Below are 53,402 nucleotides of genomic sequence, written 5' to 3'. Positions count from 1 at the left end.
ACAACCGACTCCCCCTGACCCATTTTTAACGATACGGCCACCACCGAGACCTACACAGTCCATCACGCTGGGCCCCTCGGTCGCGCTCGTACGATCTCCCGGCCCCGGTGCGGCGCCCGCCCCGGTACTGTCTGCCGCGACGGCGCGCGGCCAGGGCGTGGGCGCTGCGCCATCGGCCCAGCCGCTGCTGAAGCCGCAGCAGGGCGGCACGGCCGGCATCGTAGCGTTTTACAGCCTGTCTGATGCGAAGCCCGTCAAAATCGGCAATTTCCCGGCGCGCTTCCAGGGTTTTGACAATCGCAGCAAGATTTCGGACTGGAAGTTTGCGCGGGCGGAAGGCCAGGCTGGCGTGCCGCAGCAGCCGCCTCTGCCGGGACAGGTGGCGCCGCCATCGGAACCATCGGAACCGCCGTCCGCGCCGGCGATGCCGCCCGCACCGCCGGACGCCCCGGAGGCCCCGGAAGCGCCGCCTGCCGATGCGCAGCCACAGCGCCATGGCGATGAGCCCCCGCCGGAAGAGCCGCAAGAGGCGCCGCAGGATAAGACTAAAACCGACTAAGCCGCCTTTACAGCCCCGTTCCACCGTATGCCGCCGCCTGGTGCAAACCAGCGGCGGCATTGTTATTTCTGTCGATAAATATTGCTATGCAACATAGAAAAAATTATTGCAATTAAAGCTTTATTGCAAGAAACTAAATCTGTCCAAAAAGACAACGGTGTTCCTCCGTTTATGCTATGCTGATTTTTGCAGTCCCCATCATAGTTTGCTTAGCCCATCAACCCGTAATTCACTTAATTAAGGATAACCTCATGAAATTGAAACTTTTTGCTGCCAGCGTGCTGGCTGCAGCATCCTTCGGCGCATCGGCGGCAGATCAACTGGTCATTCTGGACGACAACCCGCTGGCAAATAATTTCTTCGTGTCCAATCAATCTCCTACGGATGGCGTGCTGTCCGGCGGTTCGGACGTGATCACCTTTGGCGGCCTGGCGCCAGGGCTGTATGAAATCGTTGTGACCATCAGCGGCCAGAACCTGACCTTCGATGCGGCGACCACCAACCTGAACGGCACGATGGGTTCCGCATACGGTGCAGGCAAACTGCGCTTCTTCGGCGTGGAACACACTGGTTCGGCGCCATTCGTGCTGAACCTGTTTGGCACTGCGCTGACCGGCGCAAAGTACAGTGGCGAAGTGACGGTGACGGCTGTGCCGGAACCTGCAACTTACGGCATGTTGCTGGGCGGCCTGGGTGTGCTGGGCTTCCTGGCTCGCCGCCGCAAAGACACGGGCGCGTAATCACATCTGTTACAAAACAAAATGCCCGCTTCGGCGGGCATTTTTGTTGCGGTGCAGAAAATTGTTGAGCTGATTATTTTGCGCGGCGTTTGAAGTCTTTCAGGCGGAAGCCCAGTGCAAACAGGACGGCAAAATACAGGACGGCACAGCCGCCGACCAGTCCCAGCAGGGCGCCCACTCGCATCACCATATGGCTGCGCATGGCCAGCCAAGGTACTTGCTGTGCGCCATACCAGGCCGCCGCGCCCATGACGCCGGCCGCAATCGCCAGCTTGCCGTAGAACAGCCACCAGCCCGGCTGCGGCTGATAAATACCACGCCGGCGCAGGCCGCTGTACAGGAAGCCGGCATTGATGCATGCGCCCAAGCCAATCGACAGCGCCAGGCCGGACACTTCCAGGTTCACGCCATAGACAAACAACACATTCATGACCTGGGTAGCGGCCAGCACGCCGATGGCAATTTTCACAGGCGTGCGGATATCCTGTTTTGCATAAAACGCAGGCGCCAGGGTTTTTACGAGGATGATGCCCAACAAGCCGGCGCTGTAGGCAATCAGCGGCTTGGCGGATTCCACTGCAGCCGTGTCGTCGAATTTGCCGTAGTGGAATAGCACGGAAATCAGCGGTTCCGCCAAGGTGGCCAAGCCTACCGCAGCCGGCACGGCCAGCAGGAACGTCAGGCGCAGCCCCCAGTCCAGCAGCGACGAATATTCATCGTGGTCGGCATCGGTATTGGCTTTGGCCAGGCTGGGCAGCAGGATCGTGCCCAGCGCCACGCCCAGCATGGCGGTTGGGAATTCCATTAAACGGTCGGCATACGTGAGCCACGATACGCTGCCTTCGCGCAGGCTGGAGGCAATGCTGGTATTAATCAACAGGCTGATTTGCGCGGCCGACACGGCAAACACGGCCGGCCCCATTTTTTTCAGGATGCGGCGCACGCCTTCATCGCGCAAGCTGATGGCCGGGTTCAGGCGGATGTGCGGCAGCATGCCGATGCGCACCAGTGGCGGCACCTGCAGCGCCATCTGTAAAATGCCGCCGACAAACACGGCAATGGCCTGCGCATAAATCGGCTGTTTCAGGTAAGGCGCGAGGAATAGCGTGGCGGCAATCAGGCACAGGTTCAGCAGCACAGGAGTGAACGCTGGAATCTTGAATTCGCGCCATGTATTTAAAATACCGCCGGCCAGCGCGACAAACGACATGAACGCGATGTACGGGAACATCAGCTGCGTCATCCAGATGGCGGCTTGCTGGGCATCGGGCGTGGCGCGCAAGCCGGACGCGATCATGTAGATCAGTGCAGGGGCGCCGATGATGCCGATGGCGCTGACGAGGACCGTGGACCAGACCAGCACCGTGCCGACGTGGTCGGACAAGTGTTTGGTCGCTTCCGGCCCCCGGGTATTTTTAAATTCCGCCAGGATGGGGACGAAAGCCTGGGAAAATGCCCCTTCGGCAAACAGGCGGCGCAGCAAATTCGGCAGGCGGAAAGCCACAATGAATGCATCCGTATAAGCGCCGGCGCCAAACGCGCGGGCAAACAGGGATTCGCGCAACAGGCCGGTGATGCGCGACAGCAGGGTCATGCTGGAGATTGAGGCGAGGGTTTTGAGCAGGTTCATGGGCGGCGATTATATCCAATGCCAACCGTCAAAACTTGTCGCAACGATGCAAAAAATGCCAAATTCCACCCAACGAAGCAAGCAGGGGAATTGATCTGGCCTAAAAAGGCCGCTATAATTTAAGGCTGTTTAGAATTCAGTAACGCAGACACGTGTTTCGCCAGCGTCCCTTGGCTTACATAGGTCAGGCAAAGAGACTGAAACGGCAAACGCTCAGTTTGCCTTTAACTTTGACAACCCTTTAGGACCATTCCATGGCAAATACCGCACAAGCGCGCAAACGTGCTCGTCAAGCAGTTAAGCAAAACGCACACAACTCCGCACAGCGTTCGACGCTGCGCACCGCTATCAAAGCTGCTCGCAAGGCAATCCAGGCGGGCGACAAAGCCGCTGCTACCTCGATCTTCCAGGCTTCGATGTCGACCATCGACAGCATCGCCGACAAGAAAATCATCCACAAAAACAAGGCTGCTCGTCACAAGAGCCGTCTGGCAGCTGCCCTGAAAGCAATGGCTGCCTAATTACAGTGTTCCGGCGGGCTTGCCCGCCTTACTGTAAGTGGAAAAGAAAACCCGCCAGGCGCAAGCCGAGGCGGGTTTTTGTATTGCTGCAGCGAAAAGTGCAGCGCGAAGGGAGGCCGCGCTGTGGATTACTTCGACGCAGCGGAAGCAGCCGACGCTGCAGCGGATGCCGATGCCGAGCCTTTTTTGTGTTTTTTCGGAGCGGAAGCCGCCATCGACGCCGAAGCGGATGCCGATGGGGCGGAAGCCGCCATCGAAGCCGAAGCGGACGCCGAGGCGGATGGGGCTGCGGCAAAAGCGGAAGCGGCAAACAGGGAAGCAGTCAGGGCGGCGATGATCTTGAACATGGCGGTCTCCTTGAGCGTGAGTGGAACGTTTTATGATTCGGATGAATCTGCCTCATTAACGTTGCGGGAAAATGTTGAGTTGACACGCGGAACGTCAAATTCCGTAACTATTTTTGCTGCGATGCATCAAGCTGATGCTTAAACCCGGTGTGCCGCACTGGCGTGCCGCATAGGTTGCAAGTGCAAGATCAAGCCATCGATCGGCATTTGGGGCAAGCCGGCCATTTGCGGCGAACGGCGGTCGATTTCATGCGCCAGGTCCAGCAGCAGCCAGTCCAGTTCATCCAGCAAGCCCCGTAATTCCAGCAGCAGGCCCGGATCGCCGCGGGCAATATCGAGCATGCTGTCCGCATGGTCGGGATCGAAGCCAGCCTGCAGCACGACGCCGCGGATCGACGCCATGCGCTCGAACAGGAACGCCAGCGGGGATTCGGATGTGTCGCGCGGGGCCACGGCAGCTTCAAAACTGCTGCGCAGCACGCCCCACGCCTGCAGCAATTCCGCAATGTGCATCAATTGCGTCATGGCGCCGTGTTCATTGGGGCGGGCGGCCGCATCGCTGGGCGTGGCGTGGATCAAGTCGCGCAGCGCGCCCACGGTGCGGATGTCGAAGCGGGCCTGGTTCAGCCGTACCAGCACGTCGAGGCGGGGCAAGTCATAGCGCCGGATCACGGTTTCCGCCACGTCGGCCACGGCCAGCAGGCGTGACAGCAGCGGAATGCGCTGTGCGCGCATGCCGTGCGGGTAGCCGCTGCCATCTTGCCGCTCATGGTGGTGCAGCACCGCTTGCGCGGCGGGCAGCGGGAAGCCGGGCATGTCGTGCAACAGCACGTAGCCGGTCACGGGGTGCACGTGCACGAAATCGCGTTCAGCCGGCGCAATGTCATGGCCTGCCGCCAAGATGGCGGGATCCGTGTGCATCTCGCCAAAGTCGTGGCAAATCGACGCCACCAGCAAATGATAGCGGTCTTGTTGTGATAATTGCAATCTCTGCGCCAGCGCATGCGCAATGATGGCGGCGCGGACCGAATGTTCAAACGTTTCCGGGCGTTTTTCCCGCATCACGGTCAGGCGCATCAGCGCGGGACGCGGCAGCTTCAAGCCGGCCAGCCCGTGTTTGACGGCCAGCGGATCGCCCGTGTGGGCGGCCATGCGGGCATACACGGGCTCGTGATCGAGGATGCGGGCCGCTGTCGTGGCAAGAAATTCCGCGTCGACGGGGTCTTCGCTTTCTATCATGTGATCGAGCGGCGCCGTCAGCTTGTGCTGAGTCAGGCGCTCGAACTGCGCGGGTGTCAGGCGGGAACCTTTGGCCACCAGCTTGATGCCGGTGGACGAATAAATATCTTGATGGGCGATGACATCGCGCTCCGTTCCCATCTCCGCCACGGCCTGGATATAGTGCGGGCTTTCGCTGGCGGCAGCGTGTTCCTTGCTATAGAAGTCGTCTTGCATGGTACAAAACCTTCCGCGCGCAATGTTTTTTGCATCCTATAAATATACGGCATGCGCTGCGTCAAGAAGGTTGTGAATTAGCTACTTTGGACGCGTAAATCTTCCGGCGACACTTCCATCCACTCGCCCGGCATCAGCGGGTGGCTGGCCAGCGAGATGCCGCCAATGGCGCTGCGCACGAGGCGCAGGGTAGGGTGGCCGATTGCTGCTGTCATGCGCCGCACCTGGCGGTTTTTGCCTTCCTGTAGCGTGATGGCCAGCCAGCACGTGGGCTGGTCCGCCCGTGCGCGGATCGGCGGGTTGCGAGGCCAGATCCACGCGGGATCGGCAATGCGTACGGCGCGGCATGGTTTGGTGATGAAGTCGCCCAGGTTCAGCGGCGCCTGCAGGCGCGCCAGCGCTTCGGCATCGGGAACGCCTTCCACCTGCACCAGGTAGGTTTTGGCTTCCTTGCGGTCTGGATGGGCTATGTCGTGCTGCAACTTGCCATTGTCCGTCAACAGCAATAAACCCTCGCTGTCCGCATCGAGGCGGCCGGCGGGATAGACATTCGGCACGCGCACATAATCGGCCAGCGTTTCACGTCCGTCCTGGGGCGAGAACTGGCACAGTACCTGGAACGGTTTATTGAGTAAGATCAGCATGGCGCGTGCAAAATTCCGATTGTAACAGCCGGTGTTGTAAAAGCGTGGCGCCTACTACAATAGTGGGGCATAATGCTTGGCGATGTCTTATGTCTTATAGAAGACCCAACTTCGGAGATTCATGCATGTATCAACACATCAAAGTACCCGCCGACGGCCAGAAAATCACCGTCAATGCTGACTTCACCCTGAATGTGCCGGACCAGCCCATTATTCCGTACATTGAAGGCGATGGCACCGGCGTGGATATTTCGCCCGTCATGATCAAGGTAGTCGACGCGGCAGTCGCCAAGGCATATGGTGGCCAGCGCAAGATCAGCTGGATGGAAATTTATGCCGGCGAAAAGTCGACCACCGTGTATGGCCCTGATGTGTGGCTGCCGGAAGAAACGCTGAAAGTCCTCAAGGACTACGTGGTGTCGATCAAGGGGCCTTTGACCACGCCGGTGGGCGGCGGCATCCGTTCGCTGAACGTGGCGCTGCGCCAGGAACTGGATTTGTACGTGTGCCTGCGCCCCGTGCGCTACTTCAAGGGCGTGCCATCGCCCGTGAAAGAGCCGGAAAAAACCGACATGGTGATCTTCCGTGAAAACTCGGAAGACATTTACGCCGGTATTGAATACCAGGAAGGTTCCGATGGCGCGAAAAAGCTGATCGAGTTCCTCACCAAGGAAATGGGCGTCAAGAAAATCCGCTTCCCGGACACGTCGGGCATCGGCATCAAACCCGTGTCGCGCGAAGGCACCGAGCGCCTGGTGCGCAAGGCCATCCAGTATGCGATCGACAATGACAAGCCATCGGTGACCCTGGTTCACAAGGGCAATATCATGAAATACACGGAAGGCGGCTTCCGTGACTGGGGCTATGCGCTGGCGCAAAAAGAATTCGGCGCAGAGCTGATCGATGGCGGCCCATGGTGCAAATTCAAGAACCCGAAAACCGGCCGTGAAATCACCATCAAGGATTCCATCGCTGATGCTTTCCTGCAACAAATCCTGCTGCGTCCGGCGGAATACAGTGTGATCGCCACGCTGAATTTGAATGGCGACTACATTTCCGACGCGCTGGCCGCGCAAGTGGGTGGTATCGGTATTGCACCGGGCGCCAACCTGTCGGATTCGGTGGCAATGTTTGAAGCCACGCACGGCACGGCGCCTAAATATGCGGGGAAGGATTACGTGAATCCGGGTTCGCTGATCTTGTCGGCGGAAATGATGTTGCGCCACATGGGCTGGACGGAAGCGGCCGACTTGATCATCACTGCCATGGAAAAAGCCATTACGTCCAAGCGCGTGACGTATGACTTCGCGCGCCTGATGGAAGGGGCAACGCAAGTGTCGTGCTCGGGCTTTGGCGAGACCATGATAGCCCAGATGTAAAAGTTAACCTTGCCATATCCGCAGCCCCTTGCCTTCATGGTACGGGGCTTTTTTTATAATAGTTTCCGATTGGCAATCGTTTCCTGCAGTGTTGGCGCATTCAGTGTATGCTTACTAAGAGCAACACTTACCAAGGAGCGGACCATGCAGTGTCCATTTTGCGGCGACGGGCCCATGGTGCGAGAAACCAGGGACATGCCATATGAATATGACGGCCACGAGACGGTGATTCCCAATGTCACCGGGGATCATTGCCAGGCGTGCGGGGAATGGATGTTCAGCGATAAGGAATCAGACCGGATTGCCGCAGCGATGCTGGAATTTAATCGCAGTGTAACGGCAGCCCGTAGTTAATTTGAATCTTATAAAAAATACAGGCGAAAAAAAACCCCGTTAATTGCGGGGTTTTCACTTCGCAAAATCTTGGAGCGGAATTACATCTGCTGGATGTTGGAAGCTTGCTTGCCTTTAGGGCCTTGGGTAACTTCGAACTGTACCTTTTGACCTTCTTTCAGGGTCTTGAAGCCGTTCATGTTGATTGCGGAAAAGTGAGCGAACAGATCTTCGCCGCCATCGTCAGGGGTGATGAAGCCAAAGCCTTTGGAGTCATTGAACCACTTAACAGTACCAGTTGCCATAAAAAGAACTTTCAATAAAAACGAATATCACACGAGCCATAAAAGCAAGAAGCTTCCTGCCCCCTCCTCGACGTCTCACTTCTTATCAACATGTACATTGCTGCACGAGTCGATATCGCATTGTTGGCGCAACAATTTTTAATGTCAAGCGCTTTCATTCGGCTATTAGTATTTTTCTTGCAACAGTGTATGCGAGGCACCGCACTCTTGATTTTTTTGCCGAGAGCGCCATCTGCGGTAACACGAGAAAACGCGTAAGATGAGGAACATTGGGTTAACAGTCATAAATGGACGTTGCAGTAACCCCGAAAGCATTAGAATATAAGCGTATGGCAACCAAGCATGACACTGAACAGCTGCTGGAACGGCAGATACTGAAGCCGCCGCCTCTTTATCAGGTGGCGTTGCTGAATGACGACTATACCCCGATGGAATTCGTGGTCGCGATCATTCAGGAATACTTCAACAAGGACCGCGAAACCGCCACGCAAATCATGCTAAGTGTGCACCGTCATGGAAAAGGCGTGTGCGGCGTTTTCTCGAAAGATATCGCGAGTACCAAGGTGGAGTTTGTATTAACGCATGCACGCAAGGCAGGCCATCCCCTGCAATGTGTGATGGAGGAAGTATGATCGCGCAGGAACTGGAAGTAAGTTTGCACATGGCGTTTGTCGAAGCGCGGCAAGCACGGCATGAATTCATCACGGTCGAGCATTTATTGCTCGCGCTGCTCGATAATCCATCGGCAGCGGAAGTGTTGCGTGCCTGCGCCGTCAATATCGAAGACCTGCGCAAGACCCTCACCAATTTTATTGGCGATAACACGCCGACCGTGCCGGGCACGGGCGAAGTGGATACCCAGCCGACGCTGGGCTTCCAGCGTGTGATCCAGCGCGCCATCATGCACGTGCAATCCGCTTCCAACGGCAAGAAGGAAGTCACGGGCGCCAACGTGCTGGTCGCCATCTTTGGTGAAAAAGATTCCCACGCGGTGTATTACCTGCACCAGCAGGGCGTGACGCGCCTCGATGTGGTGAATTTCATTTCCCACGGTGTGCGCAAAGACCAGGCAGCCGATTCCACCAAGGCATCCGAAGGGGTGGAAGAGGGCGCGCCGGCCGATGGCCAGCAAAAAGAAAGCCCGCTGGACCAGTTCACGCAAAACCTCAACAAATCAGCTTCCGAAGGCAAGATCGATCCGCTGATCGGCCGCGAAGAAGAAGTTGACCGTGTGATCCAGGTCTTGTGCCGCCGCCGTAAAAACAACCCGCTGCTGGTGGGCGAAGCCGGCGTGGGTAAAACCGCCATCGCCGAAGGGCTGGCGTACCGCATCACGCAAAACGACGTGCCGGAAATCCTGCAGAACGCCGTGGTCTACTCGCTGGACATGGGCGCACTGCTGGCCGGCACCAAGTACCGCGGCGATTTCGAGCAGCGCTTGAAAGCCGTGCTGAAACAGTTGAAAGACAACCCGAACGGCATCCTGTTCATTGATGAAATCCACACGATCATCGGTGCGGGTTCCGCATCGGGCGGCACGCTGGATGCATCGAACTTGCTGAAACCGGCATTGGCCAATGGCCAGCTGAAGTGCATCGGCGCGACCACGTACACGGAATTCCGGGGCGTGTTCGAGAAAGACCATGCGCTGTCCCGCCGCTTCCAGAAAGTCGACGTCAACGAGCCGACCGTGGAACAGACCGTGCAAATCCTGCGCGGCCTGAAGTCGCGCTTCGAAGAACATCATGGCGTCAAGTATTCGCAGTCGGCGCTGTCGACGGCAGCCGAGCTGGCGGCCCGCTTCATCAATGACCGCCACTTGCCGGACAAGGCCATCGACGTGATCGATGAAGCTGGCGCTGCGCAGCGCATCTTGCCGAAGTCGAAGCAGAAAAAGACCATCGGCAAGACGGAAATCGAGGAAATCATTTCCAAGATTGCGCGCATCCCGCCGCAAACCGTCAACCAGGACGACCGCAGCAAGCTGCAAACCATCGACCGCGATTTGCGCAACGTCGTGTTTGGCCAGGATCCTGCCATCGAAGCGCTGGCGTCCGCCATCAAGATGTCGCGCGCCGGTTTGGGCAAACAAGACAAGCCGATTGGTTCGTTCCTGTTCTCCGGTCCGACCGGTGTCGGCAAGACCGAAGTGGCGAAGCAGCTGGCCTTCATCCTCGGCATCGAGCTGATCCGCTTCGACATGTCCGAGTACATGGAGCGCCACGCCGTCAGCCGCCTGATTGGCGCGCCGCCGGGCTACGTGGGCTTCGACCAGGGCGGCCTGCTGACGGAAGCCATTACCAAGAAGCCGCACGCTGTGCTGCTGCTGGACGAGATCGAAAAAGCGCATCCGGATATCTTTAATATCCTGCTGCAAGTGATGGACCATGGCACCTTGACGGACAACAATGGCCGCAAGGCGGACTTCCGCAACGTGATCATCATCATGACCACGAATGCGGGTGCGGAAAGCTTGCAAAAGCGTTCCATTGGTTTCACGGACAGCCGCGAAACAGGCGACGAGATGGCCGACATCAAGCGCATGTTCACGCCGGAATTCCGCAACCGCCTGGATTCCATCATCAGCTTCCGTGCGCTGGACGAGGAAATTATCTTGCGCGTGGTCGACAAGTTCTTGATGCAGCTGGAAGAGCAATTGCACGAGAAGAAAGTCGAAGCCGTGTTCAGCGAGAAACTGCGCAAGTTCCTCGCGAAGAAAGGCTTCGATCCACTGATGGGCGCGCGTCCGATGTCGCGCCTGATCCAGGACATGATCCGCAAGGCGCTGGCCGACGAACTGTTGTTCGGCCGTCTCGTGTCCGGCGGCAAGGTTACCGTGGATCTGGACGACAAGGACCAGGTGTTCCTGGAATTCCCGGAATCCGATGCGGCGCCGCAGCCGCCGGCGGAAACCGTGGAAGTCGACTGATCTTCTTCTGGGTAATAAAAAACCCGCTTCACTTGAAGCGGGTTTTTTTATGGATGGCAGATTTACTGCCCGGACGTGGACTGGTACACACGCTTGCGCTTGGATGTAATCACCGGGCGGACCTTTTGCGGGCTGATGGCCACGCTGGCGCCGCCATCGCGCTGCACGGCGCCAATCACCACCGACACGGCACGGCCGTTGACGTTGACCCCCGTTGCCAGCACCGGCGAAGGCGGCAAGCCGCCGCCCACGAATTCACTGGCGCGCGTGCCGTTGCAAGTGGACGCCGAGTTAATGCCGCCCGATGCATTGAACAGGTTGACCCAATAGCCTTCCGCTTTGCCCAGCGACGTCGAACAACTGGCCACGGCTGCATCGACCGGACGGTTGGTACTGAAGGTCACCATGCCGCTGACGATCAGCGCGGACGTGACCACTTGCTCGCCCTGGCCAAACTGGTTCAAGTTCATGAACCAGCCATTGAGCGCGGAGTTGGGCAACACTTGCGCCGTATCGCACGTCGTGCTGGACGTGTAGTCAACCAGGTCGCTGTCGAGATTCTTGGAACCGGACGTGACTTTCAAATCATCTTTGTACACATAGAAGCGGTTGACGACATTGGCGTACGGGTATTGCGATTGCAGCGGGTGTTCGCGGTCGCCCGTGCCGATCGCCACATAGACTTTATCCTGCACGGCCAGCAGGGCTGGTGCAAACAGGAATTTGCGGCCGCCGCCATTGGTGTAGGCAACCTTGCGCATGGTCCAGCTGCTGCTGCCCAGCGCCGTAGCGCTGGCCACGCCAGACGCGATTGAGATAAAGTCGACGCGGTAGATATTGCCGCCCGTATCGGCGGCATACGCATAGTCCGGCATGCCGTCATTGTCGATGTCGACCATGGAAATGTCCGACGCCACGGCGCGTGTGGTGGTGAACGACGATACGACGCTGCCGGTATTGGCATCAAGGACATAAATGACGCCGCCCTTCGTGGAGGCACACGATGGCGACGCCGTGTCGGCATCTTCGCAGCCATCGTAGCCGCCACCCACGACGACGACGGGATTGGTCAACGAATAGCCTTTGATGAACGCCACCGACGGTGTGGACCACGTCTGGCCGATCTGGCTCATGCCGGCGGTGCAGCCGGTATCGTCGCTCAGGTTGGGGCAGCCGACTTTCCATTTCAGCGACGGTGTCGATACGGTGCTGACATCCAGCGCATAAATCATGCGCCCGCCGCGCCGCATGGTTGGCAACACCCACACTTTGGAATTGTCCGCATTCTGGTAAATACCGGTGGAACCGTCAAAGAAGTAATCCTTGGCAGCCGGTACCGGCACCGTGTTGCTGGCCAGGTTAGGGTAGCTCACTTGCGGGCTATTGTCCTTCAGGCGCTGCAGGCGCGAGTAAAACTCTGGCGCCACCAGCGCCCACCGCTCCACGCCGCTGCTGGCATCCACGGCCCGGAACATGCCGTCATTGGCGCCATAAAACACGGTAACGCCACTGGTGCCGTAATTGACGGGCAGCGGGCGCGAGTGGATCACGTCGCCGTGGATCGATGGCCGCGTCGTACCGGCGCCGCCTTTTTCCACGTTGACGTCTTCACCCTTGATAAAGCGCACCAGTGAATCGGACAGGCTGGAACTGGCGGTCGAGAATGCCGCCAGCGAACCGTTGGAGACCGTGTAGACGTTGCGGTTGACGGCCCATGTCGGCGAGGTGCCGGACGACGACTGGTTCCCCTTGCGCAGCATTTCCGCGACGGCGCCTTTTTCCACTTGCGGCCCGTCCGGCGCATCCGAATACGCGTCATACGACGTGGTGGCGCAGCCGCCGGCCGGATCCGGATTCAATCCCATGCCGCCCCAGTAGCTGCCGCTGTCCGTGGTCCAGTAGCTGGTGGCGCATGGCGTCACGAAGCCGGTCAGCGTATTGACGGCCAAGGTGCCGTTGACATCGCCCAAATCGACGCTGCTGCCGTTGGCGACCAGCTGGTAGCGTTTCAAGTTGCCGAACCAGCGCGGCTTGGCATCCGGGTCCGGGCGGAACATGCCGATGTAGACCTGGTTTTCATTTTGCGACCGGTTGGTGGCGTTGACCGGCAAGCTGGTCGATGCGAAGCTGGTATTGACGGCCAGGATTTCCACGAGGATTTGCTTCAGCGCATCCACGATGGCTTGCTCATTGGTGGCGGAAAAATATTTGCCGCCGCCGGCCTTGGCCATGCTCATCAGCAGAGACGTATGGGTTGCGTTAGGCTGCTTGTTGTAGACGTCGATCGTGTACGTGGTGACGGATGGCCGGACCGTCGTGCCGCTGACGGGAACTCCCTTGTCATGCATGAAGCGCGCCCACTCATCGGCATTGAATGGATGCGTGTCCAGCGAGCTGGTGCCGGTGGCGACATTGGTCAGCGTGGTGTTCGTGCCCAGCACGCTGTACACGCTGGTACCGGCAGGGCAGGCGCCCAACGTGGTTGACGTTGGCGCATTGCCGTACGTGCAGCTGATATTGGTGCCCGTACATTGGCTCGCATAGTCACCGGTACTGGACGTGGGGGCGGCCGCATAGCATTGCGACGTATAGCCCAGCGCAGTCGTTGTCGTCGAGGCTGGCGTTGTGGTGGTGGTGCTGTTGGTGGTGGTCGGTGTCACGGTCTGGTTGATCGTGAATTGGCGCAGCGGGGTCGCGGTCTGCGTTATCTGGACGGTCCGGTTGCCGGAGCCGGTACAGCCGGACGAATTCGATGTCATGACGCCGCTGTACGTGCAACTGTTATTGGCCGGGCACACCAGGCCGCCGTAGTCCGTCGACGTGGCCGGGTTCCACTGGCCGGCTCCTGTGCCGACGTTGGTGCCGCCGCTGACCGCATAGCAGCCGGCGCCGCCCGTATTGCCCGTTTGCGTCGACACGTGCGAGCTGGTGGTGGGCGTGGCGCTGCCAATGGCCGCCCCCACGCTGTAGCTGCAGCTATACGTGGTGACGGCCGTGTTGCCGCCGCTGGTGACGGTGGACGTGGCGGGGCACGTCATACTGCCGTGGTCCGTGTTGGCGTCGACGGCGCTCGAAGACCCGTAATAGTTGGTGGTCGATCCCGTGTTGACAGTCGGCGTCCCCGTTACCGGCGTCCCGGCCGTGGTGGTGGTGCTGGCCGGGGTGTAGACGGAACGGTTGACGGTATAGCTCAACTGGCCCGAGGGACAGGCAATCGGACCGGCGGCGGCGGTGGCCGAGCCGATCACGCAACCTTCCGTGTACGTGGAACACTGTGCGGAGAAACTGGTCAGCTCAGCGGCAGCGGCAGTGCTGCTGGCATAGCACTGGCTGGTGGTACCTACGTTGGTGCTTTGTGTGACATTTCCTTGCGTGAAATTCGGCAAACTCAGCTGCGATGTCGTGCCGCCCAGCGCCGCCAGTGCGGCTGTGTTGGCGGAGTCATCCGAAGCGGGGCCGCTGGAGTTGGGATTGCCAATGAAGATGACAAAATTCTTGCCGCAGGTATCGTTGGCAGTCAGCGGTGCGGCAAAGGTGCTGTATGGCGTCGTGTAGCCGGTTGCATCGGCGATGCTGGCAATCACGGCCGACGGTGAGTACGCGTTGGCGCCGGCAAAGTAATTGTAGGTGTCATACATCAGGTTGCCGTATGGCGTATGCGAGTTGCGCTTTTCATCCGGCGAATTGATGTTGTTGTATATCGTTGTCAGATTCGCGCTGAAACTGGTTTTGTTGGCTGTCGTCATGGGCCGGATTGCCGACCGGATAAAGCCGCCATTCTGGTTCGCGTTGCCGCCGGTGACGAATTCCATCAGGCCGATATTAACGTTGCTGCCGAGGCTGGAAATCACTGTTTTGATGGCGTTGGCTTCCGACTGACCCTGCTGAAGGCCGCCAGGCCATTGCTGGCTTTGGCGCGCCCAGTTGGACGTGTTATCCAGCACGATCAGGATGCGCGGATTGATGGAATTGCCGGCCGATGCGCCCGTGAAAATGTCGATATCGTCCGCATGCACACTTTGCGGCGCCTGCAGCGCCACCAGTGCCAATGCCAGCGTGGCCGCCACGCGGCTTGCCCGCGGTGGACGGCAGGATGGTGGTAGGGATACGTGTTCCATGGCTATCCTCTTAAGGGCAACTGGTTGCAACGTCATCTTTGGCGACACGGACCGAGACTCCTTGCGTCACTTCGGACGAGGCGCCCGTCACCATGTCGGTAGCCACGGCATGCACGTCCCAGACGCTGTTGTCGCACAGTGAATCGCCTGTGATGCTGCCGGCTACGCCGAAACTTTGCGCGCCACCCAGTGCGCAGCCGACATCTTCCGAGTTCGTCAAGTCCAGCGCCGTGTTCTTGATGGCCTGTGCTTTCACGCATTTGGGGGCGGGCGTCAGCGTGACTGTGATGTCAGGCTTGTTGTCGCCATTGGTATCGACGCAGCGCGTGTTGGGAACGCCATTGCACGAGTTGGCGAGGGCGTCCGTGGGCGACGTGAAAAAGCGCGTGCTGCTGATGACTTCTTCCACCACCTGGCTGGCTGCCGCTGTCGCTTCCGTGTGCTGCTGCATATTCGACACGATCTGCAAATCGGAATTGCCTAGGTTGAAGCTGCTCAGCGCCAGCATCGTCAGCAAGATCAGCATCACCAGCGCCACCAGCAGCGTAAAGCCGCCCTCGCGCTGCGCTGGCAGGCGCTTCATGACGTCCTCCTGCCGCTGGGATTGGGCAGCACGATGGTGCTGCTAAAGACATTGCGCTTGTAGTGCACGTCGGTGACGGAAATGGTATTTGGCGAGCCGTCCGCCTTCGCGCCCAGCACGTAAGTCTTGCTGTCCGTATATTGGGAATTGGCTTGCGTGCTGCGGGTCAACAAATGCACTTTGGCCGACACCACGCTGTTCCAGTTGCTTGCCGCGCAGGCGGCGGCGCTGCAGCCGCCATACGTGGACGGGCTCGTGGTGTAGACATCGGTGGCGCCATCCTGGTTGGTATCGAGCCCATATTCCATCTGCAGGTTTTCCACCCCTTCAGCCAGCGCCACTGTGGTCAGCGACAGCACACCATTGTTGTTGCTGACTTCCACCCGCTTCAGCGTGGGGATGCCGTCGCCGGGCCGGTCGTTGCTGGCGATGTAATAGATATGGATTTGCAGGTAGCGCACGGGCGCCAGGGTCCCGCTACCCGCCGCTTGCGTGCAGTCGCGCATGTGCCGGGTCATGGCGGTGGTGGCCGTTCCGACCGCATAAAAGTCCGACGTGCTGCCGGACCCCAGTTCGCTGGGGTTGTCGCACCACGAAGCCTGGAAGTACGGCGCGCCTGCCGCGTTGACTTCGCAGCTGGTGTTGTCGATCAGGCAAGTGCTGGCGTGGCGCAACACGATCATGTCGGTGCCGGCCAGCACATCCTGTACGCACGACAGGGTACTGGTCCCGGCATTGTCGTAACCCTGCAGAAACAGCGGCAACGCTCCCTTGATATCGGTGATGCTGGTCGAGCAGGGATCCGGCATGGCCGCAGGCAAGGTCAGGACCGTGGGGTCGAATTCCCCGTAATACCCGGCATTGCGCAAATCGCTGACCAGCAGCTGCATGCTGTAGCGTCCATTCTCGATTTGCCGGTTGGCCTGTTCGATTTGCGCCTGCGCGCTATTGCTGCTGACGAACATGGTGGTCATGCCCGCCAGCACCAGCAAGCCGATGGTGGTGGCAATCATTAATTCGACCAGCGTATAGCCGCGCTGCCGCCGTGGGATCGTTGAATACATGGCCTTCTCCTAAGTGCACGCCGGCAGGCCGACCGTGATGCGGACCGAGATCGCGCGCCGGTTGCCATCGGCGCCATATAGCCCGCTGCCGCACGTCAGCGCAGAGGCGGACGTCAGGTGCAAGCCTTGCCACGCGACCGATACCTGGTAAATGCCAGGCTGGCATACGCCGGTCGTGGTATCGGGCGCCTGGATTTGTTCGATACAGCCGCGGGCGCCCACCATGGCGCCGACCTTGGTGCCGCTTTTGACTTCCGCCGCACCCTTCAGCGCCGCGCTCCATTCGCAAATGTCGCGCGGTGCGCCGGCCGCCATGCCGGTGCAGTCATCCGGCTGGCTGTCGCCCGTACCGGCCGGGTTGGCGAGGACATAGGTGCCGGCATTGGCCTTGTTCGCATTGATGCGCGCGCTCATGTCTTCCAACAGCACCACGGCCTGGGCGCGCTGGTAAGCTTCGATGGTCCCCAGCTGCATCTTGGCTTGCAGTGCACCGATGCCCAGCAAGCCAAATGCCACGATCACCAAGGTGACGAGGACTTCAATCAGGGTCGTGCCCCGTTGCCGGCCGGGGTGCAATGTCGGGTTCATGATCAGCACGCGCTTGCGGTTTGGTAGGGGTGGCCGCTTAAATCAATCTGGATACAGCGGTGTTCGGTTGCGCCGGTGGCGGAAATATCGAAACTGGGCGTAGTATTGCCGCCCAGCCTGCCATTGCTGCGGTACACGACGGAAGCGGGACCGGTCACGGTGGCGTTGGCAATGGCGGCATGGTCATCGAGCTTGGCGCCTGCCAGCCCGGGATTGGCAATGTACCAGCCATATTGCCACTGGCCTGACGTCACCGGCGTCAACACCACGTCGGTATTGCGTTTGATGGCTTCACTGCGGGCGCGCACCAGCGCCGTGTGCAAGTCGCCGGCAATCGCCTTGGTGCGCTGCGATGCGATCATGCGGGAAAACGCGGGGCCGCCCGCCGCGCCCAGGATGGCCAGGATGGTGACAGTGACCAGCAATTCGACCAGCGTAAAGCCCCGGTGCACAGGCAGGCGTGCAGGCGTTTTCATGGCAGCATCACCATTTGGAAGCCGGGCTCTTGGTACCGGCATTATTGATGGTTAATGCCCCGTCGCTGGCCTGCGGTCCGTTGGTCAGCGGCGTGGCGGTAATCGTGAAGCTGGGCGGCGGGCCATCCTGTACTTCAATCAAAATGCTGTACTTGGATGACACGGCATCCGGCGTCGTCAAGTTCAGCGCGCTGACGGATGCCGCATAGCTGCGGTTGTCGGCCAAATATTGCTGTTCGCGCTGCGCCAGGTCCAGCAAATGCGCCTGGGCTGCCGCCCGGTTGGATTTGACGACGTGCTGGATATACGAAGGATAGGCGACGGCGCCCAGTATGCCGACAATGACGACAGCAACCATGAGCTCGACAAGGGTGAAACCACGTTGCCGCAGGGGGGGAATTGGGTTCAGCATGGGTTGGCTCCTTAGGTGAAGGCTAGGATACCGCGCAATGCTGACATTTCCCTGAGGAAATGCTGACAAATTCCTGACAAGCTGTCCGCTACAAGACGCCGATGTTTTTCAGGGTGGCGGCGCGGCGACGGGATACTTCGATCGCCATGCTATCCAGGTGCAGCACCAGGGCGCCGTCGGCACCCTGGCTGACACGGCGCACATGGGCCAGATTGACAATATGGCGGCGGCTGGCGCGGAAGAATTGCTGCGGATCGAGCCGCTGTTCCAGTTGCAGCAGCGAGCGGGGCAGCAGCGGTTGCCCGCCGCTGAAATGGACTCTGCTGTAATTGCCGTCCGATTCGAATACCGCGATGTCATCCAGTTTGACGAACCAGCACCGTTCACCGTCGCGGATAAACAATTTGCGGGGCTGCGCCGCCGGCGGGATCGTGGTGCCCAGCCGCACGGCAGCGCGTTCCAGCGCCGCCGCCAGCCGTTGCGGCTGGACCGGTTTCAGCAGGTAGGCCAGTGCATTGGCGTCAAACGCTTGCAGCGCGTATTGGTCATAGGCGGTGGTGAAGATGACTTCAGGCGCATCGTCCAGCGATTCCAGCAAATCGAAGCCACTGCCGCCGGGCATCTTGATGTCCAGTAGCAGCAAGTCCGGCTGCAGTGCCGCCACCTGGACAGCGGCTTCCGCCGCGCTGGCTGCTTCGCCGGCGATCTGCACATTGCCATGCACGGCCAGCAGGCGCCGCAATTCCGCCCGCGCCAGCCGTTCATCATCGACGATCAGCACGCGCATCATGCGGCCAGCGGGAAGTGCAAGGTGGCGCGGACCCAGCCATCGCGTTCCACCAGGTCCAGGCTGGCGCTGTCGCCTTTGGACAAGATCAGGCGCTTGCGGGCATTGCTCAAGCCGACGCTGGTGGAGTTGCTGAACGTACGCAGCGCACCCTGGTTCGACACTTCAATGGTGGCCTTGCCGTTGGCGTGGCTGGCGCTGATGCGGATTTCCGTGCCAGTGGCGCTTTGTTCGACACCATATTTGACGGCATTTTCCACCAGGGTTTGCAGCGCCATCGGTGGAATGCGCACGGTTTCCATGCCGCCTGCAATGTCGAGCGCCAAACGCAGCCGTTCTTCAAAGCGGATTTTTTCAATGGCCAGATAGGATTGCACGGCTTCCAGTTCTTCACTGAGCGGTACGGTGTCCGCATAGCTCGACTGCAGTGTATAGCGCATCAGCGTTGCCAGCTGGTCGATCATTTGCGCCGCCGAATCCTGGTTTTCATAAATCAGCGCGCGTACGCTGTTCAAGCTGTTGAAAAAGAAGTGCGGGTTGACCTGCGCTTGCAGGGCACGCAGTTCCGCATCCTTGGCCAGCACTTCAAGGCGTAGCGCCTCCGCTTCGAACCGGTTGGCGCGGCGCAGGTACAGGTAAGCCAGGTAGCAGATGGCCCACGCCAGCATAATGCCGGTCCAGAACGTCAACAGCATGTGCAGCCAGTTCAGGTCACCATTTTTGCCGATGATGAGGTAATTGGTTGCCATCGTACCGGCCGTCTGCAGCGGGCCCAGTACCACGATGGTGAAAGCGATGATGCGCCACGCGGCCGGCTGCACATGCCAGCGCCGCGCCTTATACAGCCGGTGCGCCAGATCGGATAGCACCAGCCCGCATATGCCGCACAGCACGCATATGGCAATGGCGCCGTGCTGGTACAAATAACGGCTGTTGGCGAAAGCGACGAATACCACGACTGCGGACCAGCCCAGGATTTGCAGCAGCCAGTACCAGTGTGTGCGGGTCATGCGGAATTGTACGAGTGTTTTCATTCGTTCAGCATAAACGAACGCCGGTGGTGAAACAGCCGGCACATGATGAGCGGCGGAATGGCGTGATGGGTGGTGTTGCACCGCCATTAGCCGCCAGCCTCGTCGCGCAGGCGCCGCCACAGCGTGGTGCGGCTGATGCCGAGGTAATCGGCCGCCGCATCGCGCCGGCCGCCAAAGCGGGCCAGTACCTGCGTGGCAGTTTCGCGCGCGGCAGGCGCCGGCATGTTTGCCTGCACGGCAGCCACCGCGCCCAGTTCCGGCGCCACCCCCAGCACAAAGCCGGGCGTCAGCGCCTGCAACGGTTCCGCCGCCAGGAACAGCGCCAGCCGCTCGCACAGGTTGCGCAATTCCCGCACATTGCCGGGCCAGCCATAGCGCAGCAGCAGTGGCGCGCACGCCTGGATTTCCGCGTGCAGGTTCGGGTGCGGGCGGGCGCCCAGCGCGGCCAGCGCATTTTTCAGCGACCATTCCGCCAGCAGTGCAATATCGTCGCGCCGTTCGCGCAGCGGCGGCAGCGACAGCCGCAATACAGCCAGCCGGTAAAACAAGTCGGCGCGGAAGCGGCCTTCGCGCACCCGCTGTTCCAGGTCGCAGTGCGTGGCGCTGATGATGCGCACGTTGACGGGGATCGGACGGGTGCCGCCTACCCGCACCACTTCCCGTTCTTCCAGCACGCGCAGCAAGCGGGTTTGCAACGCCAGCGGCATTTCACCGATTTCATCGAGGAACAGCGTGCCGCGGTTGGCCGCTTCAAACAAGCCCGCGTGCCCGCCGCGGCGTGCACCCGTAAAGGCGCCTTCTTCGTGGCCGAACAATTCCGATTCCAGCAGGGACTCCGCAATGGCGCCGCAATTGACTGCCACGAATGGCCGGTTTGCGCCCAAGGTGCGGGGGCTTTCGCGGTGGATCGCTTGCGCCACCAGCTCCTTGCCGCAGCCGGTTTCCGCCTGGATCAATACGGTGGCGGGCGATTTTGCATACAGCACGACCGCCTGGCGCAGCTTTTCCATGGCTGGCGATTCCCCCTTCAAATCATTCAAGCCGTGCTTGGCCCGCAACGTGTCGCCCGCATTGCCGCCCCGTGCGCGGGCGCGGCTGGCTTCCCATGACGATAGCCGCGCAATTTCCAGCGCATCGTCAAACGCCTGGCGGATCGACGCGGCGGAATACACGAACACGCCCGTCAACCCGGCTTCTTCCGCCAGGTCCGTAATCAGTCCCGCGCCGACGATGGCCTTGACGCCGGCCGCCTTCAAGTCATTGATCTGTGCCCGCGCATCTTCTTCCGTCACGTAGGTGCGCTGCACGATGTCGTGGCCAAAGGTGGCGGAAAATTCGGCCAGTTCCGCCATCGGCGACTGGTAGCTGACGACGCCGATGCGCTCCGATACGCGCCGGGCCCTGGCCAGCGCCTGCATCACGTCAAAGCCGCTGGCCTTGGCAATGACGACTGGGACCGACAAACGCCCCTTTAAATACGCGGCATTGGAACCGGCCGATATGACGGCGTCGCAGCGCTCCGTGGCCAGCCGTTCGCGGATATGGCGCGCCGCTTCGTCGAAGCCCAGGTTGATGGGTTCGATGGTGGCGAAATTATCGTATTCCAGCGTGATGTCGCGGAACAGTTCCGCCAGGCGCGACACGGACACGGTCCAGATCACGGGCTTGTCGCTGCTGTCGATGGGTAAAGGCGTAGAATGGCGCATGTTTCAATTATAGTTCAGTTGCATTTCAATGTTTCAATATGAAACGTTTTACATGCGCTTGATGGCCGTCTGCAGAGCGAAGGGATGCGGTAAGTCGCTGATTTTTCATTGTTTCACGATGTTATGGCCGAGCTGGCACGGGGTTTGCTGTAACGGAGCGCAACGAAAACCTCATTTGAAAGGTAAGCCATGACCCAATACTCCGCAGGCGCCGCATTCCGCAAAGCCGTCGAAGAAGAATCGCCGCTGCAAGTGATCGGCGCGATCAACGCCAATCACGCTTTGCTGGCCAAGCGCGCCGGCTTCCGTGCGATTTATTTGTCGGGCGGCGGCGTGGCGGCCGGTTCGCTGGGTTTGCCGGACCTCGGCATTTCCAACCTGGATGACGTGCTGACCGACGTGCGCCGCATTACCGACGTATGCGACTTGCCGCTGCTGGTCGATATCGACACGGGTTTCGGCGCGTCCGCCTTCAACGTGGCCCGCACCGTGAAATCCATGATCAAGGCCGGCGCCGCCGCCGTGCACATTGAAGACCAGGTGGGCGCCAAGCGCTGCGGCCACCGTCCGGGCAAGGAAATCGTCACCAAGGGTGAAATGGTGGACCGAGTGAAAGCTGCCGTGGACGCCAAGACGGATGCGAATTTCGTCATCATGGCCCGCACCGACGCGCTGGCCGTCGAAGGGCTGGAAGCGGCCATTGACCGTGCAGTCGCCTGCGTGGAAGCGGGCGCCGACATGATTTTCCCGGAAGCCATCACCAGCCTGGAAATGTATAAGGAATTCGCCAAGGCCGTGAAAGTGCCGATCCTGGCCAACATCACGGAATTCGGCGCGACCCCGCTGTTTACTGTCGATGAATTGAAGTCTGCCGACGTTGCCATCGCGCTGTACCCGCTGTCGGCGTTCCGCGCCATGAACAAGGCTGCGGAAAACGTATACAACACCGTACGCCGCGAAGGTACGCAAAAGAATGTGATCGACACCATGCAAACCCGCATGGAACTGTATGAGCGCATCAACTACCACAGCTTCGAGCAAAAGCTGGACGCATTGTTTGCCGCGAAAAAAGCTTAATTCAAATAAAACACAGAGGAGTACAACATGACCGATCAAGCCCCGACCTTCAAGCCTAAAAAATCCGTTGCCCTGTCTGGCGTGACCGCCGGTAATACCGCGCTGTGCTCCGTCGGCAAGACCGGCAACGATTTGCACTATCGCGGCTACGACATCCTGGACGTGGCCAATGTGTGCGAATTCGAAGAAATCGCTTACCTGCTGGTACACGGCAAACTGCCGACGGCCGCTGAACTGAAAGGCTACAAAGGCAAACTGAAGTCGCTGCGCGGCTTGCCGCAATCGGTGAAATCCGCACTGGAAGCCTTGCCTGCATCGGCGCACCCGATGGACGTGATGCGCACCGGCTGCTCGGTGCTGGGCTGCACGTTGCCTGAGAAAGATGACCACAACGTGCCGGGCGCGCGCGATATCGCGGACCGCCTGATGGCATCGTTTGGCTCGATGCTGCTGTACTGGTACCACTACTCGCACAACGGCAAGCGCATCGACGTGGAAACCGACGACGACTCGATCGGCGGCCACTTCCTGCACCTGCTGCACGGCGAAAAGCCATCCGAATCGTGGGTGAAAGCCATGCACGTATCGCTGATCCTGTACGCGGAACACGAATTCAATGCATCGACTTTCACCAGCCGCGTGATTGCCGGCACCGGTTCCGACATTTACTCGGCAGTGACGGGCGCGATTGGCGCGCTGCGCGGCCCGAAACACGGCGGCGCCAATGAATTCGCGTTTGAAATCCAGAAGCGCTATGAAAACCCGGACGAAGCCGAAGCGGACATCCGCCGCCGCGTGGAAAACAAGGAAGTCGTGATTGGCTTCGGCCACCCGGTGTACACGATTTCCGACCCGCGCAACGTGGTGATCAAGGAAGTCGCGCGCAAGCTGTCGATCGAGGCCGGTTCCACCAAGATGTTCGACATCGCCGAGCGCCTGGAATCGGTGATGTGGGAAATCAAGAAGATGTTCCCGAACCTGGACTGGTTCTCCGCCGTGTCGTACCACATGATGGGCGTGCCGACCGCCATGTTCACGCCGCTGTTCGTGATTTCGCGTACGTCCGGCTGGGCTGCCCACATCATCGAGCAGCGCATCGACAACAAGATCATTCGTCCAAGCGCCAACTACGTGGGCCCGGACGACCTGCAATTCGTGCCGCTGAATGAGCGTAAATAACATGAGCACCCCCATGAATACCCAATTCCGCAAAGCCCTGCCAGGCACGAAGCTCGATTTCTTCGATGCGCGCGCCGCAGTTGACGCCATCAAGCCGGGCGCCTGGGCAGGCTTGCCTTACACGTCGCGCGTATTAGCGGAGAATCTGGTGCGCCGCTGCGATCCGGCGGCCTTGAACGATTCACTGTCGCAGCTGATCGAGCGCAAGCGCGACCTGGACTTCCCATGGTTCCCGGCCCGCGTCGTGTGCCACGACATCCTGGGCCAGACCGCGCTGGTCGATCTGGCCGGCCTGCGCGACGCCATTGCAGAGCAGGGCGGCGACCCGGCCCAAGTCAATCCCGTGGTGCCGACGCAGCTGGTGGTAGACCACTCGCTGGCCGTGGAATGCGGCGGTTTCGATCCGGACGCGTTCAATAAAAACCGCGCCATCGAAGACCGCCGCAACGAAGACCGCTTTGACTTCATCAACTGGACCAAGAATGCGTTCCGCAACGTGGACGTAATCCCGCCGGGTAACGGCATCCTGCACCAGATCAACCTGGAGCGCATGTCGCCGGTGATCCAGGTCACCGATGGCGTCGCGTATCCGGACACGCTGGTGGGCACCGACTCGCACACGCCTATGGTCGATGCGCTGGGCGTGATTGCCATCGGCGTGGGCGGACTGGAAGCGGAAACCGTGATGCTGGGCCGCGCGTCGTGGATGCGTTTGCCGGACATTATCGGCGTGGAATTGACGGGCAAGGCGCAGCCGGGCATTACCGCCACGGACATCGTGCTGGCGCTGACGGAATTTTTGCGCCGCGAAAAAGTCGTTTCCGCCTACCTGGAATTCTATGGCGCCGGTGCGGCCAGCCTGACGTTGGGCGACCGTGCGACGATTTCCAACATGGCGCCGGAATTCGGCGCCACTGCCGCGATGTTCTACATCGACGAGCAAACCATCAAGTACCTGAAATTGACGGGCCGTGAAGATGAAACCGTGGCGCTGGTGGAAACCTATGCCAAGGAAACCGGCTTGTGGGCCGATGCCCTGGCGGGCGCCGAATACGAGCGCGTGCTGAAGTTCGACTTGTCGACTGTGGTGCGCAACATCGCCGGTCCGTCCAACCCGCACAAACGCGTGGCCACCACGGACCTGGCAAAAGCCGGCATCACGGGCAAAGTTGAAAATGAACCGGGCCTGATGCCGGATGGCGCCGTGATCATCGCGGCCATTACCAGCTGCACCAACACCAATAATCCGCGCAACATGATTGCTGCCGGCCTGCTGGCCCGCAATGCCAACAAGGCAGGTTTGCTGCGCAAGCCATGGGTGAAATCGTCGCTGGCGCCAGGATCGAAAGCCGTGACCCTGTACCTGGAAGAAGCCGGCTTGCTGCCGGAACTGGAAAAGCTGGGCTTCGGCGTCGTTGCGTATGCGTGCACGTCTTGCAACGGCATGTCCGGCGCGCTCGATCCCGTGATCCAGAAAGAAGTGGTGGAGCGCGATCTGTACGCGACGGCCGTGCTGTCCGGTAACCGCAACTTTGACGGCCGTATCCACCCGTACGCGAAGCAGGCATTCCTGGCATCGCCGCCGCTGGTGGTGGCGTATGCCATTGCCGGCACCATCCGCTTCGACATCGAGAAGGACGTGCTGGGCACGGACGCCAATGGCAAAGCCATTACGCTCAAGGATTTGTGGCCTTCCGACGAGGAAATCGACGCGATTGTCGCTTCGTCCGTGAAGCCAGACCATTTCCGCAAAGTCTACATCCCGATGTTCGACCGCAGCGGCCAGGCGCAGGAAGCCGCGGCGCCCCTGTACGACTGGCGTCCGCAATCGACGTACATCCGCCGTCCGCCATACTGGGAAGGCGCGCTGGCCGGCGAACGCACGCTGAAAGGCATGCGTGCACTGGCTGTGCTGGGCGATAACATCACGACGGACCACCTGTCGCCATCGAACGCAATCATGATGGACTCGGCTGCCGGTGAATACCTGCACAAAATGGGCTTGCCGGAAGAAGACTTCAATTCGTACGCCACGCACCGTGGCGACCACTTGACGGCGCAGCGTGCAACGTTTGCTAACCCGACGCTGAAAAATGAAATGGTGCGCGATGCGGAAGGCAAGGTGAAGGCCGGTTCGCTGGCCCGTATCGAGCCGGAAGGCAAAGTCACCCGCATGTGGGAAGCGATCGAGACGTACATGGAGCGCAAGCAGCCGCTGATCGTCATTGCCGGCGCCGATTATGGCCAGGGTTCGTCGCGTGACTGGGCTGCCAAGGGCGTGCGCCTGGCGGGTGTGGAAGCCATCGTGGCCGAAGGCTTCGAGCGTATCCACCGCACCAACCTGGTGGGCATGGGCGTGCTGCCGCTGGAATTCAAGCCGGGCGTCAACCGCTTGACCTTGGGCATCGATGGGACGGAAACGTTCGACGTGATTGGCGAACGCGCGCCGCGCGCCACGCTGACGCTGGTGATCAACCGCCGGAATGGCGAGCGTGTTGAAGTGCCGGTGACGTGCCGCCTGGATTCGTCGGAAGACGTGTCGATTTACGAAGCGGGCGGCGTGTTGCAGCGCTTTGCGCAAGACTTTTTGGCGAACGCCAAGGCGGCATGATGGCGAACGCACCGCAAATCAAAATCCCCGCCACGTACATGCGTGGCGGCACCAGCAAGGGTGTGTTCTTCCGTCTGCAGGATTTGCCGCAAGCCGCGCAAGTCCCGGGCGCGGCGCGCGATGCGCTGCTGCTGCGCGTGATCGGCAGTCCGGACCCGTACGGCAAGCAAATCGATGGCATGGGCGGCGCCACGTCGTCCACCAGCAAGACCGTGATCCTGTCGAAAAGCGCCCGTGAAAACCATGACGTCGATTACCTGTTCGGCCAGGTGTCGATCGACAAGCCGTTCGTGGACTGGAGTGGCAATTGCGGCAACCTGTCGGCTGCGGTGGGCGCATTTGCCATCAGCGGCGGGCTGGTTGACGCCGCCCGCGTGCCGCATGACGGCGTGGCCGTGGTGCGGATCTGGCAAGCCAACATCAACAAAACCATCATTGCGCACGTGCCGATGGCCCATGGCGCCGTGCAGGAAACCGGTGATTTCGAACTCGATGGCGTAACGTTCCCCGCAGCCGAAGTGCAGCTGGAATTTATGGACCCGGCGGCGGAAGAAGAGGGCGGGGGCGGCTCGATGTTCCCGACCGGGAACCTGGTCGATGATCTGGAAGTTCCTGGCGTCGGCACATTGAAGGCGACCATGATCAACGCCGGCATTCCGACCATTTTTGTCAACGCGGACGCCGTCGGCTACACGGGCACGGAACTGCAGGAAGCCATCAATGGCGATGCGAAAGCGCTGGCCATGTTTGAAACCATCCGCGCGCACGGCGCCGTGCGCATGGGATTGATTGCCAGCGTCGATGAAGCGGCAAAACGCCAGCACACGCCGAAAGTCGCCTTTGTCGCGCCGCCGAAAGCGTATGCGGCGTCCAGCGGCAAGCAAGTGGCTACGGGCGACGTGGATCTGCTGGTGCGCGCACTGTCGATGGGCAAGCTGCACCACGCTATGATGGGCACGGCGGCTGTGGCGATCGGCACGGCGGCAGCGATTCCCGGCACGCTGGTCAATATCGCTGCTGGCGGCGGCGAACGGGAAGCCGTGCGTTTCGGCCATCCATCCGGCACGCTGCGCGTCGGCGCGCAGGCGCAACAGGAAAACGGTGAATGGACGGTCAAGAAGGCCATCATGAGCCGCAGCGCGCGTGTGCTGATGGAAGGCTGGGTGCGCGTTCCCGGTGATGTCATTTAAATCACAAATCCTGTTGTAACCAAGTGTGACATTCTCACACGTGTTGTAAGAAAGCCCGGTTCGGCCTTGCTGCACCGGGCTTTCTGCTATTTAGAGGCGGCAGTCGGAACCCATCGGTAGCATAGATAAAGGAATGTGGTTATGATCTGGCAACGACGCTGCCTGCCTTGGACAGACGGCGTTTTTTGCAAGGTGCCCTGGTGTTAATGAACGCTGTACCGCCTCATTCGGAATCCGTCGCATTTGCCCTGCAATTGGCAGGTTTGCCCGCTTGCGCGTGCGATGCGGAAGGCAGGATCGTGGCGTCCAGCGAAGAACTGGATGCGTTATTGGGGCAGCCGCAGGCCGGCCGCCCGGTGGCGGACCTGTGGGCGCGCCACGTGCAGACTGACAGCCAATTGCAGTGGAAGCAGGCGCTGGCGCAGGGCAAGCCCCGCCAGTGGGAAAGCTGCATCGCCCATAAAGATGGCCAGTATGTGGCCGTGCAAACCCGTTTAAAGCCGCTGCCCGCAGAAGTGCTGCCCGGGGGCGCCATGATGGTATTCCACGATATCGGCGTGTTCCAGCGCGACCAGCGCGCGCTGCGCAAGGCGTTGCTGGAGCAGCAGGCGATCCTGGAAAACGCGGCAGTCGGCATCATTTTCGGCAAAGCCGGCTATATCCTCGAATGCAATATCCGCGCGGCGGAAATGTTTGGCTATGCGCGCCATGAGCTGGAGGGCGAAAGCGGCAACATCCTGTATCCGAGCGATGCCGCGCGCATCGAGCTGATCGAAGCATCGCGTCCGCTGATGGAACAGGGCATTTCATTCCGCACCGAGACGCGGTTGCGCCGCAATGGCGGCGAATTGTTTTGGGCCCGTGTCTATGGCCGCGCGCTGGATCCGTCCGACATGTCGGAAGGCACCGTGTGGATCATTGAAGACATCAGCGAGCAAAAGGAAGCGGAACAATCGATGCAGCAAATGGTGCTGGAACAGCGCGCCATTCTCGACAATGCATCGGTGGGCATCCTGTTCACCAAGCAGCGCTGTATGTTGACGTGCAATCCGGGCTTTGCCGACATGTTCGGCTATACACGCGACGAACTGTATGGCCGCCCGGCCATGGAATTGTTTGAGTCGCCTGAAGTGTATAGCCAGTTCGGCATGGAGGCGGGGCCGGTGCTGGGCGCCGGCTTGCCGTATGAGAAAAAGGAAATGCAGTTCCGCCGCAAGGATGGGACGCTGATCTGGTGCCGCACGCGGGCCCAGGCTGTCAGCCAGGTGGCCGATGGCGGCACCATCTGGATCATGGAAGACATTACGCAGTCGCGCCAGACGCAGATGGAAATCGAAGCCATCATGACCAATGCGTCGATTTCCATCCTGTTCACGAAAAACCGCATCATTACCCGTTATAACCGGGGCTTTGGCGACATGTTCCGCTATGACGGCGATGAAGGGCTGGGTATGCCCGGCCATTCGCTGTATCCATCGATGGCTGCGTACGAGGCGCTGGGCGCGTCAGCCGGCCCGCTGCTGGCGCAGGGCAAGCCATTCCAGACGGAAGTGGAAATGCGGCGCAAGGATAACACGACGTTCTGGGCGCAATTGATCGCCTATGTGGTCAATCCGGAAGACCCCAGCCAGGGCACGATCTGGATCGTGGAAGACCGCACCGAACATAAACTGGCGGAAGAATCGCTGCGTAATGCCTTGCTGGAAAATGAAGCGATCCTGGATTCCGCCGTGCTGGGGATTTCCGTTTGCGAAAACGGCTACAACTTGCGCTGCAACCGCAAAATGGAAGAATTGTTTGGCTATGGCACGGGCGAAATGGCCAACCTCAGCGTGCAGGCGTTTTATGCCGACCGTGCTTCGTGGGACGCGGCGCGCAAGGAAACCGCGCGCGACTTCGAAGCGGGGCGCGTCAACATGTCCGAGCACCTGCTGGTGCGCAAGGATGGCAGCCGGTTCTGGGCCCGCCTGTCAGGCCGGCCATTTGACTTGTCGCAGCCGAAAGGACGTTCTGTCTGGCTGGTCGATGACATCACGGAACGCCGCGCCGCCGATGAAGCGCTGAAGCGGGCGCGCGATGAGCTGGAAGTGCGCGTGCTGGAGCGCACGGCGGAACTGGCGGGCGCCAATGCGCTGCTGCAGGGCGAAATCGTCGAACGGCGCCAGGCCGAAGCGCGCGTGCACCACATGGCGTACCACGACAGTTTGACAGGCTTGCCGAACCGCGCGCTGCTGGCCGACCGGCTGGACCGCGCGATGCTGGCTGCTCAGCGTTCGGACCGCCGCCTGGCGGTCATGTTCCTGGACCTGGACCGCTTTAAAACCATCAACGATTCACTGGGCCATTTGACGGGCGACCAGCTGCTGAAGGAAGTGGCGAGCCGCCTGTGCCGCGCCGTGCGCGCCAGCGATACGGTGGCGCGCCTGGGCGGCGATGAATTCGTCGTGCTGGTGCCGGGCATCCGCTCGACGGATGAAGCGGCGCGCGTGGCGGAAAAAATCATTGAAGCACTGGCTGCGCCTTTCCCGCTGGAGGGACGCATGCTGCACATCACGCCATCGATCGGCATTTGCGTGTATCCGGACGACGGCGCCGACGTGGAAACCTTGATGCGCCATGCGGATGGCGCCATGTACCACGCCAAGGCTTCTGGCCGCAACAATTACCAGTTCTTCACGCAAAAGATGAACCTGGCGGCGGCCCAGCACTTCGAAATGGAAAGCAATTTGCGCAGTGCGCTGGCGCTGGGCCAGTTCGAGCCGCACTTCCAGCCGATTATCGATATCGCGACGCGCCGCGTGCACACGATGGAAGTGCTGCTGCGGTGGCGCAGGCCGGGCCAGGGCCTCGTGATGCCGGACAGCTTTATCCCGCTGATCGAAGAAAATGGCTTGATCGTGCCGATTGGCGAGTGGGTGATGCGGCGCGCGTGCGAACAAAGCATGGAATGGCAGCGCATGGGGCTGGAGCCGGTGCCGCTGGCCGTGAACCTGTCGCCGCGCCAGTTCATGCACCGTGGGCTGGTGGACTCCATCCGCCGCATCCTCGATGAAACGGGCATCGATCCGTCGATGATTGAATTTGAAATCACGGAAACCGCGCTGATGCAGCACGGTGAACACACGATGGAAATCCTGGGGCAGATCAATGCGATGGGGATCCGCCTGTCGATTGACGACTTCGGCACCGGCTATTCCAGCCTGGCGTACCTGAAGCGTTTCCCTGTCAAGAAAATCAAGATCGACCGGGCCTTTATCAAAGACCTGGAAGAGAGCGCGGAAGACCGCGCCATCGTGGCCGCCATCATTGCCCTGTCGGACAGCCTGCAATTGTCCGTGGTGGCGGAAGGGGTGGAGACGGAAGGGCAGTTTGCGCTGTTGCAGGCGCAGGGGTGCCAGTATGCGCAGGGGTATCTGTTCTCGCAGCCGGTACCGCGCAACAACGCGGTACATATGCTGGAGCGGCGCGCGGCCGCCTGAATTTAAACGCTCAGCGTCGCAATGACGGGCGCATGGTCCGACGGCTGTTCCCACTTGCGCGGCGCACGGTCCACCACGCACGATACGCAGCGCTTGGCCAGCGGCGCCGACAGTAAAATGTGGTCGATCCGCACGCCCTTGTTTTTCTGGAAGCCCAGCATGCGGTAATCCCACCAGCTGAACGTCTTTTCCGCCTGCTCGAACAGGCGGAACGAATCGCACAGGCCCAGGTCGAACAGCGCCTGCAGGGCAGTGCGCTCCGGTACCGAGCACAGCACCTGATCCGCCCACAACACCGGGTCATGCACGTCACGGTCGTCCGGCGCGATGTTATAGTCGCCCAGCACGGCCAGGTTAGGGTGGATGGCGGCCTCTGCTTCCAGCCAGTCGCGGAACGATTTCAGCCAGCCCAGCTTGTATTCGTACTTATCGGTACCGACCGCCTGGCCGTTCGGCACATACGCGCATACAATGCGCATGCCTTCAATGGTGGCGGCAAGAATGCGCTGCTGCACGTCTTCGTAATGGGGATTGTTGACGACCACGTCGGCAATCGGGTGCTTCGATAGGATGGCCACGCCGTTATACGTCTTTTGCCCGCTGAACACGACGTGGTAACCGGCTTCCTGGATCGCTGCCACCGGGAATTTATCGTCCGTCAGCTTGGTTTCCTGGATGCACAAGATGTCAACTGGGTTTTCTGCCAGCCATTTCAAGACGTGGGGCAAGCGAACGTTCAGTGAATTCACGTTCCAGGTGGCTAATTTCATCGGGGCATCCTATCGTGTTGGCAAGTTTTTCTCTGGGACGGCATTATACGTGCTGAACGTGCTGGACAAATACGCTATGTATGTGTGTCTCAAACGACGAATCGTGTTGCAAAATGTAACAACTCTAAAAAAAATTGCCGTTAATGCTTCATAGTTATCAAATTGGTACTAAGATTCCATAAACGGCTGCCGAAAAGCGAAATATACTGATAGTTGTCAGGGTAGGAACTGGATTTTTCCATGAGTAACTTTTTTGACACAAATGTGTTGGAGTGCGTCAAGAAATGGTACTATTGGGAAATAGTTGTTAAACAGTGAATTCATGCGTGAAGCATTGGTAAAGGACTAAAATGCGATCTGCATTCGAAGCATGGGCGCAGCGCGACGGACATATTGTTCGCCGGCGCGAAGACAAACCAGACGAATATCTGGTCTTTGAAACGCAACGCCGCTGGGTAATCTGGCAAGCGGCGCTGGAACACGGCAAAGCGCCGGCGGGCCGCAAGTCAGCTGCGAAAGATGCAGCTGAAAAGCCTGCCGTGGCGCGTGCCGCCGCACAGCGCCCTCCTGTGATTGAGCAGGACCAGGCTGCCGTGCGTAACCAGGTACTCAATGAAGTCCTGGCCGCGTTTATGAGCCTGGATGGTGAATCTGGCATGGACGATATCCGCAAGGTGATTCAAAACCTGCGGACGGGTTCCGCGCCGCAGCCAAGCGCTGCCGCCTCCGTGCGTAAAACCAACGACAGCAAGGCGGCCGAGCGCTGATGCGCCTGTGGATGCGCCTATGGCAGACAGCCGCTGCGGCGCTGCTGTGGAGCATTGCCGCCGCCGTTCCGGCAGAAACTGTCGGATCGGTCGATACCGCTTTCAAGCTGTTGGGCCCAGACCACAAAATTGTGGTCGACGTCTTTGACGACCCGCGCGTGGCGGGCGTCAGCTGTTACCTTTCCCGTGCAAAAACCGGTGGCATCAAAGGCGCCATCGGCCTGGCCGAAGACAAGGCCGATTCTTCCGTTGCCTGCCGCCAGGTGGGGGACCTCAAGTTCAGCGCGCCGCTGCCGTTGCAAGAGGAAGTATTCACTGAACGCGCGTCCATCTTTTTCAAGCATGTACGGGTCGTGCGCATGGTGGATGTGAAACGCAACGCGCTGGTCTACCTCGTGTATTCGGACCGTCTGGTCGATGGCAGCCCGAAAAACAGCGTGACCGCCGTGCCTGTGCCGGCCAGTTTGCCGGTGCCTGTCCGCCGCTAAAGGCTCACATGCCACGCTTTATGTTATGGGCCGCGCTGGCCGCATCCGCTGCTGTGGCGGGCTGCGGCACGCTGACCCAGTCGTCCAATCAAACCTTGCTGGTGCAAGCTGTGCTTGATTACAAGCCGGTTGATGGCGTCGGCTGCGTGCTGTCGAACGCGGCCGGACGCTGGTTTGTCCTGACGCCCGCGAAAGTCACCGTGAAAAAGGCGGCGGGACCGCTGCGCGTGGATTGCCGCAAGGATGGCGCCGCGTCCGACGAAATGGTGGGAGCGCGCCAGGACCGTACGCTGTGGGGGAATTATGTGTTCACGGCCGGTCTGGGGAATAAGCTGGACCGCGAAACAGGGCGGGGCTTTGAATATCCCGCGACCGTGACAGTGGTGCTGCGGCATGATGCGCCGGATCCCCGCTATGCGCCGCCGGAAGGAAGGATCGTCTATTGACACGTAAAAAGGGCGCCGTAGCGCCCTTTTTAACGTCTGTGAGCCCGGATCAGCGGTTCAGCAGGAAAGTGGTCAGCAGCGGTACTGGACGGCCCGTAGCGCCTTTTGCCGCGCCCGACTTCCATGCGGTGCCGGCGATGTCCACGTGCGCCCAAGCATATTTGCGCGTGAAGTTTTCCAGGAAGGCTGCAGCCGTGCACGATGCGCCGCCCGGCGAGCCAATGTTGGCCAGGTCCGCAAAGTTCGATTTCAACTGTTCGTTGTACTGCTCGCCGATCGGCAAGCGCCATGCCGTGTCGCCGGTAGCCTTGCCTGCCGACAGCAAGCCGTCCGCCAGCTTGTTGCCGGCGTCGTCGTCGCGCGCAAACACGCCGCTGTGGTGATGGCCGAGCGCCACAATGCACGCGCCGGTCAGGGTGGCGATGTCGATCACGGCGGCCGGGTTGAAGCGCTCGGCGTACGTCAGCGCGTCGCACAGAATCAAACGGCCTTCGGCGTCGGTGTTCAGGATTTCAATGGTCAGGCCATTCATCGACGTGACGATGTCGCCCGGTTTGGTGGCGCGGCCCGACGGCATGTTTTCGCACGCTGCCACGATACCGATGACGTTCTGGTCCAGGCCCATTTCACCGATGGCGCGGAAGGTGCCCAGCACGGACGCGGCGCCGCACATGTCGTATTTCATCTCATCCATGCCAGGACCGGCCTTGATGGAGATGCCGCCCGTATCGAACGTGATGCCTTTGCCGACCAGTACCACCGGCGCATCCTTGGCCTTGCCGCCTTTGTGCTTGAGCACGATGAACTTCGGCGGCTGTTCGGAACCGGCCGTCACGGACAGGAAGCTGCCCATTTTCAGCGCTTCCAGCTGCTTGCGGTCCAGGATTTCCACTTCAAACTTGTAGTCCTTGGCCAGCTTCTTGGCCACGTTGGCCAGGTAAGTCGGGGTGCAGACGTTGGCCGACAGGTTGCCCAGATCCTTGGTCAGTTCCATGCCGTTGGCAATGGCAATGGCTTGCGCCAGCGCGGTTTTGTTGGCGGCATTGTTCGGCACGGACAGCGCCAGTTTCTTCACGCCCGCGTAGGCCGGGTCTTTCTTGCTCTTTTGCGTATCGCTGCGGTAAACCGCTTCGCGGCCTGCCTGCACCACGGCGCGGATGGCCCACGCGGTGTCGCGGTCTTTCACTTCCGTCAGCGGTAATGCGATAATGGCGTCCGCTGCTCCCAGGGTGGAGAAAGCCTTGATGGCAGCGTTGACACCGGAAGTGAAGCTTTTTTCGCTGACCGGTTCATCGGCGCCCAGGCCCACCAGCAGTACGCGTTCCGCCGCGGCGCCTTGGATTGCGCGCAGCAGCAGGGTGGTGCCGGCTTTGCCGGTGATGTCGCCGGACTTCAGCGCAGCGGTGATTTCACCTTTGCCATCGAGGGCTTTTGCCTCAGCCGTCAGCTTCTTGTTTTCATAGACGCCGACAGCCACGCAGCCGGTTTTGGCGGACGTGATGGTGTTTTTTGCGTCGAATGCTTTTATGCTAAAGTCCATTAGATTTCTCCGTGATGTTGCGGTGTTCATGCGCATCGGCTTATGGCCTCTGCCGCAGATTAATTTTTACCGACCCGAATTATAAACTTTCGAATGATTTTTCAACGTGCCCTTCAACGCGAGCTGGCGAGTGCGGCCGGGGCCTCCTTCACGGTACTGTTCTCCATCAGCGTCACCTGGACGCTGATCACGATCCTCGGCAAAGCCGCCGGCGGCAAAGTGGCGTCTGAAGACGTCATTGCACTGCTTGCGTTCGCAGCTCTGAATTATCTGCCAACAGTACTGATCCTCACCAGCTTTATTTCTGTGCTGATGGTGGTGACGCGCACTTACCGCGACTCTGAAATGGTGGTGTGGTTCGCGTCCGGACTGAGCCTGACCCGCTGGATCCGTCCGGTGCTGACCTTCGGCATGCCGATCGTGCTGCTGACGGCGCTGCTGGCGTTTTATGCGACGCCGTGGGCCAAGCAAAAGAGTATTGAATACACGGACCGCTTCCAGAAGCGGGAAGACTTGCAGCAGGTTTCGCCGGGCCAGTTCCGCGAATCCGCGTCCAGCAACCGTATCTTCTTTGTCGAAGGCGTGTCCGGCCAGACGGCCGTCGTACACAACGTGTTCGTCAACACGGTCGATGAAAAAGGCACGGCCATCGTCGTGGCCAAGGAAGGGTCAATCACCGAAGCGCCGGACGGCACCCGCTTCCTGGAATTGAAGAATGGCCGCCGCTATCAGGGCCAGCCAGGCAGCCCGGAATTCCAGACCATGGAATTTGAAAAGTACAGCATGCGCGTGGCCAGCCAGGAAGCCGTCAGCGCGTCCGCGCAAAAGGTCGAAGCCATGACCAGCAGCGATTTGTTAAAGGACCCGGGCCCGCTGGCGCGCGCCGAGGTACTGTGGCGCCTGTCGATCCCCATCATGTGCACGTTGCTGCTGTTGCTGGCGATCCCGCTAGGCTTCGTCAATCCCCGCGCGGGCAGTTCGGCCAACCTGATCGTGGCGCTGCTGGTGTTCTTCACGTATCAAAACCTCGTCAAGGTATTCGAAGGCAACGTCAAGCAGGGCAAATTCATGTTCGGCACGGCGTGGTGGCCGCTGCACTTGCTGATCCTGCTGATCGTCATCGGCCTGTTTGCGTGGCGCGCCAACGTCAATCACCGCTACCATCCGCGCGCCATGTGGGCCCGCTTCAAGAACGGCGGCGCACAAGCCCGTACGAAAGGCGGTGTGTAATGACGGTGCTGCAACGGTATTTCGCGTCGTCGATCGCGCAGGCGGTGGCGTTCTGCCTGCTGGCGTTGTTAGGTCTGGCGGCATTTTTTGATTTGACCGGCGAGTTGCCGGAAGTCGGCAAGGGCGGCTACGGCATCCAGCACGCGTTCCTGTACGTGGCGATCCTGCTGCCGGAGCGGATTTACCGCGTGCTGCCGGTGGCGGCGCTGATCGGCACCATTTATACGATGGCGCAATTCGCGTCGTCGTCGGAATTCACCATCATGCGTGCTGCAGGCATGTCGACGCGGCGCGCAGCGGGCATGCTGTTCCGTGTCGGCGCCGTGATCGTGGCGGTGGCGTACATCCTCGGCGAAGTCATCGTGCCGCGCACGGGGCCGGTGGCGGAAAAGGTCAAGCTGTCGGTACAGGGCAGCACGGTGGCGGCGGAATTCCGCTCCGGCCTGTGGACCAAGGACGTCATCAAGAGCAATGGCTTGACGGGCGACGTGCAAGGTTCGCGCTTCTTCAACGTGCGCGAAGTGCGGCCCGATGGCCGTCTGGTCAATGTGACGCTGTACGAATTCGATACGAATTTCCGTATGCGCTCGCTGATCCAGGCAAAGAGCGCCACGTTCCAGGGCAACAGCGTGTGGCGCCTGTATGACGTGACGGAGAGCCGCTTCAGCAATCCGGGCCTGGCGGCATCGGGCGCGGCTGCGACCGTGGAAAATCACTTTGGCCAGGAAACCAGCATGGTGGAAACCGTGAAGGCGGATACGCGCGACTTCGTTTCCGAAATCACGCCCAAGATTTTGCAGGTATCGCGCCGCGATCCGGAGCGCATGACGGCCAATGAACTGGCCGTGTATACGCGCCACCTGGCGGAAAACAAGCAGGAAACCGACCGCTTCAAGATCGCGTTCTGGAAAAAAATGATCGACCCGCTGGCGATCTTCGTGCTGATGGCGCTGGCTCTGCCGTTTGCCTATCTGCACACGCGCAGCGGCGGCGTCAGCCTGAAGATTTTCATTGGCGTCATGATTGGCGTGAGCTTCATGCTGGTCAATACGCTGTTCTCGCACATTGGCTTGCTGTCGACGTGGCCGCCGATCCTGACGGCGGCGGCGCCATCGATTGTGTATATGATGCTTGCTATTGGCGCCCTGTGGTGGGTGGAAAGGCACTGACGATGTCCAAGCGCGCAATGATCCTGTTTGCCCACGGCGCCCGCGCCGCCAGCTGGGCCGCACCGTTTGAACGCTTGCGTGGCATGACGCAGGCGCGCCTGCCGGACGTGGATGTATCGCTGGCGTTCCTGGAATTGATGTCGCCGCGCTTGCCGGAGCGCGTCGATCAGCTGGCGGCGGAAGGTGTCGTTGATATCGCGCTGGTGCCGGTGTTCCTGGGGCAAGGCGGGCACGTGCTGCGCGATTTGCCGGTGATGGTGGAGGAATTGAAGGCGAAGTATCCGCAGATCCGCTTTACAGTGGCCACTGCGGTAGGTGAGGCTCCGGAAGTGTTGAACGCCATGGCCGATTACTGTGCCGGAGCCTTGTCTTAAGACTTATTCCTGCTCGTCTTGTTCTTGCTGTTTGGCCATGGCCGCCAGCGTTGACCCTGGGTTATCCAATTCCCGCTGCATGATGGCGCGCAGGCCGTCGGAACGGATCGCGTCCAATGCAGCCTTCTTCATATTGTCCGCCTCATCCGCTTCATCCATGCCGCGCAAGACTGCCAATACCAGCCGCACTTCCTTCGCATAGTTCAGCACGAATGCCAGCAGGGTAGGCGCGGCCGATGCCGGCTGGCTGGCCAGCGCTTCCGCCGCGCCATTCAAGCGTTCCGCCAGTTGCGCAATGCGCTGTTGCGGCGATGGCAGGAAGCGGCGCGCCAGCTGGAAGTCTTCGCATTTGACCAGCGCCGTCATGGCCAGTTCCGCGCACTGTTCCGCAATGGCGGCATCGATGGCATCGAGTGCCAGGAACAGCTGGTGCGTGGCCGGTACTTCGCCCAGCGCTTCATTGATGGACGCCACTTCACGGAAACGCTCCACCGACGCCTCGCCTTGCAGCATGCGGGCCGCTTCGCGGTCGCGGATCGCCTGCAGCGCCGTGCGGGCAGGCGGGAATTGCTCGGCCAGGTAAATCCAGTCGCGCAGCGCAAACGACAGGCGCACGCCATTCCACTCCGGCGACACGTCCAGCGCATGCTCGTGCAGCCACAGGTGGTCTGTCAGCGCATCCTGGAAACGCCCTTCCTGGCGGGCTTGCTGGGCGCGTTCAAATACTTCGTTAGGCTGCGGCATAGGACCTCCTGAAAAATCGAAGGCGATATTTTAGCAGTTCAGCGGTCACCATACGCGGCACACTTTGCCGGCCGGCTTCACCATCGCCTGGCCCGGCTTGCACGCAAACGCTTTGGCAAATTCCGGCATGTTGACCACCACGCCATTGACGCGGTATTTGCCTGGCGAATGGGGATCGGTGGCCGCATTGACGCGCAAGCGCTCCGGCCGCTGCGTTTCGCACGTCCATTGCGCGTAGCCGACAAAGAAGCGCTGCTCCGGCGTCAAGCCGTCGCGGTTTTGCAAAGCCATGCCAGCCATATCGGATTTCCACGCCATCCACGCCAGCAACAAGCCGCCCAGGTCCGCCGCATCTTCACCCAGGGTCAACTTGCTGTTGATCTTGATGTTGTCGACCACCGTGTATTGTTTGTACTGGTCCGTGATGCATTGCGTGCGCTGGTTGAACGCGGCGGCATCTTTCTTGCCCCACCAGTCTTTCAAATCGCCTTTTGCATCAAACTGGCGGCCTTCGTCATCGAAGCCGTGGATCAATTCATGGCCGATGGTGCCGCCCGTATTGCCATAGTTGGGCGCCGCATCCATCTTGGCGTCGTACAGCGGCGGCTGCAGGATACCGGCCGGGAAATTGATGTCATTCATTTGCGCGTTGTAATACGCATTGACGGTGGGCGGCGTCATATCCCATTCGCCCCGGTCCAGCGGCTTGCCGATCTTGCCCATCTGGCGGCGCGTTTCAAACGCTGCGCCATTGATGACGTTGGCCGCGTAATCGCTGCGGACCACGGCATAGTTGCTGTAATCGCGCCATTTGTCGGGGTAGCCGATCTTGTTGGCCACCGCGTGCAGCTTTTCCCGCGCGCGGGCTTTGGTGTCGCTGCCCATCCACGTCAATTCCTCCAGATCCTGCGCCATGGCTTCTTCGATTTTCTTCGTCATGTGCTGCACTTGCGCTTTCAGTTCCGGGCTGAAGGCGCGCGCGACGAATTCCTGGCCCAGCGCTTCGCCCAGCTGCTGGTCCACCTGCTGCACGCACCGTTTCCAGCGCGGCTGCTGTTGCGGGATGCCCAGCAGGGTCTTTTTGTAAAAACTGAAGCTTTCTTCGTCAAACGCGCGCGCCAGGTAAGGCGACAGGACGCGCGTGGTTTGCCATGCCAGGTATGCCTTGATGCCGTCCAGCGGCAGTTTTTGCAATTGCCGGTCCAGTGCTTTCAGGTAAGCGGGCTGCGATACGTTGAACGTATCCAGGCTGGCCTGGCCCATGGCGGACAGGTAGGCATCCCACGCAAACGATGGCGTCAACTGCTGCAAGCCTTTGCGGTCCATCTTGTGGAATTGTTTATAGGGGTCGCGCTGTTCCACGCGCGTCAGCGATGCTTTGGCCAGCGCGGTTTCCAGTTGCAGGATGGCGGCAGCCTGGCGTTGCGCGGCGGCAGGCGCCACGCCGGCCAGCTGCAGCGAGCGGGCCACGTGCGCCACATATTGCCGGCGCATGTCTTTCGAGCGCTGGTCGGTCTTCAGGTAGTAATCACGGTCTGGCAAGCCCGCGTTGGCTATGCCCGTAAAGGCAATGGTTTGCGATGCATCGGCCAAGTCCTGGCCTGCGCCGAAGCTCAATAATATGGCGGCGCTGAGTTCCTTGTGCAGCGATGCCAGCAGTACGGGCAATTCCTGCTTGGATGGCAGCGCGGCGATTTTCGCCAGATAGGTTTGCAGCGGCGCCGCACCGCGCGCTTCAATGGCCGATTCATCCATGCAGGCGGCAAAGTAATCGCCGATCTTTTGCTGGTTTTCCGAGCGGCCTGCCTGTTGTTCCGCCAGCGATGCCAGGATGCCCCACAAATAACGCTGGTTATCCTGCGCCACCTTGGCATACACGCTCCACGCGCTCTGGTCGCCGGGAAGCGGGTTGTTGCGCATCCAGCCGCCGCAGCTGTATTGGTAAAAGTCTTCGCATGGGTCCACATTGCGGTCCATCGCACTCACATCCAGGCCGGGCGTGTAGGGCAGGGCAGTCAATGGAACATCAGGAGCGGCAGGGGCTTGGGCAAATGCAACGCTGGCGTAGAGCGCCAGCAGCGGGAATGGAAGGACGCGCATGGGATGTCGCAGGAACGGAAAAATCCCATTACACTTGATAATTGCCACAAAGGCAAGTTTGGCGGTGCTTACTGGTCGCCGGGCTGTCTCGCGCGTTGCGCCATTGCTTCACCGACCATCACCAGCACCGGGCCATGCGCGGTTTCCAAGCCTTGCGCCAGGTCGGCCAACGTCATGCGCAAGATGCGCTGGTCGGCGCGGCTGACGTTTTCAATGACGACCACCGGGGTTTGCGGACGGCGGCCCTGGGCCAGCAAGCGCTCGGCAGTAATCAGCGCTTCGCGTCCACCCATGTATTGGACCAAGGTATCGCTGTCCGGCATGATCGTGCTGGCAGCGTGTTCCGGCGCGGTCGAGGAAGTAAAGAAGGCCACGCTGCGGGCGATGCCGCGCTTGGTCAGTGGCTGTTTGGTGGCGGCGGCAGCCGCCACGGCCGTGGTAATGCCGGGCACCACTTCCACGTCGATCCCGGCGGCTTCCAGCGCGCGCAATTCTTCATCGGCGCGGCCGAACAGCATGGGGTCGCCCCCTTTTAAACGGACGACCAGTTGGTATTGCCGCGCTGCCGCGACCAGCTGCTCATTGATGGCATCCTGCGCCATCGAACGCTGGCCGGAGCGCTTGCCCACGGAAACCTTGACGGCTTGCGGGCACAGTTCCAGCATGTCCCCGGTCACCAGCGCATCGTGCAGCACGATATCGGCTTGCGCCAGCAGCTTCGCGCCGCGCAGGGTGATGAGGTCCTGGGCGCCGGGACCGGCGCCGATCAGGTAGACCTTACCGGGGAGTCCCATCCCGACCCGGTTATTCCGCGATGCGGATCATGCCCGCAGCGACAGTCTGGTGGGTCACTTCATCGATCAGGATGAAGGCGCCGGTGGCGCGGCTGGCCGTGTAGTCATCGGCTGCCAGCGGCTGCTGCACGGTCAGCGCAATGCGCGCCACGTCGTTCAGCTTCAGCGTTTCGGCATCGCTGCGCTGCTGGGTGTTGATGTCCAGCAGGGACTCGACCTTGGTGACCTTGGCCATGGTTTGCTTGGTGCCGTGCTTGATCCAGTACTTGCGGCGCACGTCCAGCGCATCTTCCGACAGCCAGCACACGTCCGCCTGCACGTTTTTCAGCAGGGTGGCCGGCGCCGAGGCGGCCGACAGCACGTCGCCGCGCGAAATGTCGCGGTGCTCTTCCAGCAAGATGGTGACCGACTGGCCGGCCGAAGCCGACTGCAGGCTGCCGTCGAAGGTCACGATTTCCTTCACTGTGGCTTCCACGCCCGAAGGCTGCACCACCAGCTTGTCGCCGACTTTCACGCTGCCCGCTTCGATACGGCCCATGTAGCCGCGGAAGTCGTTGGCTTCGTGGCCATTGTGGCGCGCCACCAGTTGCACGGGGAAGCGGAATGGCGACTGGTGCGCTTCGTCGTACACCGACAAGCCTTCCAGCAAGTCGATCAGGGTCGGGCCCTTGTACCAAGGCATATTGCCGCCGGCTTCCACCACGTTGTCGCCCGTCAGGGCCGACAGTGGAATCGTGGTGATGTCTTTCAAGCCCAAGGTGGCGGCGAATTCGCCATACGCCTTGACGATGCGGTCATAGATATCCTGGTCATAGTTCACCAGGTCCATCTTGTTGACGGCCACGATCACGTGTTCGATTTGCAGCAGGTGGGCGATGGTCGAGTGGCGCTTGGTTTGCACCAGCAAGTCCACGCCGCCATCTTCGCGCAATTTGACTTTCGAGACGTCGACCAGGATGATCACGGCGTCCGCGGTGGACGCGCCCGTCACCATGTTGCGGGTGTACTGTTCGTGGCCCGGCGTGTCGGCAATGATGAACTTGCGCTTCGGCGTGGCGAAATAACGGTAGGCCACGTCAATCGTGATGCCTTGTTCGCGTTCCGCTTCCAGGCCGTCCGTCAGCAGCGACAAGTCAATCGTATCGCCCACGGTGCGCTTGTTCTTGGCGCGCGAAACCGCCGCCAACTGGTCGGCGAAAATGCCCTTGCTGTCATACAGCAGGCGGCCAATCAGGGTGCTCTTGCCGTCGTCAACGGAACCGGCGGTAATGAAGCGCAGCAGGCTGCTTTGCGCCAGGCTGTCGCCAGTGTTTTCAATGCGTGCGTTCATTAGAAGTACCCTGCTTTCTTGCGTTTTTCCATGGAGGCTTCGGAGGTCTGGTCATCCATCCGGGTAGCGCCGCGTTCCGTGACATCGGTGACGGCCGTTTCAGCAATGATGGCTTCCACGGTTGCCGCATCCGATGAAACCGGGCAGGTGCACGAAATGTCACCCACGGTACGGAAGCGCACCACTTGCGTTTCCACGGTTTCGCCTTCGCGGGCAGGTGTCAGGTCCGTCAGCGGCACCAGCAAACCGTTGCGCGGGATCACCTGGCGCTCGTGCGCGAAGTAGATCGGTGGCAGTTCCAGGCGTTCGCGGGCGATGTATTGCCAAACGTCCAATTCCGTCCAGTTCGAGATCGGGAACACGCGCATGTTTTCACCTGGGTGCACGCGGGTGTTATACAAGTCCCACAGTTCCGGACGCTGGGCTTTCGGGTCCCACTGGCCGAATTCATCGCGGAACGAGAAGATACGTTCTTTCGCGCGGGCTTTTTCTTCATCGCGGCGGGCGCCGCCGATGCACGCGTCAAAGCCGTGTTCAGCAATGGTTTCCAGCAGGGTCACGGCCTGGGCCGCGTTGCGGGAATCCGTTTGCGGGTTACGCAGGCGCACCGTGCCTTTTTTGATGGATTCTTCCACCGAACCCACGATCAGGCGTTCGCCCAGTTCCGCCACGCGCTTGTCGCGGAAGGTAATGACTTCCGGGAAGTTGTGGCCGGTGTCCACGTGGACCAGCGGGAAGGGAAACTTGCCTGGACGGAAAGCTTTTTCAGCGATACGCAGCAGCACGACGGAATCCTTGCCGCCGGAGAACAGCAGGGCAGGGTTGGAGCATTCGGCAGCCACTTCACGCATGATGTGGATGGCTTCCGATTCCAGCGCATCCAGGTGGCGCGCATTGACTTCGGACAGGCCGATGGTCGAAGCGTAACGGTCAACTACAGTATTCATTTTCTGTACCTATTATTTTTAACGCTCAATGATTCAAGCGTTCACGGATTTGATGCGTACCAGTTTGCCGTCCACCACGTGCAAACCGCATTCCTTGGATTCGGGGTTTTCCCACCACCAGCGGCCTGCGCGCACATCTTCGCCAGGTTCGATGGCGCGCGTGCAGGGCGCGCAGCCGATCGACGGGAAGCCTTGGTCATGCAATGCATTGTACGGCACGTTATTGCTCTTGATATAGTCCCAGACATCCTTCTCGGACCAGTCCGCCAGCGGATTAAACTTGGTCATGAAGTGGGCCGGATCATCTTCTTCCACGCACAGCTGTGTACGGGTGGCCGACTGCGCGCGGCGCTGGCCCGTTACCCATGCCTTGTTGCCGGCCAGCGCCTGCTTCAGCGGCTCAACCTTGCGGATGCGGCAGCATTCGCGGCGCATCTCGACACTGTCGTAAAACGCGTTCAAGCCGTTTTTCGCCACGTACTCATCCACTGCGGCCGTGTCCGGACGGAACAAGGTGATGTCATAGCCATATACTTCCTTGACCTTGTTCACCATGGCCAGGGTTTCCGGATGCAGGCGGCCAGTTTCCAGCGAGAAAATGCCGATGTTCAGCTTGTTCTTCAGGATTAAGTCCGTCAACACCATGTCTTCGGCTGCCAGGCTGGAAGCAAACACGGCCGGCGTGAAATCGCGGGCAATACGCCCCAGTGTGGCCGTGGTGGCGGCCACCAGTGTGTTTAAATCGCTCATGGTGGTCTCGCTTAAATGCCGGCGCCGATTTCCAGGGTTTCCGCAGGCACGCCACGTGCATGGCGGCGGAACAGCGGTACTTGCTGGTCCACGGATGCCGAGTACGTCTCGGAGAAGTCCGTCAAGCCTTTCAACGCGTCTTCGATGCTGCGGTCCTGGCGGGTGGCGTAGGCATTGAAGCCGACGCGGCTCATCGAGAACAGCTGGTCGCGCAGCACGTCGCCGATGGCGCGCAGTTCGCCTTTGTAACCAAGGCGCATGCGCAAGTTGTAGGCGGTGGACATGCCGCGGCCGTCCGTGAATTTCGGGAAGTCCACGGCCACCACGGCGAATTTGTCCAGCTCGCCCTGCAAGGTTTCAGCACGCTCGTCGCTGGCGAACCAGACGCCGATCTCGCCAGCGGCGCGGCGCGCAGTCAGCGCGTCGGCCTGGGCTTGCCACGTGGCCAGCGGTACGATGACCTTGCCAGCGGGCACCGTCAGGGCGGCAGCGTCTTCGCCTTCGGCGGCGCGCAGCTCGATCCAGCTGTCTTCGACGATTTCACGGTGTTTGATAATCTTACGCATACTCATCTTCTCCTACCAGGCGGCCGGTGTCGGCAATCGGCGTGGCATAAACAAAGTCCTTGAATGGTGCAACGCCCAGGCGCGTGGCGGTGTCAATGAAGCGTTCACCGTCGACACGGTTCTTGACGTAGACCTTCAAGATACGGTCGATCACTTCCGGCATTTGCTGCGCGGAGAACGATGGGCCGATGATCTTGCCGATGGCCGTGCTGTTGCCTTGCGCACCGCCCACCGACACCTGGTACCACTCGCTGCCATCCTTGTCCACACCCAGGATGCCGATGTTGCCGACGTGGTGGTGGCCGCAGGCGTTGATGCAGCCCGAGATGTTCAATTCGATTTCGCCGATGTCGTGCTGGAAGTCCAGGTCGTCGAAGCGCTCTGCAATAGCGGCGGCAATCGGGATGGACTTGGCGTTGGCCAGCGAGCAGAAGTCGCCGCCAGGGCAGCAAATCATGTCGTTCAACAAGCCGATGTTCGGCGTGGCCAGGCCGTGCGCCTTGGCTTCCTGCCACACGGCGAACAGTTGCGATTGCTCGACGTCGGCCAACACCACGTTTTGCTCGTGGGTTACGCGCAGTTCGCCGAAGCTGTAGCGGTCCGCCAGGTCAGCCATGAAGTCCATCTGCTCGGCGGTGGCGTCGCCTGGCGGAACGCCGGTCTTCTTCAGCGACAGCACGACGGCGGCGTAGCCGGGTTGCTTGTGCGCTTTTACGTTGCGCTTGAGCCAGTTGCTGAACGCCTTGTTGTCGGCGGCTTGCGCTTGCTCGATGTTCGGCAATTGCTTGTAGGCTGGCGGCGCGAAGAACGCTTCCATGCGCGCGATTTCTTCAGCGGTCAGCGTTTGCGGGCCATCTTTCAAGTGCGTCCATTCTTCTTCCACCTGGCGCGTGAATTCTTCGGCGCCCACGGCTTTCAGCAAGATCTTGATGCGGGCCTTGTACTTGTTGTCGCGGCGGCCGTACTGGTTGTACACGCGCATGACGGCTTCAATATAGGTCAGCAAATGTTCGCGCGGCAGGAAATCGCGGATGGTGGTGCCGATGATGGGGGTACGGCCCAGGCCGCCACCGACGACCACCTGGAAGCCAATCTCGCCGGCATCGTTTTTCACCACGTGCAAGCCGATGTCGTGCACGGCCACGGCGGCGCGGTCTTGCGCGGCGCCATTGACGGCCACCTTGAATTTACGCGGCAGGGCGATGAATTCCGGGTGGAACGTCGACCATTGGCGCAGGATTTCGCAATAAGGACGCGGATCGACGACTTCGTCCGCAGCCACGCCGGCGAATTCGTCGGTGGTGGTGTTGCGGATGCAGTTGCCCGACGTCTGGTTCGCGTGCATTTCCACGGAAGCGAGGTCGGTCAGGATATCCGGGGTCTGTTCCAGTTCGATCCAGTTGAACTGGATGTTTTGGCGGGTCGTGAAGTGGCCATAACCACGGTCGTACTTGCGTGCAATGTGCGCAAACATGCGCATTTGCTTACTTGCCAGCAAACCATATGGCACGGCGATACGCAGCATGTAAGCGTGACGCTGGTAGTACAGGCCGTTCTGCAAGCGCAGAGGCAGGAATTCAGCTTCGGTCAACTCGTCGGCGAGGCGGCGGCGTACCTGGTCGCGGTACTGGGCGATGCGCTCACGCACGATGAGATGATCGTATTGATACATATCGTTCCTAATAGTTTCGCTTGCGCCTGGGCAGGCTCTTACAAAGTATCCCCAACTAGCCGCAATGGTAATAAACTCCAGCTTTATTCCAAACTACTTAGTCTTTATTTGCTTATATACGTATTGGGTATAAGCATGGGCGTAAAATAGCGTATACGTGCCTGAGATGTGGATGCCCGGCCTGAAGGCCCGGCACGCCAAATTGCTATATAACGAGAACAACAATGAACCTTCACCAATTACGGTTTGTCCGTGAAGCAGTCCGCCAGAACTACAACCTGACGGATGCCGCCAAAGCCCTGTTCACCTCCCAGCCGGGTGTTTCCAAGGCCATTATTGAGCTGGAAGAAGAATTAGGCGTCGATATTTTTACCCGGCATGGCAAGCGGATTCGCGGTTTGACGGAACCCGGCCGCCTGGTATTGAGTTCGGTGGAACTCATCATGCAGGAAATCGACAGTTTAAAACGTATCGGCAAGGAATATGCGGCGCAGGACAGCGGCAGTTTTACGATTGCCACAACGCATACGCAGGCGCGCTATACGTTGCCGAAGGTGGTGCAAGCCTTCATGCAAAAGTTCCCGAAAGTGCGCTTGTCCTTGTTGCAAGGCAACCCGCGCCAAATTGCGGAAATGGTGCAAAAAGACCAGGCCGACCTGTGCATCGCGACGGAATCCATTGCTGGCATGGAAAATCTTGTTACTTTGCCATGCTATCAATGGGAGCACGTGGTGGTGGTGCCGCCCGACCATCCGCTGCTGCGTTCCAAGACCATTACCCTGGAAGAGATTGCAGCTTTCCCGCTGATCACCTACGATGGCGCCTTTGCGGGCCGCAGCAAGATCGACCACGCGTTCTCGCTGAGAGGTTTGAAGCCGGACGTCTTGCTGGAAGCCATCGATGCGGACGTCATTAAAACGTACGTGGAACTGGGGATGGGCATTGGCGTGATTGCCGGCATGGCCTTCGACCCGGAGCGCGACCGCTCGCTGCGCGCCATCCCTGCGGGCCACCTGTTCGGCATGAATGTGTCGCGGGTAGCTGTCAAGCAGGGCGCTTATTTACGCTCCTATATTTATACGTTCATAGAATTGCTCGCACCGACGCTGAACCGCAAGCTGATCGAGCAGGCTATGCACGGAGAGAAAGACAATTACGAATTATGAACACTTTGGAAACATATTATGCGCGCTGCGCGGGCTCGTACGATGCGGTCTACGAGCAGGAAGACCGCCAGGACGACCTGGAAACCTTGCAGGAAGCCGTGGCTGAACTGTTGCAAAACCATAAAGTGCTGGAGCTGGCTTGCGGTTCCGGCTACTGGACGGAATACATCAGCATCGGCGCCAAGTCAGTGACAGCCATCGACTCGTGCCCCGACATGCTGGCGCTGGCGGCGGAGCGCGACGTCGATCCGGACGTGGTGACGTTCAGGCAGGGCGATGCGATGACGTTGGCAGATATTCCGGCCGGTGAATTTACCGCATGTTTTGCGGCAGGCTGGTGGTCGCACATCGGCCGTGCGGAACAGGATAAATACCTGGCGCTGCTGCGCTCGAAACTGGGCAAGGATGGTTTGCTGGTGCTGCTCGACAGCAACCAGGTGGAAGGTGTCAGCATGCCGATCGCGCGCACGGATGCAGATGGCAACACGTACCAGTTCCGCACGACGCCGGATGGCGAACGCTTTGAAATCATGAAGAATTACCCGTCCGACAGCTGGTTGCGCAAGCGCTTGTCCACGGCCGGCCGCGAAGTGCGCACGGAGCGACTGGAATACTATTGGTTGGCCACGTGCCGCTTTAAATGATGTGAGCGAGAGTAACGGTCTTTCTGAAAATAAATTATTGATGTCATATTGTTGAAGTATTTGATAGGCATGATTCGCCCCGTCAAGTTTCAGGCGACAACCCTATCAACTAACAATGGATCATCAAGTGAAAAAACTTACTCTGGCAGCACTGCTCATCGGCGCGTTCTCGGCTCAAGCGCAAGCGCAATCGAACGTGACCATCTACGGTCTGGTTGATGCCGGCCTGGTGCGCGAAAGCGGCGGCGCCGCCGGCAGCGTCACCAAGCTCACCAGCGGCATCGGTGGTCAATCGCGCCTCGGTTTCCGTGGCGTGGAAGATCTGGGCAACGGCATGCAAGCCGTGTTCAACCTGGAAAACGGCTTCAAAGCGGATGACGGCACGATGGATAACGCCGGCGGCGCACTGTTCAACCGCCTCGCCACCGTTGGCCTGAAATCCAAAGACATGGGCTCGCTGACCATCGGCCGCCAGTACACGATGCTGTACAACGCGCTGAGCCAGGTGGCTGACCCGTTCGGCGCCGGCTACGCTGGCACCGCCAAGAACCTGTTCCCAACCGCTGGCGCCAACACCCGCGCCAGCAACTCGATTGTGTACAGCACCCCATCGTTCTCCGGCTTCTCCGTTGACGCGCTGTACGCGCTGGGCGAGCAGGCCGGCAGCAACACCGCCGGCCGCCAGTACGGCCTGGGCCTGAACTTCTCGCAAGATGCACTGAACGTGCGCCTGGTGCACAACAACCGCAATCTGGACACGGTTGGCAAGCCATCCGTAGATACTGCGAAGAACACGCTGCTGGCCGCCAACTACGATTTCAAAGTTGTCAAAGCCTTCTTCGGCTGGGAAGTCAACAAGGGCGCCGGCAGCTCGTCCGTGCCGGTGGCAAACGCCTTCGGCTTCAAAGTCGCGCCTAAAGCCTCGTCGGACAGTGATAACTTGCTGTTGGGCGTGAACGTCCCAGCCGGCGCTGGCAACATCATCGCTTCGTACACCCGCATGAACGACAAGACCGTCAACAACCAGGACGCGAACCAGATCGGCGTCGGCTACCTGTACCCGCTGTCGAAGCGCACCACGGCCTACGTTGCTTACGCCCGTATCAAGAACAAGAACGGCGCTGGCTACACGGTTGGCAATAACAACGAAGCAGGTTCGGGCGACAGCGCCTTCAACCTGGGCATCCGTCATTCGTTCTAAGCGGAGGGGAGCGGCAGGACGATGGTAATGCGGGTGCCGCCCTGGCCCCGCACCGACATATCGCCGCTCAAGCCCTGCACGCGCTCGCGCATGCCGATCAAGCCCAGCGAATGCGGCTTGCGCAAGTCTTCGTCCGTTAAGCCGACCCCATCGTCTTCAACCACGATGCGCAAGCTGGCGCCGTGGCGCCGCACGGCAACCCGCACGCGCCGCGCTTTTGCGTGGCGCGCCACATTCGTCAGCGACTCTTGCACAATACGGAACACGGCCGTACTGAAGTGATCGCTAAAGCCCAGCTCCGATTCCACGACATCCAGCTCACAGCGCAAAGGATTGCGCCGGGCAAAATCCAGGCACATGGCTTGCAGCGCGAAATACAGGCTGCCGTCATCCAGTGCGCGCGGACGCAAATTGCTGGCAATGCGCCGCAAGGATGTAATGGCGGACAGCAGCAATTGATCCATGCTGTGTACTTGCGTGGCTGCCGCCTGTGGCAGCGCCGGCTGGCGTTCCAGCAAGTTCAAGTCGACCCGCAGCGTGGCCAGCAATTGGCCCAGATCATCATGCAATTCACGCGCGATATGGGAGCGCTCATCGTCGCGCACGGTTTGTAGCGGGGAAGTGTCTGCGGTACGGCGGCCGATGCTGCGTTCATTGCGGCGGCTGCGCGAGGGTTTGCTGCGCTGGTCCATGATGCCCTCCATGCGGCCGGAAGAGGGCCGCCATGGTGACAAAGTAGGGCAGGGCTGCCACACCACATTTGATCTGGCGCAGCAGCAAGGGTGGGATGTTGATGAGCGGCAATTCCGCTCATCGGCGGCTTACATTTGCTTGAACAAGTGCAGGAACGAGCGCGACACTTCGAGCTTTTCCGTGCGGTCCTTGATCATGACCAGGTGGCGGCCACGGATATCGCGTGTCACGCCTTCAATGGCATTGACGTTGACGAGGGTGGCGCGGTGGATTTGCCAGAACAAGTCCGGGTCCAGTTCTTCTGCCAGGTCGCGCACGGGTTTGCGGATCAGCGCTTCATATTTCGCCGTTTGCACGCACGTGTATTTTTCATCGGAGCGGAAGAACAGGATTTCTTCCACCGGGATCATGCGCAAATCCTGGCCGATGCTGGCCTGGATCCATTGCAAATACGTCTTTTTGGGCGCTGCAATCTTTTCCGCCAGCTGGTTCAGCATGGCCGCCACGCTGGCGTTGACGTCGCCACCTCCCGCTGCTGCGGTGGCGCCGGCTGGCGCGGCCAGACGGCCTTTCAAGCGCTCGACTGTGATTTGCAAGCGTTCCAGCTCTGGCGGTTTCAACACGTAATCAATTGCGCCGCGCTCAAATGCTTCCACGGCATACGCATCGTAGGCAGTGACAAATACGACACGGCTTTTATTGCCAATCACGGCCGCCGCTTCCATGCCGGTTTTGCCGGGCATGCGGATATCGAGGAACGTGAAATCCGGATTCAGCTGGTCAACCAGGTCAATGGCTTCGTCGCCGTTTTTTGCTTCGCCGACGATTTCCAGTTCAGGCCACACCTGTCCCAGGCGCATGCGCAGCTGGTCGCGCATCAGGCGTTCGTCGTCGGCAATGATTGCTGTTGGCATAATATTGTTAAAAATTCGTTCGGTTAATGATTATTCAATGAATCAGGTTGATTTTCAATCTGGTTTTTTCGCTGCCAGCGCGTACGGTACTTCGATCGTGGCAATCACGCCGCTGGGGCGGTTGGGTTCGATATTCAGCGAACCGGCATTGCCGTGCAACAGTTTTAAGCGTTCGCGGATATTCGACAGGCCCAGGCCGGTGCCATCGCTGGGCTTGGCGCCAAAGCCGAGACCGTCATCGGCCACCGTGACTTGCAGTTTATTGTGCGCCACCTGGGCGCGCACTTGCAGCGTGCCGCCTTCCGGCTTGCCTTCCAGTCCGTGTTTGATGGCGTTTTCCACCATGGATTGCAGCATCATGGGTGGAAACGCTGCCGTACGGAGTCCTTCCGGGATGTCGAAATCAATGGTGAGGCGCTCTTCCATGCGCATTTTCAGCAGGGCCAGGTAAGCGGCCACCATGTCGGCTTCGCGGCCCAGGTTTGTTACGAGGCTGCTGTCGCGCATTTGCGGCAACACGGCGCGCAAGTATTTAATCAGGCTGCGCTGCATGGCGGACGCGCGTGGCGGATCTGTCTCGATCAGGTATTCGACGGACGCCAGCGTATTGAACAGGAAGTGCGGTTCTACTTGTGCCTGCATCATTTGCATCTTGGCTTCACTGAGCTGGCGCTGCATGGATTCACGTTCCGCTGCAGCATTGGCGTACTGGGTTTGCGCTTCTGCCCGTTTTTTGCCGCCCATCAGCGCTTTGGTGCCGAACAGCGCAAGGATCAGCAGGAAGATAAAGCTCTTGAACCACGTTGATGCCTGCTTGTGATAGCGCGACACTTTTTGTTCGGCCGCATCGTCAACGGCTTCTTCAATGGCGTTCGATAATTCTTCGCCGATTTGCGGCGGCAACTCGATGTGTACTTCCTCGCCGGGCATGGCGGTCGCAGCGTGGCCAGGTTTTGGGGGCTTGCCTGATTTATAAGGCAGGGCTTCGGGTGGTTCGGGTGGCGCCGGCGGGGCCGGTGTCGCCGGAGCGGCTGCGGAGGCGGGCAATTCTGGCGCGGCAGGCGCTGCCGGGGCTTCCGCGGAAGCGGATTCCTTGCGCCCTTTGCTGCGCGGATTGAAGTGAATGCCGCTGTCATCGATGGTGATATTGGTATCGGAATGGCGGGCGTTTTTTTTGTCACGCACGATTTGCGCGTATTCCTCATCCGGGCCGGATGAGAACAACTCATCCTGCAAGATCGATGCAGCGATCATCGACAGTGCGGCAAACAGGAAAAATTTCCACCACGATAGCTGGGTAACCCACGTGGCCGTGGCATCAAAGCCCCGGTGCAGCCAGCTCAAAATGGTTCTCGCAATGTCTTGTGCTTTCGGTTGAGGAAACATGCAGCGCTTTCGGATTTTTCTGATGATGCAACTGTACGCAAGGCGGTGCGGATACGCCATGGGGTTGCGACAGTCTGCATAAAACTGGGAATAGAAGGAAGAAGTGTTGCGGGCCGCCAAAATTCACGCTTGCCAAATGTGGTTGGGCTTTGCTATAGTTCGGTCCCCGCAGCGCTGCGACGGTTTGAAAACGAAACAGCGATGCAAACGAGGGGTTGACGGATATCAGGAAACACTAGATAATCTCGCTTCTCTGCTGCTGACGAACACAACGCTTCGTCGATATCGAAAGATCAGCACTTCTTTAAAAACATACAGTCGATAAGTGTGGGCGTTAGATGAGATTTGCCCGGCGCTTGGTTTCTTAACTAAAGCGCTGCAACTCAAATTATTAGTACTAACGCTCGCGCAAATATTAAACGTAATTCTCTTCGGAGAATTCGTCAGTATTTTGAGTGAGTGACCCCAACCGCAAGGTTGGAAAACAGAGATTGAACTGAAGAGTTTGATCCTGGCTCAGATTGAACGCTGGCGGCATGCTTTACACATGCAAGTCGAACGGCAG

The 53,402-nt window shown here is 59.9% G+C and carries 47 protein-coding genes, 1 rRNA gene and 1 pseudogene; 23 read left to right on the top strand and 26 right to left on the bottom strand.

Going from position 1 to position 53,402, the window contains the following annotated elements:
• Together GM668_RS30640 and GM668_RS27245 are read left to right on the top strand one after the other, a co-directional pair.
• Positions 1–559: pseudogene (locus tag GM668_RS30640) on the top strand (hypothetical protein); the annotation flags it as partial.
• A gap of 251 nt (positions 560–810) precedes the next feature.
• Positions 811–1,299 carry an FxDxF family PEP-CTERM protein gene (locus tag GM668_RS27245; RefSeq protein ID WP_155442117.1) on the top strand — a complete coding sequence of 163 codons (489 nt, stop codon included), beginning with the start codon at positions 811–813 and terminating at the stop codon, positions 1,297–1,299.
• Between the two features lie 73 nt (positions 1,300–1,372).
• Here the strand turns inward: GM668_RS27245 and murJ are convergent, their stop codons facing one another.
• The gene (murJ, locus tag GM668_RS27240) at positions 1,373–2,929 is read right to left on the bottom strand and encodes a murein biosynthesis integral membrane protein MurJ (RefSeq protein WP_155442116.1); all 1,557 of its coding nucleotides are present in this window, start codon (positions 2,927–2,929) and stop codon (positions 1,373–1,375) included.
• Between the two features lie 254 nt (positions 2,930–3,183).
• Here murJ and rpsT point away from each other — a divergent pair, with 254 nt between their 5' ends.
• On the top strand, positions 3,184–3,450 hold the full coding sequence (rpsT, locus tag GM668_RS27235) for a 30S ribosomal protein S20 (RefSeq protein ID WP_155442115.1): 267 nt from the start codon (positions 3,184–3,186) through the stop codon (positions 3,448–3,450).
• Between the two features lie 123 nt (positions 3,451–3,573).
• Positions 3,574–3,939, top strand: a complete 366-nt coding sequence (locus tag GM668_RS27230; protein ID WP_155442114.1) for a hypothetical protein — start codon at positions 3,574–3,576, stop codon at positions 3,937–3,939.
• On the opposite strand, the gene GM668_RS27225 is transcribed toward GM668_RS27230, so the two are convergent.
• Positions 3,936–5,252 carry an HD-GYP domain-containing protein gene (locus tag GM668_RS27225; RefSeq protein WP_155442113.1) on the bottom strand — a complete coding sequence of 439 codons (1,317 nt, stop codon included), beginning with the start codon at positions 5,250–5,252 and terminating at the stop codon, positions 3,936–3,938. The two genes, GM668_RS27230 and GM668_RS27225, sit on opposite strands and share 4 nt — an antisense overlap.
• 77 nt (positions 5,253–5,329) lie before the next feature.
• Positions 5,330–5,896, bottom strand: coding sequence for a pseudouridine synthase (locus GM668_RS27220; RefSeq protein WP_155442112.1), 567 nt, complete (start codon positions 5,894–5,896; stop codon positions 5,330–5,332).
• 125 nt (positions 5,897–6,021) lie between these two features.
• On the opposite strand from GM668_RS27220, the gene icd reads away from it, so the two are divergent.
• Positions 6,022–7,275: an NADP-dependent isocitrate dehydrogenase gene (gene icd, locus GM668_RS27215; protein ID WP_155442111.1), complete on the top strand. Its 1,254-nt coding sequence runs from the start codon at positions 6,022–6,024 to the stop codon at positions 7,273–7,275.
• Positions 7,276–7,419: 144 nt separating this feature from the next.
• On the top strand, positions 7,420–7,629 hold the full coding sequence (locus GM668_RS30635; protein ID WP_170305866.1) for a type II toxin-antitoxin system MqsA family antitoxin: 210 nt from the start codon (positions 7,420–7,422) through the stop codon (positions 7,627–7,629).
• A gap of 80 nt (positions 7,630–7,709) precedes the next feature.
• Here GM668_RS30635 and cspE read toward each other — a convergent pair whose 3' ends face one another.
• The gene (cspE, locus tag GM668_RS27205; protein ID WP_155442109.1) at positions 7,710–7,913 is read right to left on the bottom strand and encodes a transcription antiterminator/RNA stability regulator CspE; all 204 of its coding nucleotides are present in this window, start codon (positions 7,911–7,913) and stop codon (positions 7,710–7,712) included.
• 329 nt (positions 7,914–8,242) lie between these two features.
• Here cspE and clpS point away from each other — a divergent pair, with 329 nt between their 5' ends.
• Entirely contained in the window at positions 8,243–8,545 is a 303-nt protein-coding gene (clpS, locus tag GM668_RS27200; protein ID WP_155442125.1) for an ATP-dependent Clp protease adapter ClpS, read from the top strand.
• Positions 8,542–10,842 carry an ATP-dependent Clp protease ATP-binding subunit ClpA gene (gene clpA / locus GM668_RS27195; protein ID WP_155442108.1) on the top strand — a complete coding sequence of 767 codons (2,301 nt, stop codon included), beginning with the start codon at positions 8,542–8,544 and terminating at the stop codon, positions 10,840–10,842. The genes clpS and clpA overlap by 4 nt, the downstream gene beginning before the upstream one ends.
• Before the next feature lie 62 nt (positions 10,843–10,904).
• Here the strand turns inward: clpA and GM668_RS27190 are convergent, their stop codons facing one another.
• From GM668_RS27190 to prpR, 9 genes are all read right to left on the bottom strand, one after another.
• Positions 10,905–14,960 (bottom strand): PilC/PilY family type IV pilus protein, encoded by a 4,056-nt coding sequence (locus GM668_RS27190; RefSeq protein ID WP_170305865.1) that lies wholly within the window; start codon positions 14,958–14,960, stop codon positions 10,905–10,907.
• A 10-nt stretch (positions 14,961–14,970) separates the two neighbouring features.
• On the bottom strand, positions 14,971–15,543 hold the full coding sequence (locus GM668_RS27185) for a pilus assembly PilX family protein (RefSeq protein ID WP_155442106.1): 573 nt from the start codon (positions 15,541–15,543) through the stop codon (positions 14,971–14,973).
• Positions 15,540–16,607: a PilW family protein gene (locus GM668_RS27180; RefSeq protein ID WP_155442124.1), complete on the bottom strand. Its 1,068-nt coding sequence runs from the start codon at positions 16,605–16,607 to the stop codon at positions 15,540–15,542. Before GM668_RS27180 ends, GM668_RS27185 begins: the two co-directional genes overlap by 4 nt.
• 9 nt (positions 16,608–16,616) lie before the next feature.
• Complete coding sequence (locus GM668_RS27175; protein ID WP_155442105.1) at positions 16,617–17,195, bottom strand: type IV pilus modification PilV family protein; 579 nt, start codon at positions 17,193–17,195, stop codon at positions 16,617–16,619.
• 2 nt (positions 17,196–17,197) lie between these two features.
• Positions 17,198–17,671, bottom strand: coding sequence for a GspH/FimT family pseudopilin (locus tag GM668_RS27170; RefSeq protein WP_170305864.1), 474 nt, complete (start codon positions 17,669–17,671; stop codon positions 17,198–17,200).
• 7 nt (positions 17,672–17,678) lie between these two features.
• A complete protein-coding gene (locus GM668_RS27165; protein ID WP_155442103.1) occupies positions 17,679–18,083 on the bottom strand; it encodes a type IV pilin protein in 405 nt (134 codons plus the stop codon).
• 88 nt (positions 18,084–18,171) lie between these two features.
• Positions 18,172–18,873, bottom strand: a complete 702-nt coding sequence (locus tag GM668_RS27160) for a LytR/AlgR family response regulator transcription factor (protein ID WP_229499976.1) — start codon at positions 18,871–18,873, stop codon at positions 18,172–18,174.
• Complete coding sequence (locus GM668_RS27155) at positions 18,870–19,904, bottom strand: sensor histidine kinase (protein WP_229499973.1); 1,035 nt, start codon at positions 19,902–19,904, stop codon at positions 18,870–18,872. The genes GM668_RS27160 and GM668_RS27155 overlap by 4 nt, the downstream gene beginning before the upstream one ends.
• 86 nt (positions 19,905–19,990) lie before the next feature.
• Complete coding sequence (gene prpR / locus GM668_RS27150) at positions 19,991–21,610, bottom strand: propionate catabolism operon regulatory protein PrpR (protein WP_155442102.1); 1,620 nt, start codon at positions 21,608–21,610, stop codon at positions 19,991–19,993.
• A gap of 189 nt (positions 21,611–21,799) precedes the next feature.
• Here prpR and prpB point away from each other — a divergent pair, with 189 nt between their 5' ends.
• The 5 genes from prpB to GM668_RS27125 all read left to right on the top strand — a co-directional run bounded on the left by prpB (position 21,800) and on the right by GM668_RS27125 (position 31,146).
• Complete coding sequence (gene prpB, locus GM668_RS27145; protein WP_155442101.1) at positions 21,800–22,687, top strand: methylisocitrate lyase; 888 nt, start codon at positions 21,800–21,802, stop codon at positions 22,685–22,687.
• Between the two features lie 27 nt (positions 22,688–22,714).
• A complete protein-coding gene (prpC, locus tag GM668_RS27140; protein WP_155442100.1) occupies positions 22,715–23,866 on the top strand; it encodes a bifunctional 2-methylcitrate synthase/citrate synthase in 1,152 nt (383 codons plus the stop codon).
• A gap of 13 nt (positions 23,867–23,879) precedes the next feature.
• Entirely contained in the window at positions 23,880–26,477 is a 2,598-nt protein-coding gene (acnD, locus tag GM668_RS27135; protein WP_155442099.1) for a Fe/S-dependent 2-methylisocitrate dehydratase AcnD, read from the top strand.
• Positions 26,477–27,667: a 2-methylaconitate cis-trans isomerase PrpF gene (gene prpF / locus GM668_RS27130; RefSeq protein WP_155442121.1), complete on the top strand. Its 1,191-nt coding sequence runs from the start codon at positions 26,477–26,479 to the stop codon at positions 27,665–27,667. Before acnD ends, prpF begins: the two co-directional genes overlap by 1 nt.
• A gap of 206 nt (positions 27,668–27,873) precedes the next feature.
• Positions 27,874–31,146: a bifunctional diguanylate cyclase/phosphodiesterase gene (locus tag GM668_RS27125; protein WP_155442098.1), complete on the top strand. Its 3,273-nt coding sequence runs from the start codon at positions 27,874–27,876 to the stop codon at positions 31,144–31,146.
• Between the two features lie 2 nt (positions 31,147–31,148).
• On the opposite strand, the gene xth is transcribed toward GM668_RS27125, so the two are convergent.
• Positions 31,149–31,916: an exodeoxyribonuclease III gene (xth, locus tag GM668_RS27120; protein WP_155442097.1), complete on the bottom strand. Its 768-nt coding sequence runs from the start codon at positions 31,914–31,916 to the stop codon at positions 31,149–31,151.
• A gap of 350 nt (positions 31,917–32,266) precedes the next feature.
• Here xth and GM668_RS27115 point away from each other — a divergent pair, with 350 nt between their 5' ends.
• From GM668_RS27115 to GM668_RS27105, 3 genes are read left to right on the top strand one after another with little or no spacing between them, the layout of a single operon-like run.
• Positions 32,267–32,683 (top strand): phiTE_015 family protein, encoded by a 417-nt coding sequence (locus GM668_RS27115; protein ID WP_229499971.1) that lies wholly within the window; start codon positions 32,267–32,269, stop codon positions 32,681–32,683.
• Positions 32,683–33,171 (top strand): CreA family protein, encoded by a 489-nt coding sequence (locus tag GM668_RS27110; RefSeq protein WP_371868787.1) that lies wholly within the window; start codon positions 32,683–32,685, stop codon positions 33,169–33,171. The genes GM668_RS27115 and GM668_RS27110 overlap by 1 nt, the downstream gene beginning before the upstream one ends.
• Before the next feature lie 8 nt (positions 33,172–33,179).
• Complete coding sequence (locus tag GM668_RS27105) at positions 33,180–33,617, top strand: hypothetical protein (protein ID WP_229499969.1); 438 nt, start codon at positions 33,180–33,182, stop codon at positions 33,615–33,617.
• 49 nt (positions 33,618–33,666) lie between these two features.
• Here GM668_RS27105 and GM668_RS27100 read toward each other — a convergent pair whose 3' ends face one another.
• Positions 33,667–35,157: a leucyl aminopeptidase gene (locus GM668_RS27100; protein ID WP_155442096.1), complete on the bottom strand. Its 1,491-nt coding sequence runs from the start codon at positions 35,155–35,157 to the stop codon at positions 33,667–33,669.
• 93 nt (positions 35,158–35,250) lie between these two features.
• Here GM668_RS27100 and lptF point away from each other — a divergent pair, with 93 nt between their 5' ends.
• From lptF to GM668_RS27085, 3 genes are read left to right on the top strand one after another with little or no spacing between them, the layout of a single operon-like run.
• The gene (gene lptF, locus GM668_RS27095; protein WP_155442095.1) at positions 35,251–36,387 is read left to right on the top strand and encodes an LPS export ABC transporter permease LptF; all 1,137 of its coding nucleotides are present in this window, start codon (positions 35,251–35,253) and stop codon (positions 36,385–36,387) included.
• The gene (gene lptG / locus GM668_RS27090; protein ID WP_155442094.1) at positions 36,387–37,556 is read left to right on the top strand and encodes an LPS export ABC transporter permease LptG; all 1,170 of its coding nucleotides are present in this window, start codon (positions 36,387–36,389) and stop codon (positions 37,554–37,556) included. Before lptF ends, lptG begins: the two co-directional genes overlap by 1 nt.
• A gap of 2 nt (positions 37,557–37,558) precedes the next feature.
• Positions 37,559–37,930, top strand: coding sequence for a sirohydrochlorin chelatase (locus GM668_RS27085; protein ID WP_155442093.1), 372 nt, complete (start codon positions 37,559–37,561; stop codon positions 37,928–37,930).
• Between the two features lie 3 nt (positions 37,931–37,933).
• Here GM668_RS27085 and GM668_RS27080 read toward each other — a convergent pair whose 3' ends face one another.
• The 8 genes from GM668_RS27080 to GM668_RS27045 form a co-directional block, all read right to left on the bottom strand.
• A complete protein-coding gene (locus GM668_RS27080) occupies positions 37,934–38,674 on the bottom strand; it encodes a hypothetical protein (RefSeq protein WP_155442092.1) in 741 nt (246 codons plus the stop codon).
• Between the two features lie 45 nt (positions 38,675–38,719).
• On the bottom strand, positions 38,720–40,774 hold the full coding sequence (locus GM668_RS27075) for a M13 family metallopeptidase (RefSeq protein ID WP_155442091.1): 2,055 nt from the start codon (positions 40,772–40,774) through the stop codon (positions 38,720–38,722).
• A gap of 68 nt (positions 40,775–40,842) precedes the next feature.
• Positions 40,843–41,568, bottom strand: coding sequence for a uroporphyrinogen-III C-methyltransferase (cobA, locus tag GM668_RS27070; RefSeq protein ID WP_155442090.1), 726 nt, complete (start codon positions 41,566–41,568; stop codon positions 40,843–40,845).
• Between the two features lie 10 nt (positions 41,569–41,578).
• Positions 41,579–42,898 (bottom strand): sulfate adenylyltransferase subunit 1, encoded by a 1,320-nt coding sequence (locus GM668_RS27065; RefSeq protein WP_155442089.1) that lies wholly within the window; start codon positions 42,896–42,898, stop codon positions 41,579–41,581.
• A complete protein-coding gene (gene cysD / locus GM668_RS27060) occupies positions 42,898–43,845 on the bottom strand; it encodes a sulfate adenylyltransferase subunit CysD (protein WP_155442088.1) in 948 nt (315 codons plus the stop codon). The genes GM668_RS27065 and cysD overlap by 1 nt, the downstream gene beginning before the upstream one ends.
• Positions 43,846–43,878: 33 nt before the next feature.
• A complete protein-coding gene (locus GM668_RS27055) occupies positions 43,879–44,595 on the bottom strand; it encodes a phosphoadenylyl-sulfate reductase (RefSeq protein ID WP_155442087.1) in 717 nt (238 codons plus the stop codon).
• An 11-nt stretch (positions 44,596–44,606) separates the two neighbouring features.
• A complete protein-coding gene (locus GM668_RS27050; RefSeq protein ID WP_155442086.1) occupies positions 44,607–45,161 on the bottom strand; it encodes a DUF934 domain-containing protein in 555 nt (184 codons plus the stop codon).
• The gene (locus tag GM668_RS27045; RefSeq protein ID WP_155442085.1) at positions 45,154–46,833 is read right to left on the bottom strand and encodes a nitrite/sulfite reductase; all 1,680 of its coding nucleotides are present in this window, start codon (positions 46,831–46,833) and stop codon (positions 45,154–45,156) included. The genes GM668_RS27050 and GM668_RS27045 overlap by 8 nt, the downstream gene beginning before the upstream one ends.
• Positions 46,834–47,057: 224 nt before the next feature.
• Here GM668_RS27045 and GM668_RS27040 point away from each other — a divergent pair, with 224 nt between their 5' ends.
• From GM668_RS27040 to GM668_RS27030, 3 genes are all read left to right on the top strand, one after another.
• On the top strand, positions 47,058–47,999 hold the full coding sequence (locus GM668_RS27040) for a CysB family HTH-type transcriptional regulator (protein WP_155442084.1): 942 nt from the start codon (positions 47,058–47,060) through the stop codon (positions 47,997–47,999).
• Positions 47,996–48,643, top strand: coding sequence for a class I SAM-dependent methyltransferase (locus tag GM668_RS27035; protein ID WP_155442083.1), 648 nt, complete (start codon positions 47,996–47,998; stop codon positions 48,641–48,643). Before GM668_RS27040 ends, GM668_RS27035 begins: the two co-directional genes overlap by 4 nt.
• 127 nt (positions 48,644–48,770) lie before the next feature.
• A complete protein-coding gene (locus GM668_RS27030; protein WP_371868786.1) occupies positions 48,771–49,844 on the top strand; it encodes a porin in 1,074 nt (357 codons plus the stop codon).
• On the opposite strand, the gene GM668_RS27025 is transcribed toward GM668_RS27030, so the two are convergent.
• The 3 genes from GM668_RS27025 to GM668_RS27015 form a co-directional block, all read right to left on the bottom strand.
• Complete coding sequence (locus tag GM668_RS27025; protein ID WP_170305862.1) at positions 49,841–50,536, bottom strand: sensor histidine kinase; 696 nt, start codon at positions 50,534–50,536, stop codon at positions 49,841–49,843. The genes GM668_RS27030 and GM668_RS27025 overlap by 4 nt on opposite strands.
• A 129-nt stretch (positions 50,537–50,665) precedes the next feature.
• Positions 50,666–51,451, bottom strand: a complete 786-nt coding sequence (locus tag GM668_RS27020) for a LytR/AlgR family response regulator transcription factor (protein ID WP_155442081.1) — start codon at positions 51,449–51,451, stop codon at positions 50,666–50,668.
• Positions 51,452–51,505: 54 nt separating this feature from the next.
• The gene (locus GM668_RS27015; protein ID WP_155442080.1) at positions 51,506–52,837 is read right to left on the bottom strand and encodes a sensor histidine kinase; all 1,332 of its coding nucleotides are present in this window, start codon (positions 52,835–52,837) and stop codon (positions 51,506–51,508) included.
• 493 nt (positions 52,838–53,330) lie between these two features.
• Here GM668_RS27015 and GM668_RS27010 point away from each other — a divergent pair.
• Positions 53,331–53,402, top strand: a 16S ribosomal RNA gene (locus tag GM668_RS27010); the annotation flags it as partial.

This window comes from Pseudoduganella ginsengisoli, from assembly GCF_009720865.1.
GTDB classification, from domain to species: domain Bacteria; phylum Pseudomonadota; class Gammaproteobacteria; order Burkholderiales; family Burkholderiaceae_D; genus Rugamonas; species Rugamonas ginsengisoli.
The sequence above is the reverse complement of the archived record's forward strand: the minus strand, read 5'-3'. Positions and strand labels throughout refer to the sequence as shown.

Excerpts from the sequence above, each read along its gene's own strand:
- GM668_RS27245 (WP_155442117.1), top strand. The coding sequence starts at position 811 with ATGAAATTGAAACTTTTTGCTGCCAGCGTGCTGGCTGCAGCATCCTTC.
- murJ (WP_155442116.1), bottom strand. The coding sequence starts at position 2,929 with ATGAACCTGCTCAAAACCCTCGCCTCAATCTCCAGCATGACCCTGCTG.
- rpsT (WP_155442115.1), top strand. The coding sequence starts at position 3,184 with ATGGCAAATACCGCACAAGCGCGCAAACGTGCTCGTCAAGCAGTTAAG.
- GM668_RS27225 (WP_155442113.1), bottom strand. The coding sequence starts at position 5,252 with ATGCAAGACGACTTCTATAGCAAGGAACACGCTGCCGCCAGCGAAAGC.
- GM668_RS27220 (WP_155442112.1), bottom strand. The coding sequence starts at position 5,896 with ATGCTGATCTTACTCAATAAACCGTTCCAGGTACTGTGCCAGTTCTCG.
- icd (WP_155442111.1), top strand. The coding sequence starts at position 6,022 with ATGTATCAACACATCAAAGTACCCGCCGACGGCCAGAAAATCACCGTC.
- GM668_RS30635 (WP_170305866.1), top strand. The coding sequence starts at position 7,420 with ATGCAGTGTCCATTTTGCGGCGACGGGCCCATGGTGCGAGAAACCAGG.
- cspE (WP_155442109.1), bottom strand. The coding sequence starts at position 7,913 with ATGGCAACTGGTACTGTTAAGTGGTTCAATGACTCCAAAGGCTTTGGC.
- clpS (WP_155442125.1), top strand. The coding sequence starts at position 8,243 with ATGGCAACCAAGCATGACACTGAACAGCTGCTGGAACGGCAGATACTG.
- clpA (WP_155442108.1), top strand. The coding sequence starts at position 8,542 with ATGATCGCGCAGGAACTGGAAGTAAGTTTGCACATGGCGTTTGTCGAA.
- GM668_RS27190 (WP_170305865.1), bottom strand. The coding sequence starts at position 14,960 with ATGGAACACGTATCCCTACCACCATCCTGCCGTCCACCGCGGGCAAGC.
- GM668_RS27185 (WP_155442106.1), bottom strand. The coding sequence starts at position 15,543 with ATGAAGCGCCTGCCAGCGCAGCGCGAGGGCGGCTTTACGCTGCTGGTG.
- GM668_RS27180 (WP_155442124.1), bottom strand. The coding sequence starts at position 16,607 with ATGTATTCAACGATCCCACGGCGGCAGCGCGGCTATACGCTGGTCGAA.
- GM668_RS27175 (WP_155442105.1), bottom strand. The coding sequence starts at position 17,195 with ATGAACCCGACATTGCACCCCGGCCGGCAACGGGGCACGACCCTGATT.
- GM668_RS27170 (WP_170305864.1), bottom strand. The coding sequence starts at position 17,671 with ATGAAAACGCCTGCACGCCTGCCTGTGCACCGGGGCTTTACGCTGGTC.
- GM668_RS27165 (WP_155442103.1), bottom strand. The coding sequence starts at position 18,083 with ATGCTGAACCCAATTCCCCCCCTGCGGCAACGTGGTTTCACCCTTGTC.
- GM668_RS27160 (WP_229499976.1), bottom strand. The coding sequence starts at position 18,873 with ATGATGCGCGTGCTGATCGTCGATGATGAACGGCTGGCGCGGGCGGAA.
- GM668_RS27155 (WP_229499973.1), bottom strand. The coding sequence starts at position 19,904 with ATGAAAACACTCGTACAATTCCGCATGACCCGCACACACTGGTACTGG.
- prpR (WP_155442102.1), bottom strand. The coding sequence starts at position 21,610 with ATGCGCCATTCTACGCCTTTACCCATCGACAGCAGCGACAAGCCCGTG.
- prpB (WP_155442101.1), top strand. The coding sequence starts at position 21,800 with ATGACCCAATACTCCGCAGGCGCCGCATTCCGCAAAGCCGTCGAAGAA.
- prpC (WP_155442100.1), top strand. The coding sequence starts at position 22,715 with ATGACCGATCAAGCCCCGACCTTCAAGCCTAAAAAATCCGTTGCCCTG.
- acnD (WP_155442099.1), top strand. The coding sequence starts at position 23,880 with ATGAATACCCAATTCCGCAAAGCCCTGCCAGGCACGAAGCTCGATTTC.
- prpF (WP_155442121.1), top strand. The coding sequence starts at position 26,477 with ATGGCGAACGCACCGCAAATCAAAATCCCCGCCACGTACATGCGTGGC.
- GM668_RS27125 (WP_155442098.1), top strand. The coding sequence starts at position 27,874 with ATGAACGCTGTACCGCCTCATTCGGAATCCGTCGCATTTGCCCTGCAA.
- xth (WP_155442097.1), bottom strand. The coding sequence starts at position 31,916 with ATGAAATTAGCCACCTGGAACGTGAATTCACTGAACGTTCGCTTGCCC.
- GM668_RS27115 (WP_229499971.1), top strand. The coding sequence starts at position 32,267 with ATGCGATCTGCATTCGAAGCATGGGCGCAGCGCGACGGACATATTGTT.
- GM668_RS27110 (WP_371868787.1), top strand. The coding sequence starts at position 32,683 with ATGCGCCTGTGGATGCGCCTATGGCAGACAGCCGCTGCGGCGCTGCTG.
- GM668_RS27105 (WP_229499969.1), top strand. The coding sequence starts at position 33,180 with ATGCCACGCTTTATGTTATGGGCCGCGCTGGCCGCATCCGCTGCTGTG.
- GM668_RS27100 (WP_155442096.1), bottom strand. The coding sequence starts at position 35,157 with ATGGACTTTAGCATAAAAGCATTCGACGCAAAAAACACCATCACGTCC.
- lptF (WP_155442095.1), top strand. The coding sequence starts at position 35,251 with ATGATTTTTCAACGTGCCCTTCAACGCGAGCTGGCGAGTGCGGCCGGG.
- lptG (WP_155442094.1), top strand. The coding sequence starts at position 36,387 with ATGACGGTGCTGCAACGGTATTTCGCGTCGTCGATCGCGCAGGCGGTG.
- GM668_RS27085 (WP_155442093.1), top strand. The coding sequence starts at position 37,559 with ATGTCCAAGCGCGCAATGATCCTGTTTGCCCACGGCGCCCGCGCCGCC.
- GM668_RS27080 (WP_155442092.1), bottom strand. The coding sequence starts at position 38,674 with ATGCCGCAGCCTAACGAAGTATTTGAACGCGCCCAGCAAGCCCGCCAG.
- GM668_RS27075 (WP_155442091.1), bottom strand. The coding sequence starts at position 40,774 with ATGCGCGTCCTTCCATTCCCGCTGCTGGCGCTCTACGCCAGCGTTGCA.
- cobA (WP_155442090.1), bottom strand. The coding sequence starts at position 41,568 with ATGGGACTCCCCGGTAAGGTCTACCTGATCGGCGCCGGTCCCGGCGCC.
- GM668_RS27065 (WP_155442089.1), bottom strand. The coding sequence starts at position 42,898 with ATGAACGCACGCATTGAAAACACTGGCGACAGCCTGGCGCAAAGCAGC.
- cysD (WP_155442088.1), bottom strand. The coding sequence starts at position 43,845 with ATGAATACTGTAGTTGACCGTTACGCTTCGACCATCGGCCTGTCCGAA.
- GM668_RS27055 (WP_155442087.1), bottom strand. The coding sequence starts at position 44,595 with ATGAGCGATTTAAACACACTGGTGGCCGCCACCACGGCCACACTGGGG.
- GM668_RS27050 (WP_155442086.1), bottom strand. The coding sequence starts at position 45,161 with ATGCGTAAGATTATCAAACACCGTGAAATCGTCGAAGACAGCTGGATC.
- GM668_RS27045 (WP_155442085.1), bottom strand. The coding sequence starts at position 46,833 with ATGTATCAATACGATCATCTCATCGTGCGTGAGCGCATCGCCCAGTAC.
- GM668_RS27040 (WP_155442084.1), top strand. The coding sequence starts at position 47,058 with ATGAACCTTCACCAATTACGGTTTGTCCGTGAAGCAGTCCGCCAGAAC.
- GM668_RS27035 (WP_155442083.1), top strand. The coding sequence starts at position 47,996 with ATGAACACTTTGGAAACATATTATGCGCGCTGCGCGGGCTCGTACGAT.
- GM668_RS27025 (WP_170305862.1), bottom strand. The coding sequence starts at position 50,536 with ATGGACCAGCGCAGCAAACCCTCGCGCAGCCGCCGCAATGAACGCAGC.
- GM668_RS27020 (WP_155442081.1), bottom strand. The coding sequence starts at position 51,451 with ATGCCAACAGCAATCATTGCCGACGACGAACGCCTGATGCGCGACCAG.
- GM668_RS27015 (WP_155442080.1), bottom strand. The coding sequence starts at position 52,837 with ATGTTTCCTCAACCGAAAGCACAAGACATTGCGAGAACCATTTTGAGC.